The sequence below is a fragment of the Moheibacter sediminis genome (genome assembly GCF_900176425.1).
GTDB lineage: Bacteria > Bacteroidota > Bacteroidia > Flavobacteriales > Weeksellaceae > Moheibacter > Moheibacter sediminis.
Genome location: NZ_FWXS01000012.1, coordinates 57,672 through 110,847, shown reverse-complemented (window position 1 = coordinate 110,847; position 53,176 = coordinate 57,672). Strand labels below are relative to the sequence as shown.

53 protein-coding genes (1 of these 53 running past the window's edge) are annotated in these 53,176 nt (G+C 38.1%); 29 read left to right on the top strand and 24 right to left on the bottom strand.

Going from position 1 to position 53,176, the window contains the following annotated elements:
- On the bottom strand, window positions 1-1,757 hold a 1,757-nt coding region (locus B8977_RS14720; protein ID WP_084019038.1), incomplete at its 3' end, for an Ig-like domain-containing protein.
- 160 nt (window positions 1,758-1,917) lie between these two features.
- Window positions 1,918-3,363: a tetratricopeptide repeat protein gene (locus B8977_RS14715; protein WP_084019037.1), complete on the bottom strand. Its 1,446-nt coding sequence runs from the start codon at window positions 3,361-3,363 to the stop codon at window positions 1,918-1,920.
- 492 nt (window positions 3,364-3,855) lie between these two features.
- Here B8977_RS14715 and kduI point away from each other — a divergent pair, with 492 nt between their 5' ends.
- From kduI to B8977_RS14675, 8 genes are read left to right on the top strand one after another with little or no spacing between them, the layout of a single operon-like run.
- Window positions 3,856-4,692 carry a 5-dehydro-4-deoxy-D-glucuronate isomerase gene (gene kduI / locus B8977_RS14710; RefSeq protein WP_084019036.1) on the top strand — a complete coding sequence of 279 codons (837 nt, stop codon included), beginning with the start codon at window positions 3,856-3,858 and terminating at the stop codon, window positions 4,690-4,692.
- Between the two features lie 8 nt (window positions 4,693-4,700).
- Entirely contained in the window at window positions 4,701-5,483 is a 783-nt protein-coding gene (locus tag B8977_RS14705; RefSeq protein WP_084019035.1) for a gluconate 5-dehydrogenase, read from the top strand.
- A gap of 9 nt (window positions 5,484-5,492) precedes the next feature.
- Window positions 5,493-6,890: a glucuronate isomerase gene (uxaC, locus tag B8977_RS14700; protein ID WP_084019034.1), complete on the top strand. Its 1,398-nt coding sequence runs from the start codon at window positions 5,493-5,495 to the stop codon at window positions 6,888-6,890.
- A 6-nt stretch (window positions 6,891-6,896) separates the two neighbouring features.
- A complete protein-coding gene (locus B8977_RS14695) occupies window positions 6,897-7,904 on the top strand; it encodes a sugar kinase (RefSeq protein ID WP_084019033.1) in 1,008 nt (335 codons plus the stop codon).
- Between the two features lie 4 nt (window positions 7,905-7,908).
- Window positions 7,909-8,580 carry a bifunctional 4-hydroxy-2-oxoglutarate aldolase/2-dehydro-3-deoxy-phosphogluconate aldolase gene (locus tag B8977_RS14690; RefSeq protein WP_084019045.1) on the top strand — a complete coding sequence of 224 codons (672 nt, stop codon included), beginning with the start codon at window positions 7,909-7,911 and terminating at the stop codon, window positions 8,578-8,580.
- A gap of 50 nt (window positions 8,581-8,630) precedes the next feature.
- Window positions 8,631-10,160 (top strand): MFS transporter, encoded by a 1,530-nt coding sequence (locus B8977_RS14685; protein ID WP_084019032.1) that lies wholly within the window; start codon window positions 8,631-8,633, stop codon window positions 10,158-10,160.
- 12 nt (window positions 10,161-10,172) lie between these two features.
- Window positions 10,173-11,621 carry a tagaturonate reductase gene (locus B8977_RS14680; protein WP_317043221.1) on the top strand — a complete coding sequence of 483 codons (1,449 nt, stop codon included), beginning with the start codon at window positions 10,173-10,175 and terminating at the stop codon, window positions 11,619-11,621.
- A gap of 20 nt (window positions 11,622-11,641) precedes the next feature.
- Entirely contained in the window at window positions 11,642-13,255 is a 1,614-nt protein-coding gene (locus B8977_RS14675) for a UxaA family hydrolase (protein ID WP_084019030.1), read from the top strand.
- A gap of 5 nt (window positions 13,256-13,260) precedes the next feature.
- On the opposite strand, the gene B8977_RS14670 is transcribed toward B8977_RS14675, so the two are convergent.
- Entirely contained in the window at window positions 13,261-14,283 is a 1,023-nt protein-coding gene (locus B8977_RS14670) for a LacI family DNA-binding transcriptional regulator (protein ID WP_084019029.1), read from the bottom strand.
- Window positions 14,284-14,913: 630 nt separating this feature from the next.
- Between B8977_RS14670 and B8977_RS14665 the strand changes: the two genes are divergently transcribed.
- The 15 genes from B8977_RS14665 to B8977_RS14595 all read left to right on the top strand — a co-directional run bounded on the left by B8977_RS14665 (window position 14,914) and on the right by B8977_RS14595 (window position 33,145).
- Window positions 14,914-16,344 (top strand): glycoside hydrolase family 28 protein, encoded by a 1,431-nt coding sequence (locus B8977_RS14665; protein ID WP_084019028.1) that lies wholly within the window; start codon window positions 14,914-14,916, stop codon window positions 16,342-16,344.
- A 125-nt stretch (window positions 16,345-16,469) separates the two neighbouring features.
- Entirely contained in the window at window positions 16,470-19,478 is a 3,009-nt protein-coding gene (locus B8977_RS14660; protein WP_221405792.1) for a SusC/RagA family TonB-linked outer membrane protein, read from the top strand.
- A 54-nt stretch (window positions 19,479-19,532) separates the two neighbouring features.
- Window positions 19,533-21,179, top strand: a complete 1,647-nt coding sequence (locus B8977_RS14655; protein WP_221405791.1) for a RagB/SusD family nutrient uptake outer membrane protein — start codon at window positions 19,533-19,535, stop codon at window positions 21,177-21,179.
- 97 nt (window positions 21,180-21,276) lie between these two features.
- On the top strand, window positions 21,277-22,275 hold the full coding sequence (locus tag B8977_RS14650; RefSeq protein WP_084019026.1) for a DUF4861 family protein: 999 nt from the start codon (window positions 21,277-21,279) through the stop codon (window positions 22,273-22,275).
- Window positions 22,276-22,278: 3 nt separating this feature from the next.
- Window positions 22,279-23,529: a glycoside hydrolase family 88/105 protein gene (locus B8977_RS14645; protein WP_084019025.1), complete on the top strand. Its 1,251-nt coding sequence runs from the start codon at window positions 22,279-22,281 to the stop codon at window positions 23,527-23,529.
- Between the two features lie 3 nt (window positions 23,530-23,532).
- Window positions 23,533-25,155, top strand: coding sequence for a glycoside hydrolase family 43 protein (locus B8977_RS14640; protein ID WP_084019024.1), 1,623 nt, complete (start codon window positions 23,533-23,535; stop codon window positions 25,153-25,155).
- A gap of 3 nt (window positions 25,156-25,158) precedes the next feature.
- On the top strand, window positions 25,159-25,806 hold the full coding sequence (locus B8977_RS14635; protein WP_084019023.1) for a rhamnogalacturonan acetylesterase: 648 nt from the start codon (window positions 25,159-25,161) through the stop codon (window positions 25,804-25,806).
- Between the two features lie 250 nt (window positions 25,807-26,056).
- Window positions 26,057-27,307, top strand: a complete 1,251-nt coding sequence (locus B8977_RS14630; protein ID WP_084019022.1) for a site-specific integrase — start codon at window positions 26,057-26,059, stop codon at window positions 27,305-27,307.
- A 544-nt stretch (window positions 27,308-27,851) separates the two neighbouring features.
- Window positions 27,852-28,925, top strand: coding sequence for a DUF932 domain-containing protein (locus B8977_RS14625; protein ID WP_084019021.1), 1,074 nt, complete (start codon window positions 27,852-27,854; stop codon window positions 28,923-28,925).
- A 51-nt stretch (window positions 28,926-28,976) separates the two neighbouring features.
- A complete protein-coding gene (locus tag B8977_RS14620) occupies window positions 28,977-29,384 on the top strand; it encodes a hypothetical protein (protein ID WP_002978541.1) in 408 nt (135 codons plus the stop codon).
- Window positions 29,385-29,386: 2 nt separating this feature from the next.
- Window positions 29,387-29,884: a DUF1281 family ferredoxin-like fold protein gene (locus B8977_RS14615; protein ID WP_084019020.1), complete on the top strand. Its 498-nt coding sequence runs from the start codon at window positions 29,387-29,389 to the stop codon at window positions 29,882-29,884.
- On the top strand, window positions 29,874-30,068 hold the full coding sequence (locus B8977_RS14610; RefSeq protein ID WP_047095570.1) for a hypothetical protein: 195 nt from the start codon (window positions 29,874-29,876) through the stop codon (window positions 30,066-30,068). Before B8977_RS14615 ends, B8977_RS14610 begins: the two co-directional genes overlap by 11 nt.
- 339 nt (window positions 30,069-30,407) lie before the next feature.
- Complete coding sequence (locus B8977_RS14605; RefSeq protein WP_084019019.1) at window positions 30,408-31,559, top strand: HEPN-associated N-terminal domain-containing protein; 1,152 nt, start codon at window positions 30,408-30,410, stop codon at window positions 31,557-31,559.
- On the top strand, window positions 31,559-32,134 hold the full coding sequence (locus B8977_RS14600) for a hypothetical protein (RefSeq protein WP_084019018.1): 576 nt from the start codon (window positions 31,559-31,561) through the stop codon (window positions 32,132-32,134). The genes B8977_RS14605 and B8977_RS14600 overlap by 1 nt, the downstream gene beginning before the upstream one ends.
- Window positions 32,135-32,164: 30 nt before the next feature.
- Window positions 32,165-33,145 (top strand): bacteriophage abortive infection AbiH family protein, encoded by a 981-nt coding sequence (locus B8977_RS14595; RefSeq protein ID WP_084019017.1) that lies wholly within the window; start codon window positions 32,165-32,167, stop codon window positions 33,143-33,145.
- Here the strand turns inward: B8977_RS14595 and B8977_RS14590 are convergent.
- From B8977_RS14590 to B8977_RS14510, 17 genes are all read right to left on the bottom strand, one after another.
- Complete coding sequence (locus tag B8977_RS14590; protein WP_072885908.1) at window positions 33,142-33,591, bottom strand: response regulator; 450 nt, start codon at window positions 33,589-33,591, stop codon at window positions 33,142-33,144. The genes B8977_RS14595 and B8977_RS14590 overlap by 4 nt on opposite strands.
- Window positions 33,592-33,861: 270 nt before the next feature.
- On the bottom strand, window positions 33,862-34,161 hold the full coding sequence (locus B8977_RS14585) for a helix-turn-helix domain-containing protein (RefSeq protein ID WP_084019016.1): 300 nt from the start codon (window positions 34,159-34,161) through the stop codon (window positions 33,862-33,864).
- Window positions 34,142-34,453, bottom strand: a complete 312-nt coding sequence (locus B8977_RS14580; protein WP_084019015.1) for a helix-turn-helix domain-containing protein — start codon at window positions 34,451-34,453, stop codon at window positions 34,142-34,144. The genes B8977_RS14585 and B8977_RS14580 overlap by 20 nt, the downstream gene beginning before the upstream one ends.
- Before the next feature lie 155 nt (window positions 34,454-34,608).
- Window positions 34,609-35,409 (bottom strand): TIGR02391 family protein, encoded by an 801-nt coding sequence (locus B8977_RS14575; protein WP_072885911.1) that lies wholly within the window; start codon window positions 35,407-35,409, stop codon window positions 34,609-34,611.
- A 25-nt stretch (window positions 35,410-35,434) separates the two neighbouring features.
- The gene (locus tag B8977_RS14570; RefSeq protein WP_084019014.1) at window positions 35,435-35,710 is read right to left on the bottom strand and encodes a molybdenum ABC transporter permease; all 276 of its coding nucleotides are present in this window, start codon (window positions 35,708-35,710) and stop codon (window positions 35,435-35,437) included.
- A 259-nt stretch (window positions 35,711-35,969) separates the two neighbouring features.
- Window positions 35,970-36,419: a DUF3872 domain-containing protein gene (locus tag B8977_RS14565; RefSeq protein ID WP_013632610.1), complete on the bottom strand. Its 450-nt coding sequence runs from the start codon at window positions 36,417-36,419 to the stop codon at window positions 35,970-35,972.
- Window positions 36,420-36,431: 12 nt separating this feature from the next.
- Window positions 36,432-36,992, bottom strand: a complete 561-nt coding sequence (locus B8977_RS14560) for a conjugal transfer protein TraO (RefSeq protein ID WP_013632611.1) — start codon at window positions 36,990-36,992, stop codon at window positions 36,432-36,434.
- 20 nt (window positions 36,993-37,012) lie between these two features.
- A complete protein-coding gene (traN, locus tag B8977_RS14555) occupies window positions 37,013-37,906 on the bottom strand; it encodes a conjugative transposon protein TraN (protein WP_066436433.1) in 894 nt (297 codons plus the stop codon).
- A gap of 24 nt (window positions 37,907-37,930) precedes the next feature.
- Window positions 37,931-39,271 (bottom strand): conjugative transposon protein TraM, encoded by a 1,341-nt coding sequence (gene traM, locus B8977_RS14550; RefSeq protein ID WP_084019013.1) that lies wholly within the window; start codon window positions 39,269-39,271, stop codon window positions 37,931-37,933.
- Window positions 39,258-39,542, bottom strand: coding sequence for a hypothetical protein (locus B8977_RS14545; RefSeq protein WP_024566592.1), 285 nt, complete (start codon window positions 39,540-39,542; stop codon window positions 39,258-39,260). The genes traM and B8977_RS14545 overlap by 14 nt, the downstream gene beginning before the upstream one ends.
- A gap of 18 nt (window positions 39,543-39,560) precedes the next feature.
- Entirely contained in the window at window positions 39,561-39,989 is a 429-nt protein-coding gene (locus B8977_RS14540; RefSeq protein WP_084019012.1) for a hypothetical protein, read from the bottom strand.
- 11 nt (window positions 39,990-40,000) lie between these two features.
- A complete protein-coding gene (gene traK / locus B8977_RS14535; RefSeq protein ID WP_037440337.1) occupies window positions 40,001-40,624 on the bottom strand; it encodes a conjugative transposon protein TraK in 624 nt (207 codons plus the stop codon).
- Between the two features lie 19 nt (window positions 40,625-40,643).
- Window positions 40,644-41,639, bottom strand: coding sequence for a conjugative transposon protein TraJ (traJ, locus tag B8977_RS14530; RefSeq protein WP_024566595.1), 996 nt, complete (start codon window positions 41,637-41,639; stop codon window positions 40,644-40,646).
- Window positions 41,640-41,642: 3 nt separating this feature from the next.
- The gene (locus B8977_RS14525) at window positions 41,643-42,275 is read right to left on the bottom strand and encodes a DUF4141 domain-containing protein (protein ID WP_048499037.1); all 633 of its coding nucleotides are present in this window, start codon (window positions 42,273-42,275) and stop codon (window positions 41,643-41,645) included.
- Window positions 42,276-42,303: 28 nt separating this feature from the next.
- Entirely contained in the window at window positions 42,304-44,808 is a 2,505-nt protein-coding gene (locus tag B8977_RS14520; protein WP_084019011.1) for a TraG family conjugative transposon ATPase, read from the bottom strand.
- Window positions 44,805-45,134, bottom strand: a complete 330-nt coding sequence (locus B8977_RS14515) for a DUF4133 domain-containing protein (RefSeq protein ID WP_084019010.1) — start codon at window positions 45,132-45,134, stop codon at window positions 44,805-44,807. The genes B8977_RS14520 and B8977_RS14515 overlap by 4 nt, the downstream gene beginning before the upstream one ends.
- Window positions 45,135-45,145: 11 nt before the next feature.
- Complete coding sequence (locus B8977_RS14510; protein ID WP_002979435.1) at window positions 45,146-45,451, bottom strand: DUF4134 domain-containing protein; 306 nt, start codon at window positions 45,449-45,451, stop codon at window positions 45,146-45,148.
- Window positions 45,452-45,794: 343 nt separating this feature from the next.
- Here B8977_RS14510 and B8977_RS14505 point away from each other — a divergent pair, with 343 nt between their 5' ends.
- The 6 genes from B8977_RS14505 to B8977_RS14480 are packed head-to-tail and all read left to right on the top strand — an operon-like array spanning window position 45,795 to window position 51,032.
- Window positions 45,795-46,121: a helix-turn-helix domain-containing protein gene (locus B8977_RS14505; RefSeq protein ID WP_002978487.1), complete on the top strand. Its 327-nt coding sequence runs from the start codon at window positions 45,795-45,797 to the stop codon at window positions 46,119-46,121.
- Window positions 46,122-46,123: 2 nt separating this feature from the next.
- Window positions 46,124-47,179, top strand: coding sequence for a DNA (cytosine-5-)-methyltransferase (gene dcm, locus B8977_RS14500; protein ID WP_084019009.1), 1,056 nt, complete (start codon window positions 46,124-46,126; stop codon window positions 47,177-47,179).
- A gap of 1 nt (window position 47,180) precedes the next feature.
- Window positions 47,181-48,629 (top strand): restriction endonuclease, encoded by a 1,449-nt coding sequence (locus B8977_RS14495; RefSeq protein ID WP_084019008.1) that lies wholly within the window; start codon window positions 47,181-47,183, stop codon window positions 48,627-48,629.
- A gap of 8 nt (window positions 48,630-48,637) precedes the next feature.
- Window positions 48,638-49,399: a DNA methyltransferase gene (locus B8977_RS14490; RefSeq protein WP_002978482.1), complete on the top strand. Its 762-nt coding sequence runs from the start codon at window positions 48,638-48,640 to the stop codon at window positions 49,397-49,399.
- A 30-nt stretch (window positions 49,400-49,429) separates the two neighbouring features.
- Entirely contained in the window at window positions 49,430-50,020 is a 591-nt protein-coding gene (locus B8977_RS14485; RefSeq protein WP_002978481.1) for a hypothetical protein, read from the top strand.
- Window positions 50,013-51,032: a Kiwa anti-phage protein KwaB-like domain-containing protein gene (locus B8977_RS14480; protein WP_002978479.1), complete on the top strand. Its 1,020-nt coding sequence runs from the start codon at window positions 50,013-50,015 to the stop codon at window positions 51,030-51,032. Before B8977_RS14485 ends, B8977_RS14480 begins: the two co-directional genes overlap by 8 nt.
- Window positions 51,033-51,110: 78 nt before the next feature.
- On the opposite strand, the gene B8977_RS14475 is transcribed toward B8977_RS14480, so the two are convergent.
- The 4 genes in view from B8977_RS14475 to B8977_RS15140 are tightly spaced (at most 34 nt apart) and all read right to left on the bottom strand, a layout consistent with a single transcriptional unit that may run on beyond the window.
- Window positions 51,111-51,746, bottom strand: a complete 636-nt coding sequence (locus tag B8977_RS14475) for a hypothetical protein (RefSeq protein ID WP_034735089.1) — start codon at window positions 51,744-51,746, stop codon at window positions 51,111-51,113.
- A gap of 11 nt (window positions 51,747-51,757) precedes the next feature.
- Window positions 51,758-52,207 carry a DUF3408 domain-containing protein gene (locus B8977_RS14470; protein WP_013632628.1) on the bottom strand — a complete coding sequence of 150 codons (450 nt, stop codon included), beginning with the start codon at window positions 52,205-52,207 and terminating at the stop codon, window positions 51,758-51,760.
- Between the two features lie 4 nt (window positions 52,208-52,211).
- The gene (locus B8977_RS14465) at window positions 52,212-52,979 is read right to left on the bottom strand and encodes a ParA family protein (protein WP_013632629.1); all 768 of its coding nucleotides are present in this window, start codon (window positions 52,977-52,979) and stop codon (window positions 52,212-52,214) included.
- 34 nt (window positions 52,980-53,013) lie between these two features.
- Window positions 53,014-53,176, bottom strand: the 3' portion of a protein-coding gene (locus B8977_RS15140; RefSeq protein WP_123842502.1) for a hypothetical protein. 26 nt of this gene lie beyond the right edge of the window; only the last 163 of its 189 coding nucleotides appear in the window; its start codon lies off the right edge, out of view; its stop codon occupies window positions 53,014-53,016.

Here is a 53,176-nt window from a genome sequence, read left to right as displayed (position 1 = left end):
ACCCAATAAGTTGTATTTTCTGTTAAAACTTCGGTTACAAAAAGATTTCCGTGGTATAAATATTCGGTATCGTCTTCATTTGCATACCAGAAAATTACATTGCTTGGTGAACTTGCGTATAGGCTTGCTGAGTTTTCTGAACAGATTGCATAAGTCGTTTCAGCCTCTAATACAGGCAATGGATTTACATTTACGATGATTTCAATTCTGTCTGTTTTACATATATAGTTTGCAGCTTCAACCCAGAAAGAAGTAGTTTCAGTTAATTCAGGCAATTCAAATTCGGTTCCTGTGAAAACTGGTTCTGTAGCGTCTGCAGCATCATACCAATGAATTAATTCTGCTTCGGTATTTGCAGTTAATGTCAATTCTTCTCCGGCGCAGATGGTGTGAGTCGTATCAATTGTCAATTCCGGAACCAAACAGTCCGGTCCTAATTTTACAATCCAAAAATCTGCACTACCATGATTTCCTGAAACATCTCCATCATTTGAAGATGAAGAACCTATAGTAATAAATCCTCCGTCATTAGTTGTCTTGAGATCGAATAAGATATCGTTTGCACTTCCTCCCATGCTTTTCATCCAAATAATGCTTCCGTCGCTTGAATTCAATTTCATTAAAATTTTATTTTGCATTCCATTATTAGGAAAATCTGTAAAATCACCGTCAGATGAAGAAGTTCCTCCTCCTATTACAAAATGGTTGTCTGCAGTTTCATAGGCTATTCTTGCTCCATCCCCACCTGCACCACCAATTGTATTCTTCCATTCTAATTCTCCGGTATTATTTAACTTTAAAATCCAAGCATCTCCATTTCCGTTTCCATATCCACCCTCAACATCACCATCATTAGAGTAAACTCCCCCTACAAAAATGTATCCTCCATCGGAAGTTTGAGTGATTTTCCCTGCATAATCCTCAGATGATCCTCCATATACTTTTGACCATTCAATTTCTCCAACCGAACTAATTTTCAATGCCCAGAAATCACTCCCCCCATTAGTTTCAGGAAAATCTCCATCAAAACCATAGCCGGCATCTCCTCCGATTATGTAACCACCATCAGTGGTTTGTTGAATATTTGAAAATTGTACAAATCCCTCGTATCCGCCGTAAGGTCTTTGCCATTCTATATCTCCTTGAGCATCAATTTTCACAACCCAACCTTCCTGAAAAAAGTTACCTTCTGTTCCATATCCACCTACAACATCTCCACTTTTTGACATGGTATTACCTATAGCTATGTAACCGCCATCTGTAGTTAACTGAAGATCAGTTAGAATATCAGGGTAATTTCCTCCGTAGTTATTTTCCCATTCGATTTCTCCTGTACTCGAAATTTTCACTATCCAAAAATCTTCTCCAAATCCTAACTCACCGTTATAATCTGAAATATCACCATCGCCGGACTGGATACTACCTCCAATGATGTAACCGCCATCCGGCGTTTGTTTCAATGATGCTCCGACGTCTGACTGACTACCCCCATAAGTCTTTTGCCATTCAATTGTTCCGGCAGCATCTGTTTTTACCACCCATAAATCTGCCCATCCCTTATTTTCGGTAATATCTCCATCATCGGAGTTTGTATATCCGATAGAAATATATCCACCATCAGCAGTTTGAATAATTTCATATCCTATTTCCATATCTGAACCACCATAGGTTTTTGCCCATTGGATTTCGGGTGTGACTTGCGATAAAGCAAAAGAACTGAAAGCAAGACAAGTTAAAAAAGTAAAAAAATTTCTCATTGTGTTAATCAAGATTTGTTAATTAATTCCTTGTTAAATATATAATCAACACAAACGTATTTTAATTTGTGAAATACGCAAAGAAAATACACCCACAACACATCCCTAACCGATATAATTAACTATTAGTAAACGTTTTGTAAAATAGAATTTAACCTAACTAAAGCTGATTGAAGAAAAAATAGATATCGGTTTCGGAAGGAATATTCAACCGCTGGCGGATTCTTCTCTTTTTATTCTGAACTGTTTTGGGCTGGATATTTTGGATTTGGGAAATTTCTTTGGTAGAAAGATTTAAGCGAATAAGTGCCATGAATTCAATTTCCGTTTGTGCTATACTTGGATTCAATTTCAAAATTTTATTTGTGAAATCAGGAAAGGATTTATGAAAACTGACCAAAAATGATTGATCATTATTTTTTGCCATTTCAATCAATTGCGCAAAATTTTCATCCGTAGGTAATTGTTCTTTTTTGATTGTTTTGAGATATTGCTGACTCGTTTTTTCCTGTTCTTTCAAAATTTTATTAATTCTTTTGGAACGCAGCAAAAGGAAAATCAAAAACAAAAGTAAAACCGCCGAACCTGCAATGACATAATTGGTATAATTTTTTTCCTTTAAAAGGTCTTTGTCAATGATTTTATGCAGAGATTTATTTTTATTTCTCTCTAATTCAATCTGTAAATCTTTCCAAATATGCGTGTAATAAAGAAGAGAATCTTTATCTCCTTTACTTTCATAAGCTGATACCAAATTGGAATAAAGTGTTTCTTTTTCATCCAGACTTACCGCCAAAAGAGGTTCTAGGTTTTCTGCTTTTTTCAGGTAACTAATTGCTTGAAAAATTTCATTTCTTTCATTGAAGGCTTGTCCCAAAATCAAATAATTTCGAAATTGAATCAGATGATTGTCTTTTTTTTGACCCAATTCCAAAGATTTCCGAATGAAATAAATGGTAGAATCAAAATTCTTATTTTGCAGATAAGCGGCGCCCAGATTGCAATAATTTATGTATAAAAAATTGATTCTGGTTTTTTCCTTTTGCAAAAGATGGATGTATTTATCGGCTTGTAAAAGTGTCTTTTTTAGTTTTACAAATTCTTTTTGAGACTCATATACATTTGCAATTTTGATGTGATTTAAGGCTTTTGCATAATTTAAAATTTCTGACGATTTATCAGAATCCTCCAAAAAATTCATGCTTTTTTCAAATTCAGAAATCGCTTTTTGAGGCAAATCGGTGTAGGCATAAATTTCTATAAGGTGCTGATGTGCAATTGCCTGCCAATATTCACTACCATACTCGATGGCTTTTGAATCCATTTTCTGAACAGATTCGATGGCATTGTCAAATTCTGATTTCCGAACGTAATACCAAGAAATTCTGGATAGAAGGTTTAACTCTGCATCTTGGTTTTTGTCTTTGACTGCTTCTTTCATCAAACCATCGATGTCAGTAAAAGCTTGTTCTGGATTGACCATCATCAAATCATTGTTCTCGATGATTTTTTCTTCGAGACTTAAAATCTTTTTTGAGTCATCAATCTGAGCAAATAAGAAAGTGCTCGAAAATAAAATAAAAAGCAAAAGTTTAAGTTTAATCATAAAAAAGCCCTCAAAAGCAAAATATGGATGTTGTAAAGTTAAAACATTTCAAATACTTTTTTTTGACAAATTATTTTTATTGACAATAATTAATCGATTGCATTATATTTCAGTTTTCTCTCAATTTTAATGAATAAAATTCAATTATATTATTTCATTAAAAAAATAGATAATTGGTGTATTAATTACATCATAAAAATATGTTTTCCCGACTTATATTTTTTAATTTAAGAATAAAAAATCACTATTTATTAAAAACAATTAAAAATTATCAACATTAAAATTATTATAAATGTCTGATTATCAAATATTTAATTTACAATTTTTAAATCTCCAAATCTAAAATTTACTTCTACTAATATTCCGGTGTTTTTTATACATTATTTAAAATCTTTTTATAATTTTACCGAAATGAATTACGCTGATGCAAATTAGATTCAATAATGTAATCGATTGCATTAAATTTAATTTTAAATAATAAAAAGCAAAAAAATGATTAATTCAGAATTTCGTTATGCACATCATCCAAAAGATGTCAAAAATTATACTACTGAAGAAATGAGGGAACATTTCCTTATCAATGATTTGTTCCAAAATGATGAAATAAAATTGGTTTATTCAATGTACGACCGTTTGATTGTCGGCAGCGTATTCCCTGTTTCAAAAGCGCTGAAATTAGAACCTACGGATGATTTGAAAGCTGAATATTTCTTGGAAAGAAGAGAATTAGGAATCATCAACGTTGGCGAAAAAGGTAAGGTTATCGTTGACGGAACGGTTTTCGAATTGGGAAATAAAGAAGCATTGTACGTCGGGAAAGGAAACAAAGAGGTAATTTTTGAGAAGGACGGAACTGGACAACCTTATTTCTACATCAATTCTGCGCCCGCTCATAAAACTTATCCAACCAAAAAGGTTACAAAACACGAAGCCGAAATCGTAGAATTAGGAGAAACAAAATATTCTAACAAAAGAATCATCAACAAACTTATTGTAAACAGCGTCCTTGAAACTTGTCAATTGCAAATGGGAATGACCGAATTACAAGAAGGAAGCGTTTGGAACACTATGCCGGCTCACACACATGAAAGAAGAATGGAAGCTTATTTCTATTTCGATTTGGAAAAAGGACAATCCATCAGTCATTTCATGGGACAACCCGATGAAACACGCCACATTTTTATGAAAAACCGCGAAGCTGTTTTGTCTCCGGAATGGTCAATCCACTCCGGCGCAGGAACTTCCAACTATACTTTTATTTGGGGAATGGCGGGTGAAAACCTGGATTATAGCGATATGGACGGAATTAAAACTGATGAATTAAAATAATTAAACAGATGAATTTATTTGACTTATCAGGAAAAGTTGCCTTAATCACCGGCGCCACACACGGGCTGGGATTGGCGATGGCTGAAGGAATCGGATCAGCCGGTGCCGAATTGGCCATCACAAGCACAACACCTTCAAAATTAGATGAAGCTTTGGAATATTACCGCTCAAAAGGCTTCAAAGCGGAAGGTTACTTATTTGATGTAACCAATCAAACAGAAGCCGCAAAACAAGTTGCTTTGATTGAAGAAAAGCACGGGAAAATTGATATTTTGGTAAACAATGCCGGCATCATAAAACGCGTTTTGGCGATTGATATGCCGGTCGAAGATTTCCGTCAAGTAATTGATGTTGATTTAGTTGGACCTTTCATCATGTCGCAATTAGTTGCTAAAGGAATGATTACACGAAAATCAGGAAAAATCATCAACATTTGTTCGATGATGAGCGAATTGGGTCGTGACAACGTTTCGGCTTATGCGGCGGCAAAAGGTGGATTGAAAATGCTTACCCGAAATTTGGCGACCGAATGGGCAAAACACAATATTCAGGTCAATGGAATTGGTCCCGGATATTTTGCGACTTCTCAGACAAAACCGATTCGCGTAGACGGAAATCCGTTCAATGAATTCATCATAAACCGCACACCAACAGGACGTTGGGGGAATCCTGAAGATCTTGCCGGAACTGCAATTTTCCTTTCTTCCGAAGCCAGCAATTTTGTAAACGGACAAATTATTTATGTGGACGGAGGAATTTTGGCAACCATAGGAAAACCTTCAAACGAATAAACAAACATCATGAAAACATTTATTACAGATAATTTTTTATTACAAAATAAATTCGCGGAAGAATTATACTTCAATTATGCGGAAAAACAACCGATCATCGATTACCACAACCATTTGCCTCCACAAGAAATTGCTGAAAACCATGTTTTTGAAAACATTTCAAAAGTGTGGATTACCGGTGACCATTACAAATGGAGAGCGATGCGTACTATGGGTGTCAATGAAAAATACATTACCGGAGATGGCTCTGACAAAGAAAAATTCGAAGCTTGGGCAAAAACAGTCCCTCATACTTTGAGAAATCCTTTGTACCATTGGACACATTTGGAATTGAAAAGATATTTCGGAATTGATGAATTATTAAATGAAAAAAATGCAGCTGAAGTTTATGAAAATACTTCCGCTCAACTTCAAAATCCTGAAAAACATACACGTGGGCTTTTGGAATTAATGAACGCAGAAACCGTTTGTACAACTGAAGACCCTACAGATACACTTGAATACCATCAATTACTTAAAAATTCTGATTTCAAAATCAAAGTAAGTACTGCTTTCCGACCTGACAAAGCGATTTTGATTGACAATACAGATTACAATTCTTACATCCAAAAATTAGGCGAAGCTGCCGGCATTGAAATAAAATCTTATCAGGATTTACAAGAAGCTTTGACCAAAAGAATAGATTTTTTTCACGAAAATGGATGCAGATTATGCGACCATGGATTGAACAATATTTCTTTTGAAGAATTTACCGATTCGGAAATCAATTCAATCTTCGAAAAGAAAATCAACAGTGGAGAATTAAATTCATCCGAAATTGAAAAATTCAAAACTGCAATTTTATTGTTTTTGGGGGAAACTTACCATCAATATGATTGGGTACAGCAATTTCACTTGGGGGCTTTGAGAAATAACAATGAAAGAATGTACCGCATTTTGGGACCGGACACAGGTTGGGATTCCATTGGTGATTTTAAACAAGCAGCAAATTTGTCAAGATTTTTAAATACACTTGACGGGAAAGATAAACTGACAAAAACCATTTTGTACAATTTGAACCCTTCAGACAACGAAATTTTCGCTACCATGATTGGAAATTTCAATGATGGAAGCATCAAAGGAAAAGTTCAATTTGGTTCAGGATGGTGGTTTTTAGACCAAAAAGACGGAATGGAAAAACAGATGAATGCCTTGTCTAATATGGGATTGATAAGCTGTTTTGTAGGTATGCTCACCGATTCAAGAAGCTTCCTTTCATTCCCGCGGCACGAATATTTCAGACGTGTTTTGTGTAATTTATTGGGTCAGGAAATGGCTTCCGGGGAATTACCTCAAGACATGGAATTAGTTGGAAAAATGGTTTCTGACATATGTTACCACAATGCTAAAAATTATTTCGATTTTTAATAAAAAATGAATCCGAAAATTGTCACATTTGGAGAAGTCATGATGCGCCTCTCCCCTGCCGGAAACCGAATGCTCAGACAGAGCAATTCGATGGAATTTTTCTTTGGCGGAACTGAAATGAATGTCGCGGCATCTTTGTCGGTTTTGGGTTTGAACACAAAACACATTACGGCGGTTGCTGATGATTTTGTGGGTGAAGCGGCAATTGCTTCGATGCAAAGTTTTGGAATTAACACTTCCAATGTCATCAAAAATGAACATCCTTTAGGAACTTACCTTTTAGAAGTTGGTTCAGGAAACCGTTCCAGCAGAATTGCTTACAACAGATTAAATGGTTCTTTTGCCAATATTAATCCTTCTGAATTGAATTGGAATGAAATCTTGGAAGATGCCGAATATTTCCACTGGACAGGCATCACGCCAGGAATTTCAGAAAATGCATATTTAAGCTTAAAAGAAGCTTTACAAGTAGCAAATTCAAAAGGAATTCAGATTACAACTGATCCTGCTTACCGAAGCAATCTTTGGAAATATGGCAAAAAAGGTCAGGAAATTTTGGTAGAATTGGTTGGTCTTTCAACAATTTTTATCGGTGGAGTAAATGAAATCAATGAAATTTTAGGAACTAATTTTAATTCAGACAAAGAAGGATTTATTGAAGCTTCACAAAAATTAAAATCAGAGTTTCCTTCGATTAAAAATATATTTGACAAAATCAGAATGGGCAAAAGTGCAAGCAATCAAATCACTCAGGGAAGAGCTTGGTTAGATGGCGAATATTTCGAAACCAATGAACTCGAAGTCAACAATGTAGTTGACAGAATCGGTACGGGAGATGCTTTTGCTGCAGGTTTGATTTATGGTTTAATTCATTTCGACACCGAAAAAGCACTCAATTTTGCAAACGCCGCTTGTGCCATCAAACATACGATTTTAGGCGATGCTAATTTGGCTTCAGCAGAAGAAATCTCAGAAGTGATGAATGGAAATTCAGGTGGTCGAATCAAAAGATAAAATTATGGCAAAATTTACAAGAATAGAAGTCGCAATCAAAGCAAAAGAAACCGGAATCATTCCTGTTTTTTACCACTCAGATGTTGAAATCTGTAAAAATGTTTTGAGAGCTTGTTATGACGGAGGTGTAAGAATTTTTGAATTTACCAATCGCAGCGATTTTGCACATGAAGTTTTTGCGGAATTGGTAAAATTTGCATCAAAAAAATTGCCTGAATTGATTTTAGGAATTGGTTCAGTTGTAGATCCGGGAACGGCTTCACTTTACATCCAATTAGGCGCAAATTTCATCGTCGCGCCATCCATCAATCCTGAAGTTGCAAAAATATGTAACCGCAGAAAAATCGGTTGGATGCCGGGTTGCGGAACGGTTACAGAAATTTCTTATGCAGAAGAATTAGGTGCTGAAATCGTGAAGATTTTCCCTGCATTGCAGGTTGGCGGACCGGATTTCATCAAAGCTGTAAAAGCTCCGATGCCCTGGACCAACATCATGCCGACAGGCGGTGTGGAACCGACCAACGAAAGTTTAACACAATGGATCAATGCCGGCGCTTATTGCGTAGGATTGGGTTCACAGTTATTTGTCAAAAATAAGGACGGACAATTTAACTATGAAAAAACTACTGAAACGGTAAAATTCTCAATCAATAAAGTAAAAGAATTGAGAAATTAAATTAATTAACAGAGCTTTTCAATGCCGAAAAGCAGGACAAAAACACACAAATGAACGAGAATACTAAATCATTTAAACAAACCAATTACAGGTGGACGGTCTGTTCGCTGTTGTTCGTTGCTACGACCATCAACTATCTCGACAGACAGGTTTTATCACTTACTTGGAAAGATTATTTAGCACCCGAATTTCATTGGAATAATAACGATTACGGAAACATCACTGCTTTGTTTTCAATATTCTATGCGATAAGTATGTTATTCGCAGGAAGATTCATTGACAAAATGGGAACAAAAAAAGGTTTCCTTTGGGCGATTGCTATCTGGTCTGTCGGAGCTTGTTTGCATGCATTTTGTGGAATTGCCACTTCAGGAATCACTTCAGGAAACTGGTTTGTAGGATTTGAAGGTGCTAAAAATGCGATTGCAACAGTAAACGATGTTTCTTTGGTCATCAGCACCAGTGTGACTTTATTCATATTTGCCCGATTGATTTTGGCGGTGGGTGAAGCCGGAAATTTCCCGGGAGCTATCAAAGCTACTGCCGAATATTTCCCTAAAAAAGACCGTGCATTGGCAACGAGTATTTTCAATGCCGGTGCTACTGTGGGTGCATTGGCAGCACCTTTGACTATTCCATTCATTGCAGAAGCAATGGGTTGGGAAATGGCATTTATCATCATTGGTGGATTAGGATTTATCTGGATGGGATTCTGGATTTTCCTTTATCAAAATCCTGAAGATCACCCGAAAGTAAATAAACCTGAATTAGAATACATTCAACAAGATAAAGAAGATATTTCTCATGATGCAAGTACTGAACCTGCCAGAAAATTAACATTTGCTGAGTGTTTTAAATACAGACAAACCTGGGCATTTGCATTCGGAAAATTCATGACTGATGGCGTTTGGTGGTTTTATTTGTTTTGGACACCGGCTTACCTCAGTTCAGTTTACCAAATGAATGCAACACAAAGTGCAGTTCCTTTATTCATTTTATATGTAATCACCTTATTTTCAATCATCGGCGGATGGCTTCCAAAATTTTTCGTGGATAGCAAAGGAATGAATCCTTACGCAGGAAGAATGCGTGCTATGTTGATTTTTGCATTTTTCCCATTGTTGGCTTTATTGGCGCAGCCGTTGGGTTCTTATACATTTTGGATTCCGGTATTGATTATCGGTGTGGCTGGTGCGGCTCATCAGGCTTGGTCTGCAAACATTTTTTCAACAGTAAGTGATATGTTCCCAAAAAGTGCAGTTGCTACGATTGTAGGAATTGGTGGAATGGCAGGGGGAGTTGGTTCATTTCTGATCAATAAAGGATCAGGATTGTTATTCGACTTCACACACAGAGAATGGACGACCGTTGACGGCATTCCTTTGATGGAAAGATTTCCTGAATTAAATGAGCAAAGAATACCGGAAGGTTTTTTCCAAAATTTAGAAAAATCCGGAGCGGTTGTCGTGGACGGTATTGACAAAGGATACATGATTATTTTCTCCATTTGTGCTGTAGCCTATTTGGTTGCATGGATGGTTATGAAATCGCTTGTCCCTAAATATAAGGTTATCAAGTAAATGGAATTAAAATTGAAAAATAAAATAAGTCGTGAAGATTTAAATCTTGACAAAAAACTTCCCATCAAAATCGTACAATTCGGCGGCGGAAATTTCCTTCGTGCATTTTCTGATTATGTTGTGGATAAACTGAATATAGAAGCGGATTTCAACGCTGGAATTGCACATGTAAAAGTAACGCCTTCGAAAGGTAATTTCGATGTTTTTGAAGCGCAGGAAAACCTTTATACTTTGTTCATCCGAGGTGTAAAGAAAAGCAAAACAATTGATGAAAAAAGAATAATTTCTGCCATTCAAAAATCCATTAATCCTTATGAAAATTATACAGATTATTTGAATTTAGCCAAAGAAGAACAATTGCAATTTATATTTTCAAATACGACCGAATCGGGAATTGTCTTTGACGAATTGGAAAATAAAATTTCATCCGTTCCACACAAAAATTTCCCTGCGAAACTGACCTCTTTGCTTTATGAAAGATTTAAATTCTTCCATGGCGCAGAGGACAAAGGTTTGACGATTATTCCTTCGGAATTAATAAATGACAACGCCACAACTTTAAAAAGTTATATTTTAAAATATGCTGAACTTTGGAATCTTGACAAACATTTTACAGATTGGGTAGAGCATTGTAATTCGTTCCACAACACATTGGTGGACAGGATTGTTCCGGGTTATCCGAAAGATGGAACCGAATTTTATTTGGAACAATTGGATTATGAAGATGGATTAATTGTCGTTTCTGAAGCATTTTTATTGTGGGTTATCGAAGGAAATCAAGAATTATTGAAAAAAATTCCTTTTGACAAAGCGAATGAAAACATTTTAATCGTTAACGATTTAAATCCTTACCGAACTTCAAAAGTCCGCATCTTAAACGGCGCACACACTGCGATGGTTGCTTTTTCTATTTTGTGTGGAAAGGAAACGGTCAAAGAAGCAATCGATGATGAATTTACCGCAAAACTAATTAATGAAGCAGTTTTCAAAGAAATCATTCCGGTTTTGGATATGCCCGAAGATGAATTAAAAGTTTATGCTGAAGATGTTTTTGACCGCTTCAGAAATCCTTTTTTGAAACATTTTCTTTCGAGTATTGCGTTGAATTCAATTTCAAAATTTAAAGTCAGAGTTCTGCCAACTTTGGTTGAATACACGAAAAAGAAAAATCAATTACCTAAAAATATCGTTTTTGCGTTGGCTTCGCTGATTCGTTTTTACAAATGCGAATGGCAAAATAAAACTTTACCGGTTCTGGATGATGAATCAATTATTGAAGAATTCAAATCCATTTGGAATTCATATGATTACAATCAAATCGCTCAGCTTTCATTGGAAAATAAATCTTTTTGGGACGTAGATTTGACGGAAATTCCTGAATTGAGAAATGAAGTTGCAAAAGCGCTGGAGCTGATTGATTCTTTAGGAATTAAAGAAGCTTACACTCAATTTATAAATTAATTAAATTTCGATTAATTGTCATGCAAAAGAAAGCGATAAAAGTGAATTCTACTGACAATGTTGTAGTTGCATTGATGGATTTGAATGCAGGAGAAATTGTAAATGTAGAGGGAATCGAATATGAAATCCTCAAACATACCAAAGCGAAACATAAATTTTCAGCTGAAGATTTAATCGTTGGCGACAAAATTATCATGTATGGAATTTTGGTTGGAAAAGCGAATTTACCAATCAAAAAAGGTGAAGTCATCACAACTGAAAATGTAAAACACCAAAGCGCAAAAGTTGAGAAAAAAACGGAAACGACTTCATGGACTCCCCCCAATGTGGATAAATGGAAAAACAGAACTTTCATGGGTTACCACCGCGAAGACGGGCAAGTCGGCACTTCCAATACTTGGTTGTTTTTCCCATTGGTTTTTTGTGAAAATCGAAATGTTGAAATATTAAAAGAAGTTTTCGAAAAAGAACTTTTATTTGAAAAAGCGAGTAAACATCAGCTTTTACTTCGCTCTTTAGTTAACAATTCTGAAACTGAAATTGTTGAAGAAGACGAAATGGACAACCGTGTTTTCAAAAATATCGAAGTGAAATTCATCACGCATCAAGGTGGTTGCGGCGGAATCCGCCAGGATGCAGAAGCTTTGGGAAGATTGTTAGCTGGTTACGTAAAAAATCCAAATGTTGCTGGTGCAACGGTTTTGAGTTTAGGCTGCCAAAATCTTCAAATTCAAATATTTAAAGATGCGTTAGACGCAATTAGTCCAGACAATAAAAAACCGATTATCATTTATGAGCAACAAAAATCTGGAACGGTTGATGAAATGTTGAATGGACTGATCAAAGATTCTTACGAAGCTATCAAACAAGCCAACGAAGTCGAACGTAATCCTGCTCCTATTTCAAAACTTGTTTTAGGATTGGAATGTGGAGGATCGGATGGATTTTCAGGAATTTCAGCCAATCCGACTTTAGGTCGTTTATCAGATTTGATGACCGCAATCGGCGGCGCAACGATTTTGTCTGAATTCCCCGAATTATGCGGTGTCGAACAAGAATTGGTAAACCGCTGTGTGAACGAAGAAGATGCTGTGAGATTTTTACAATTAATGAAAGATTTTGAAGCTTCAGTTGTCGCCGCAGGTTCAGGATTTGACATGAATCCTTCACCCGGAAACATCAGGGACGGATTGATTACAGATGCGATGAAATCTGCTGGTGCAGCAAAAAAAGGAGGTTCTTCTCCTGTCGAAGATGTATTAGATTTTACTGAATACATCAAACGCCCGGGACTGAATTTGCTTTGCACTCCCGGAAATGATGTAGAATGTACAACAGCTTTGGTTGGTTCAGGGGCAAACGCGGTTTTGTTCACTACGGGATTGGGAACGCCAACCGGAAATCCGGTGGTTCCGGTGGTAAAAATTTCTTCTAACACTTCATTGGCAGAAAGAATGCCGGACATCATTGATTTCAATACGGGAGAAATCATCACCGGAGAAAAATCCATCGATGAAATGGCTGATGAACTTCTGGAATTTATCATAGAAGTTGCAAGCGGAGAAGTTAAAACCAAAGCCGAAATTCTTCAACAGAATGATTTTATCCCCTGGAAAAGAGGGGTTTCCCTTTAGAAAACTTATCTTCTTTTAGATGATTTTCTGATGTGAAGCTGCGGCGTCAAAACCACTTTTTTCTCGATAGAAATACCCGAAAAGTTTTCGTTTACGTATTCCAAAAATACCTGAGCGGAAATTTTCCCCATTAAATCAGGTGTCTGGTCAACAGAAGTTATAGGCAATTCCATGTATTGTGTAAACGGTTCGTTACTAAATCCCGTGATGGCAACATCTTCAGGGATTTTAATCTTCATTTTTTTCAATTCCTGACAAGCCCCCAAAGCGGCATAATCACTTGCAGAAAAGATTCCATCAGGTTTTTGAGTGAGTTTCCACAATTTTTTAGTTGCATCAATTCCTCCATCTACAGAACTTGTAGTCGATATAACATGTTCATTTTTCACAGGAAAATTATGGTCTTTCAATGCGTCAACGTAGCCTTGGTAGCGGTTTTGATAAATCTCCAAACGCAAATCGCCCGAAAAATGACAAATCCTTTTGCATCCTTGTTTGATTAAATGTTCGGTTGCTATATAACCGCCACGGTAGTCATCAATCGTAATAGAACTGATTCCGGTCAAATCTTTTTTACGGTCAAAAAAGATAATCGGAGTATTGCTCATCAAAGCACTTTCAATGTGTGCAGTATCTTCTGTCGTTTTGGAAATGGACATAAAAATTCCATCTACTTGAGCGTTAAGTAAAGTCGTCAGATGTTTCATTTCTATACTTACATCTTCATGGCTTTGGCATATAATTACATGGTAACCTTCAGGAGAAAGCCCTTCTTCAATGCCACGAATGACAGACGAAAAGAAATTGCTGTTGATATAAGGAACAATGATTCCGACGTTTTTCGTCTTGCCGCTTTTCAAAGCGCGCGCAAGCGTATTTTGTTTGTAGTTTAATTCTTTGGCAGTTTTATGAATTAATTCTTTGGTTTTGTAGTTGATTTTCGGATGGTTGTTCAAAGCCCTCGAAACAGTCGCTGCACTGATATTGAGTTTTTTAGAAATATCGTAGATAGTAACTTTCTTTTTCATGCTTTAGCAAAATTGTTTAATTGTATTAGGTTAGGCAGTGCAATTTAATCAGGTAAATTTACACAATTGTTGTAATTCTTACGCTTACTGTCAAAAATAATTATAAATAATTTCTTAAAAATCATCAATTCATAACAACAAAAAAAATAAAAAACCTTTACTATAAAGCATTTAAAAAATATTATAACTTTCAATATAATTTGTAATCGATTACAATTAAATCAATTTTCAGCTGTTTATTTTTTAACTAATTTTCATTTAATTTTGAATTTTAAAATTATAATTAACTCAATATCATCATTTTAAATTCGAATTGAATTTATTTCAATGTAAAATCTAAAAAACCTAAAATTTAAAGTCTTTAAAACACTTAATCAGTACTTAAAAAAGCAGATAATTTTCATTTTTGAATTTTCATTTTAAGAAATATGATTAGATACTTAACATTTATTTAAAAATATAAAATATTTATAATCAGTGAATTAAATAATTATATTTAAATTACTGGAAAAAAAATCCAAAAAAAATGAGATAAAACTTAACAATTAAAAAAATATTTATAATTTAGTGTATTATTGACACTCATATATTTTTTATTGCAATCGATTACATTAAAAATTATAAAAGCACATGAAAAAGCTGATAAATATTGCATTCGTTACATTTCTAGCCATGAATTCTTTCATTGCTTGTACTTCTAAAATCAATGCAGTTAGTTCAGAACCATCATCTGAAATTGATAAAAAATTCGAAGAGTTGAAAAATTCGATTGTCGTTCCGACTTTTCCTGACAAAAAATTCAATGTTTTGGATTTTGGTGCGATAGCGGATGAAACCACGGATAATACCAAAGCCTTTGCTGATGCTATTGATAAGTGTAACTCAGAAGGCGGCGGAATCGTCATCGTGCCCAAAGGAAAATATTTTACTGGTCCCATCCATTTAAAAAGCAATGTCAATTTTCATTTAGAAAAAGGAAGCGAATTACTTTTCAGCACAGATAACAAAGCCTATTTACCGGTGGTTCACACTTCATTTGAAGGAAATGAATTGATGAATTATTCACCCTTGGTGTATGCTTACAAACAAAAAAATGTAGCCTTGACGGGGGAAGGAATTTTGAACGGTCAGGCCAACAATGAAAACTGGTGGCCATGGGCTGGCGCAAAACAATATGGTTATATAGAAGGAATGCCCAAGCACATGGATGCGCACAATAAAGATCGTTTGATGGGCATGTCCGATAGACGCGTTCCGGTAGAGGAAAGAATTTTCGGAGAAGGTCATCAGTTCAGACCTTTGTTTTTCCAAACGGTGATGTGTGAAAATATTTTGCTGGAAGGCGTGACTTTCATCAATGCGCCTTTTTGGGTAATTCATCCGTTCAAATCTAAAAACGTAACTGTAGACGGCGTGACCGTAAAAAGCCATGGACCTAATAACGATGGCTGTGATCCAGAATATAGTTCAAATGTCCGCATTGCAAATTGTCATTTTGATACGGGTGATGATTGTATCGCCATCAAATCCGGAAGAAATGAAGACGGAAGAAGGGTCAACATCCCAAGCGAAAATATAATGGTAGAAAATTGCACTATGATCGACGGTCATGGCGGCGTAGTGATCGGAAGCGAAATTTCTGCCGGCGTTAGAAATGTTTATGTGCGTAATTGTGTTATGAACAGTCCTGAACTTGACAGAGCCATCAGAATCAAAACCAATACGACCAGAGGCGGGTTTGTAGAAAATGTATATGTAAAAGACATCATGGTTGGACAAGTAAAAGAAGCCGTTCTGAAAATAACTACAACGTATGGTGTTTATGGGGAACCCATCGCTAACCACATTCCTGAAATAAAAAATATTGTTTTGGAAAATGTAAAGGTTAAAAATGGCGGAAAATATGCCATTTTAATTGATGGAAGACCGGAAAATCCCATTTCAGGAATTGAATTTAAAAATGTAACGATTGACAAAGTTGGAGATGCATTTAAAATAGAACACTGCGAAGAAATCCAGTTTACAAACACAAAAATTAACGGAAAATTATATCACAATTAAGCACAGGAATATATGAATAACTTTTACACTTGTTTACCCCCTTCAGCATTTGTTCTGAAAAATTTAGAAAAAGAAAAAACACAAATGAGCACAATAGAAATTATTAAAAAACTAAATTCAATATTATGAGGAATTTAAATTGGAAATTTAGGTATTTACTTTCGAAGCCGCATACATTGTTCATTACCTTGTTTTTGATTCCGGTAATGGCTTTTGCGCAAGAATTAACTACCGTATCGGGCACGATCACATCGTCCGAAGATAAAATGGGAATTATGGACGTACAGGTTTCTGTTGAAGGAACTGACTATGTAGCCTTTACAGATGAAAATGGAAACTATGAATTTGAAGTTCCAGACAATGCTACTTTGTCTTTCACTATTGAAGGGTTTCAACAACAAGACATTCCGGTAAACGGATTATCAACCATCAATGTTGCAATGGCGCCTGCAAGAGATCAGATTTTGGAAGAAGTAATCGTAATCGGTTATGGAACTACAAAAAAATCTGACTTAACGGGTTCGGTTGCTTCCGTAGGTCAGGATGATTTGACAGCTATTCCGGTAACAAATGCGCTTGAAGCTTTACAAGGTAAAGTTGCAGGTATGGATATGACCAAGTCAAGCGGACAACCTGGCGCTGGTTTAAATTTCAACATTCGTGGCAACAGATCATTGAATGCTTCCAACGGTCCTTTGATTGTAGTTGACGGAATGATTTATGGAAATGATGTGGACATCAATCCAAATGACATTCAATCTCTAGAAGTTTTGAAAGATGCCTCTGCAACAGCTATCTATGGTACTTTGGGTGCAAATGGTGTAATTTTAATTACAACTAAACGCGGTAAAAAAGGAAAAAGTAAAATTTCATACAACACTTATTATAGTGTAAATGATGTGGGGCGTTATGCTGACATCATGACAGGACCTGAATTTGTACAATTGAGAAGGGAAGCCAGAAGAACAGTTGGAGAATGGAACGGACCAGAAGATGATGTAAACATTTTCACTCCGGTTCAGCTTGAAAATTTCAACAATGGAATCTGGTCTAATTGGGCAGAGGAAGTGATGGAATTGGGTTCTCAGCAAAATCACCAATTGAGTATTGCAGGTGGTTCTGACAAAACCAATTATTATTTCTCAATGGAATATTTCAAAGAAGATGGAATTCTTGCAAATGATGATTTAAACAGATACAGCGGACGTTTGGCATTAGACCATCAGATTACTGATAAATTGAAATTATCTACGGTTTTAAATTATATAATCAAAGACCAGGATCTTAGAAGAGACCCGCTTAACCAAGCAAACAAAATCAGTCCGCTAGGACCTGCTTATGATGAGTTCGGAGAAGTTGTTTTACTTCCAATCGGAGACCAAAACATAAGCCCGTTGGCTGATAATAACAGAAAAAATTATGTAAATAATGACCGCACTGACAGATTTTTCGGAACAGTAAGCGCATTGTGGACGCCGTTCAAAAATTTTAACTTCACTTCCAGATTAGGTATTGACAGAACAAACAGCCGTATCGGTATGTTTTCAGGACAAAACACCATAGAAGTTGGAGTTGATGGGTTATCTATAGCAAGAGTTGACAACGAATTATTTAACCGTACAACTTTTGAAAACTTCATCAATTACGATTTCAAATTAGGTTCAAGCCATGAATTCCAGACAATGGTAGGTACAAGTATATGGAAAACACGTCAGGAAGATTATTTTGCACAAGGGAGAAACCTTGCATCTATCACTATGCTGTATAACAATTTAGGTGCAGCTCAAGAGCAGATTGCAATCGGAAGTAACTTGATGGAACAGCAGATGGCTTCATTCTTTGGTCGTGTAAATTACATCTTCAAAGAAAAATATTTATTGACAGGGGTTGTAAGAGCCGATGGTTCTTCTGTACTTTCTGAAGGAAACAAATGGGGATTCTTCCCATCGATTGCAGGCTCGTGGATTGTTAGCCGTGAAGAATTCTTGAAAGAAAACTCTACTGTTAATAATTTAAAATTAAGAGCAAGTTACGGTATCTCTGGTAACAGTGCGGTATCTCCTTACCAGACCAAAGGTGTTTTAGGTAGAAGTACTTATGCATTCAACCAGGGTTCTGCAGAAAATGCTGCATTTGGATTCTATCCTGCATTGGTTTCTACTCCAGGTCTTACTTGGGAAACAACTGCAACATTAAACTTCGGCTTAGATTTCGGTTTCTTCAACAACCGTATTTCAGGTTCCGTTGACGTTTACCAACAAGATACAAAAGACCTTCTTATGCAGAGAGCAATTCCTGGAACTTCAGGGTTTACACTTGCATGGGATAACATTGGTAAAACAAGAAACCAAGGTATCGAGGTATTGTTGAGCACAGATTTCGTAAGACAAAATGAGAAAAAAGGATTTGGATGGAGTACAGATTTCACATTCACAGCCAATAAAGAAGAAATCGTTGACCTGCCATCAGGAGACAGAGATTTAGCAAACCTTTGGTTTGTAGGTTCACCTATCAGCGTATTCTATGATTATGAAAAACTTGGAATTTGGCAGCTAGGACAAGAAGCTGAAGCAGCTCAATACGGTCAGGAGCCTGGAGACATCCGTGTAAAAGATCAAAACGGAGATGGCGTTATTACTGTAGAGGACAGAATTATTTTAGGAAATAATGTTCCTGATTACACTTTAGGTATCAACAACCGTTTTAAATACAAAGGATTTGAATTAAGTGCATTCATCTTCATCAGACAGGGTCAGATGATTTCAAGTGAAGCTGCAGGAGCTTATAAAATCAATGGTTTAGAAAACGGAGCCGATGTAGATTACTGGACACCAGAGAATGCTACAAATAATTATCCACGTCCTGATGCTGGAACGAACCCGACAAGTGCTCAGTATTTCTCAACTTTGAGATATGTTGACGGTTCTTTCATCAAAATCAGAGATATTACTTTGGCTTATGACTTCCCAAGTAAATTTGTTGACCGCATGGGTATCTCAAAATTGAGATTATACGCTACAGCTAAAAACTATTTCGTATTTAGCGAGATCGAACCTTACGATCCGGAAAGAGGAGGACTTTTGAGTTTCCCTATGACACGTCAGTTATTGATGGGATTAAACATAGAATTATAACAATCAATTAAAAAATTTGATATGAAATCAATTAATATAAAATTTATGAATCTTATGAAAAAATGGTTCATAATACCTATTACAATGATATCAGTCCTCACAATTTCATGTGAAGATTATTTAGAGGAAAAGAACATTTCAGGCCTTACTGCTGACGAATATTACGCAACTGAAGAAGGTATGGAAGCCTTAGTTAATTCTTGTTATACCACCATGCGTTTTTGGTACGGTAAAGAAAACGGAATGGCTTTAACTGAAATCGGAACCGATTTGTTTACAAGAGGTAGTGGTATGGAAGTTCCTGCTGTAGCAATGTACAATTCAGATTTAAACGGAGCAAACACCGCAGTAGAATTTTACTGGAATAGATTTTATGCCGCTTTAAATACATGTAATGCAGCCATCGGAAGATTACCTGATTCTCCTTTAGCTGAAGATGTAAAATCAATCAGAGAAGGTGAAGCCAGATTTTTAAGAGCTTTCTACTTATGGCACATCGTTGAAACCTGGGGTGGCGTTCACCTGTTTACAGAGGAAGTAACTGACATCCAAACTACTGCTTACAGAAGCTCTGTAGAAGATTTTTATGCGCAGATCATCGAAGATTTACAGATTGCTTTAAGTCAGCTTCCTGCAACTTCTTCTCAAGGTGGCCGCGTTACAAAACCTGCTGCTGAAGCATTTTTAGCGAGAATTTATTTATTCACCGGGCAAAATGATCTGGCCGCTGTACATGCCAAAAATGTGATCAATAATTACGGATTTTCACTTCTTCCAAACTATAATGCGTTATGGGGAACTAATAATACTGTAAATTCAGAGGCAGTTTGGAGTGTAAATTATACCAACAATTTGGTTCTAAATCATGAAATGGACGATTACGAAGGAAATGATTTGACCATCAGAGAAGGTGGTAACAACTCACACCTTTTGTATATCATGACGTATGACCAGTTACCAGGAATGAAGCGGGACATAGCAAACGGAAGACCTTTTTCCAGATTTATGCCAACGGCCCACTTGATGGATTTATTTGATGAAACAAAGGATGCTAGATTTGAAGGTACGTTCCAGACAGTTTGGTATTGTAACAATTTAGCAAATGCTCCTGCCGGAATGGCTTTAGGCGATACTGCTATTTATGCAACGAAATACATCGTTCCGGATTCTGAATCAAGTCAGCACCTTTATACAACTATCGATAGAGAATGGACTTACGATGCGAATGACAAGCCGATTGTGCGTGACCGTTTTATGTCTATCAAAAAATTCTTGGAACCTAACCGTCAGTCAATTGCACAAATGTCAGGAATCAGAGATGCTTATGTAATCCGTTTGGCCGAAATGTACTTAATCGTAGCAGAAGCTGAAATGAATACAAATCCGGGTGAAGCCCTTCAATACTTAAATGTCGTAAGACAAAGAGCTGCATTGCCGGGACAACAAGCTGCGATGATGGCAACTGCAAGTGATTTGAACATCGATTTCATTTTGGATGAAAGAGCAAGAGAATTTGCAGGAGAACAAATGCGTTTCTTTGACTTGAAACGTACCAACAAATTGATTCAGAGAGTTCAGCAATGGAATCCGGATGCAGCACCAAACATTCAGGATTTCCATAAGGTGAGACCGATTCCACAATCGCAGTTGGATGCGATTACCAATCCGGGCGACTTCCCTCAAAACCCTGGTTATCAATAAACACTAATGAAAACCTCATTTATTTTCATATAATTATTATTGTAAAGGAGTTCCTTAGATTTCTGAGGAACTCCTTTATTTTTTTTCCCAAAACAAAATGAATTTCTCTAATTTTATCTTCATTGGTTTACTTATTTTTTCTGTTTCATGCGCTACAAATACTGAACAAAAAAACAAAAAAACAAAACCGTTTGCTTATACAGAATTATCAGTTAAAGAAGGCGGTCAGTGGATCGATGGAAAAAGAGGACACCAGGAATACAGCGGCGGAACTTTCAAAAATGTAACTGAACTTAAGCTTCCACCACAACACACCGACCACACATATTACATTCGCTATGAAGGATTAGGATTAGAAAATAACCAAATTGCTTACCGCATATACTTGGACTGGAGAAATGCGATTGACATTTTCGGTAAAAAAGTAGATACGCTCGTTTTGCCATTTGTCGGACAAGACGGATTTTATTCTTATCACACTGACGCTCCTTGGGGGCTCGATATTTTCAAAGCAGGAAAAACTTTAGGTTTGGGAAGTTTCGGAAGATATGACAAAACAAATGACCAGGTTTTACATTTCAAAGAAGTAGATGAAACCTTTGCCAAAGTTTACAATGAAAAAAAGAAATCTTTCGTAACCATCGATTATAAAGGTTGGAAAACATTAGATGACCAAATCGACCTCAACGCACAAATCTCGATTTTCCCACGCGACCGATTTTTAAAAATTGATTTAATTCCTTCGGAGGAAATTGAAAATATCTGCACGGGAATCGTTAATTTTAAAAATATTCCGCTCATTACCGGAACAAGCCAAAATGGTAAATGGAGCTACATCGCTACTTTTGGAAAACAAACGGTAGCCGGAGAAAACGACAACCTTGGTATGGTCGTTTTTTATCCCACCGAAAAAGTGAAAAAAACCAAAGAAACAGAGAAAAATCACCTCATTATATTTAAACCAACCTCCAAAAAACTTACCTACTATCTTTCATCTGCTTGGTCGCAGGAACCTGACGGCATCAAAACGCAAGATGAATTTATACAATACATCAATGATAAAGTCGAAATATTAAGTAAAAAAGGAAAACTTTAAAAAATGAAAAACATTAAATTAAACAAAACTGTTGCCGCATTTGGCATCTGCGCGATGGTAGTTTCGTGCTCGCCTTCGCCACAGCATCGAAATTCCGCTTCAACAGAAAATCGCAATTCATCCGATAAATTAATTCCTGAAAATTTAAAATGGTCAGAACGTATGGCTTTGTCAGAAATCCACCGTTTCCCCGACCCTACCCTGCTCGACTTTAGAAAAGAACCCAAATGGAATTATACCAATGGTCTAGTCTTACAAACCATGTATCAGGTTTACAAACAAACCAAAAACGAAAAAATTTACGATTATATCTACGATTTTGGGAACCGTATGATTTCTCAGGAAGGAAAAATAAATACGTATGATTACAATAATTTCAATCTGGATATGATCAAATCCGGAGATGCGCTTTTTGATTTGTATGAAAAAACAGGCGAAAAACGTTTCAAAATCGCAATGGATACTTTGGATTTACAATTGGAGAATCAACCGATTACTTCAGAAGGCGGTTACTGGCACAAAAAAGTTTATCCGTACCAAATGTGGCTGGACGGCGTTTACATGGCGGAACCTTTCCATGCGAAATATGCAGATAAATTCCTCAAAGGAGAAAAAGCAAATGAAGCATTTGACAAAATTGTACTTCAATTTGATTTAATTGAAAAATATACACGCGACCCAAAAACCGGATTGTATTTCCACGGTTGGGACGAAAGCCGCGAACAAAAATGGGCTGATAAAGAAACCGGATTATCTAAACATTTCTGGTCTCGCGGAATGGGCTGGTATGGAATGGCAATCGTTGACGTTTTGGACTACCTTCCAAAAAATCACGAAGGCAGAGAACGTTTGATTAAATATTTGAATCAATACGCAGAGGCAATCGTAAAAGTGCAGCATTCATCAGGAACTTGGTACCAGGTTTTAAATCAAGGTTACCGCGAAGGAAATTATTTGGAAGCAACCGGAACTTCTATGTTTACCTACACTTTACTAAAAGGTGTAAACAAAGGTTATCTGCCAAAAAAATTCATGAAAAATGCTGAAAAAGCATACCAGGGAATTTTGAATGAATTCATCAAAGTTGATGAAAATGGTGTGGTTAATTTAGAGAGATGTTGTGCAGTAGCAGGATTAGGAGGAAATCCTTACCGTGATGGAACTTACGAATATTACATCGGCGAACCCGTTCGTGCAAATGACCCAAAAGGAACCGGGCCATTCATTTTAGCTTCAATTGAATTAAACAAATAAGACATGAAAAAAAACATCATAAAAATCTCAATATTATTTTTTGGACTTAATTTTCTCAATGCGCAGGTTTCGCAGACCTGGGTTTCAGACCTTGGAAACGGAACTTACCAAAATCCGGTTTTGTATGCGGATTATTCTGACCCGGACGCAATTCGTGTCGGCGAAGATTATTACATGACCGCTTCAAGTTTCAATGAAACACCGGGATTACCTATTTTACATTCCAAAGACATGGTCAATTGGGAATTGATAAATTATGCTTTGACTGATGTTTATCCGCTTGAAACCTACAACGTACCTCAACGTGGAAACGGTGTTTGGGCACCGGCAATTCGTTTTCACAAAGGCGAATTTTACATTTATTGGGGCGATCCTGATGTCGGGATTTTCATGGTCAAAACCAAAGACCCGAAAGGAAAATGGGATGTACCCGTTTTGGTAGAGGCCGGAAAAGGTCTGATTGACTCCTGCCCTTTCTGGGACGAAGACGGACAAGCTTACATCGCTCACGGTTGGGCAGGAAGCCGTGCCGGAGTGAAAAGCATTTTAACCATTAAAAAAATGAATCCCGAAGGGACTAAAGTCATCGACAAAGGCTTACATGTTTTCGACGGACACGAAGCGCATCCAACCATTGAAGGTCCGAAAATGTACAAACGCAACAGTTATTATTACATCTTCGCGCCTGCGGGTGGCGTTGCTACTGGATGGCAATTGATTCTTCGTTCTAAAAATATTTATGGTCCTTATGAGGAGAAAATTGTGCTTGAACAAGGTTCTACCAAAATCAACGGACCACACCAAGGTGCTTGGGTAGATACGCCCAACGGTGAAGATTGGTTTTACCATTTTCAGGATGATGACACTTATGGCCGCGTAGTTCACATGCAGCCGATGAAATGGGAAAAAGACTGGCCTGTAATGGGAATTGACCATGATAAAAATGGAATCGGCGAACCGGTTCTTACCCATAAAAAACCAAACGTTGGAAAAAATCATCCAAAAATAACACCCCCTGAAACAGATGAATTTGACGGTGAAAACATTGGAATTCAATGGCAGTGGAGCGCAAATCCAAACATTGTTTGGTATGCGAAATTACCCGGAAATGATTATTTAAGATTGTTTTCAATCAAAGTTCCGGAAGGTTCAAAAAGTTTGTGGGATGTTCCGAATTTGATGACACAGAAATTTCCTGCTCCGAATTTTACAGCGGCTACCAAAGTTAAATTAACCCCGGAAGATATAAAAGAAGGAAAAACTGCGGGACTTTTGGTGATGGGAACGGATTATCAATCCATCGTAATTACCAATAAACCGGACGGTTATTACGTTCAGTTGAGAAGAGCTGAAAAAGCAGACAGAGGCGGCGAAGAAAAAGTGATTTTTGAATCTAAATTAAAAGGAAACGAAGTTTATTTCAAAGTGAAAGTGAGCGAACCAAATGGTTTATGCCAGTTTAGTTTCAGTGAAGATGGTAAAAAATTCAAAGATGCCGGCGAAAAATTCCAAGGAAAACCAGGAAAATGGATTGGTGCAAAAGTAGGCTTATACAGCGTGAGTACACAGGAAGCAAACCGTGGCGGATACGCTGATTTTGATTATTTCAGAGTAACGAAAAATTAATTTATGTATCTGAATTTCAAATTACTATCATTCATTTTAATCTGTATTTCATCAATTGAAATTTCTGCTCAGCAAAAAACAAAAACGATTATTTATTTGATTGGAGATTCTACCGTTGCAGATTACACCGGCAATTACGATGAAGGAAAAGATTACATGAAAGTACGCTATCCGATTGCGGGTTGGGGACAGGAATTCCAACCTTACTTCGTAAAAGACAGCCTCACTTCCGTTCCTAAATTTCATCAATCAAATGAAATAAAAATTGATGACCGAGCACGTGGCGGACGAAGCACACGTACCTTTTTTCAAGAAGGAAGATGGCGTTCCGTTTATGATAGTTTGCAAACAGATGACTGGGTTTTGATGCAATTCGGGCACAATGATGCAGCAGAAAATAAAACGGAAAGGTATGTTCCGATTGAAGGTTACAAAGAATTTCTGCGTCTTTTTGTGACGCAAACCCGTCAAAAAGGTGCCCATCCCGTGATTTTAACTCCGGTTGCCAGAAATTATCCTTGGGAAAACGATAAACTTCAAAATGTGCATGGCGAATATCCAAAAGCTGCTTTGGAAGTTGCTACGGAATTGAATGTTCCTTTCATTGATTTAAATGAGATTTCCATGAATTTTTTCTCGAAAAAAGATTAGTAAAAAGCAAAAATAAGCAAAACGGTTAAAACCTTTGCTATACAAGGCTTTATAAAAAGAGTAGTCTTAGTTCGGAAGTCGGTGTCTGATAGGTTTGGGGCTTAAATTGACAAGGTTAGGTTACTAATTCGTTACCGATTGACAAAGGTAATGATATGGCTTAACTGATTATATTTCAGTCTTTTGCGCCCTTTTCTACATTCCCTTGTAACTCAATGTAATTTAATTTTAAACATTAAACATTTGAGTTATGGAGCAGACAAAAAAATCGACGTTCAAACTGCTTTTCTATTTGAAAAAGAACGAACTGAAAAAGAACGGTAATGCCCCGATTATGGCACGTATTACCATTGACGGAACCCCTAAGACTTTCGGAACAAAGTTAGAAATTGACCCCAATAATTGGGATTTGAAACACGGAAGAGTTCAGGGAAAAAGTGCGCAGGCACTAAGCATTAATAAAAAACTGGATAACATACGTGGGCGTATCGACAAGATTTATGAAGATATGCTGAAGCACGAGGGCTTTGCGACCGCCCAAAAAGTAAAGCTATCTTTTTTAGGTGTTGGTGTAATGGATGATGCAATACTTAAAGTCTTCAACGACCAAAATGAGGATTTTAAAAAACTGGTCGAAAAGGAAGAACGCTCACAAAGCACCTACAACAAGTATATCACAGTTTACAATCATCTTACCACGTTTATCAAAGAACGCTATCATCGTGATGATATGGCTTTCCGGGAATTGACTGCCGATTTTATCCGGGAGTTTGATTTTTACCTCCGGTACGATTTACAGTCTTCGCATAATACGGTTTGGGTGTACACGATGCCTTTATTAGCCGTTGTGGAACTGGCTATTAAAAAGGGCTTGATACGTGATAATCCGTTTCAGGATTATGAAATCAATATGGAAGAAACTGACCGGGGTTATATCCTTAAAGAAGATGTAGAAAAGCTGATGATGTGCGTACCACCGCACCCACGGTATGAACTGGTAAAAGACCTGTTTATTTTTAGTTGTTTTACCGGACTTGCTTATGCGGATATTAAAAAACTGACAAGGAACAATATTCAATCATTCTTTGACGGTCATCAATGGATTATCAGCAGGAGAAAGAAATCAGATATTGCTTCAAATGTTCGGTTAATGGAAATCCCTAAGCGTATCATTGAGAAGTATCAGGGTACGACAAGGAATGAATTTATCTTTCCGGTTCCGACTAATGCAACCTGCAATACGCACATAGGTAAACTGGTTGAAAAAGCAGAGATTATTACAGAACAAAAAGTAACCTTTCACACGGCAAGGCATACTTTCGGAACAATGTTTTTGACCGAGGGCGTACCGCTTGAAAGCCTTAGCAAAATGATGGGGCATAAAAACATTTCCACCACACAGATTTATGCTAAAATTACAAGCCAAAAAATCAGTAAGGATATGGATTTAGTTACCCCTAAATTCAAAGCAATGGAAGAAGCGTTTATGATGGCAATATAATCGGCTTTTATCTAATCACAATGAGCAGAACTTAACGGTTCTGCTTTTTTTATGCCTATGCTTTTTGTGTAGGTAAAGCACATTTACTTTCCTCTATGCAATCCAACGCTGTAAAAGAGCTTATTACCTACTTCAGAAATAGAAAATTGAAAAACGAAACCTTTATCTAACGCTCCCTGCTATTCCATTTTTCAAATTTCTATTGCAGGCTATCATAGCCTGGTCATTAATGCCATAAAAATTTAGAACAGAAAATTTCCACAATCAACCGGTAAAAAGGCAGCTAAGTTATAGCGGGCAGCCACCGCACACACACACCAATAAAAAAAACGAATGAACGGTTTCCCCCTAAAGGAACCCCCATTAAATCATTTTTTTTCTTGGTCATCGCTGTTGCCCGCTTGGATTATCTGCTTTCTTTTTTCCGGTTTTTCTTTTGGAAAAATTTATGCGAAGCGGAGCAGAGCAAACCACAACGGGAAGCGGGAAACGAGAAAAGCGAGTGAGTAAATAACATTTTTTCAAACATCAAAATTTTAGCATTATGGCACACAACATCAATTTCAACGAGCAAACAGGACGTCATTCATTCTTCAGCGTTCAACAAAAAGCGTGGCACGGTTTGGGGCAAATCGTAGAGCAGTACCCAACAAGCGAGGAAGCAATAGTACACGCAGGCTTAGATTACGAGGTTATCAAATCCCCACTGTTTACACAGGGCAGAACAATGAGCATAGGCGACAGCGGAGAACTGATTGAAGCCAATGACATCTTAGTACCTAACAGTTTCGCCACACTTCGCACCGACACCAATACACCGTTAGGCGTAGTAGGCAAAGACTACCATATCGTACAAAACCGTGAGGCATTTAATTTCTTTGATGCTATTGTAGGTGGAGGCGAGGGAATATTGTACGAAACCGCAGGGGCATTGGGCAACGGGGAACGCATTTTTATCACTGCCAAGCTACCCGACTATATCCGTGTAGGTAACGGCGACGACGCAACAGAAAAGTACATTTTCTTAACCACAAGCCACGACGGTAGCGGAAGTATTACCGCAGCATTTACCCCTATCCGTATCGTATGCCAAAACACCCTTAACGCTTCATTGCGGAGTATGACCAACGTAGTGCGTATCAAACACACGTCAGGAGCAAAACAACGCCTTGAAAACGCTCACAAGGTTATGGGGCTTGCCAACACCCTAAGCACACAGTTAGAGAACATTTTTAATGACTGGGCTAAAGTAAGGGTAACAGACCGAGAAGTAAGAAAGCTAATCCAGTTGGCACTTTGCCCGAACAAAGAAACGTTTAACCTGCTCAAAAAAGGTGCGGAAGATGAAGTTTCTACCGTGTTCAAAAACACCGTAGATGATGCCTTTGAATACGCTATGATAAGCGACACCCAACAAATGGCAACTACCAAAGGCACATTATTCGGGGCTTACAATGCCGTTACAGGTTACTTTCAGAATGTACGCAATTACAGGGATGGCGAAGCCAAACTACAATCCATTGTAATGGGCGGTACAGCACAGCTAAAGACACAAAAAGCCTTTGAACTGTGTACAGACTTTGCCTATTCAGGAGCAGAGATTTTCAACTTCAATTAATCATCAAAGGCGACTGCCTGCAAAGGTGGTCGCCTACTAAAAATAAAAGATATGAAAGCATTAGATAAAATGGACAACCTCGATAAAGCGGGCTTGTTGTGCAAACTTTTTCCCGCAGAACTGGAGAACCTGCAAAACGCAATAAAAACGCAATGCGACTACTTCCTGCAAAATGAAACAGCATTCCGTGAGGGTTGGTATCAAAAGGGATTTTTCACCGCTGAATTTTGGTACAGGCTTGTGCAGAATGCACAAAAAGGAACAGCCCAAAATGAACCTCTTTGGAAACGCCCGAACTGGTTTACAGACCATTTTTTTGACGGACACAATTCAATTTTCGCTATTCACTGCCTGATTGAATATACAGATGATGCACAATGCGACCCGCAATTAAAACAGGCGATACACCTGCTTTTCGGGAGCGACAAATTTTTACAGATAACCTTAAACGATAAATAATTATGGCTAATTGGTGCAACAACTGGGTTATTTTTGAGGGAACACCCGAAGCAATCGAACAGATAACACAGCTATTCAAATCAATGGCTGAACAGGAACATAAAGACGACTGCGGGCAATTACCCGATTTCGTACAGGACACGCACGGATATTATTTCTACAATATCAGTCAGGATAATGAAAGTGCGGGCGTGTTTCAGTATGAAACAAAATGGTCGCCAAACACGGAAGCGGTAAAGCAGATAGCCGAACATTTCAAAGTGAATTTCACACAGGACTATGAGGAATTAGGATGCTTAGTATATGGTCAGGCAATATTTGAAAACGGCATACTAAACGACACCTGCTTAGATAGCCAGGACTTTTGCAGCTATGAATTAGACGAGGAAACAGATACCTACCATTTTGAGGGCAAGGAGTATGACAGCGAGTGGGAAATTCTCGACACATTGTTAGAGCGTAAAATGGCTAATGCTAAAATTCAGCACAATGAAAATTAGAGATAAAAACGGGAACTGGATTGAGGTTACTGACCTTAAAAAAGCTATTCAACAAACTGGGTGGTATAAAGAATATACGCATAATCCACCTGTGAAAAGCGACAAGGAAAGGCAGGCATATTGGACAGATATGCACAAGAAATTAATAGCTTTAAGAGAACAGTTAAACAAGCCGAAAAATTAAAACACCGTACGACCCAAAAAGTCGGGCGGCAAAAAGACAGATCCTCCCGATGGTCGGGCAGTCTTTTTGATTTAAATGGGAGCAATCCCCTTTAGTAAAATGCACCACTACACAATTCCTTTTTCTTCTCCATTTTACCAAACAGGTTGCAGCGTTATTGTTTGGGATATTCATTATCCCAATGATTGGTTAATAATAATAATAATAATAACTTCCTTTCTTAATCAGCGAACAAAGAAAAGACACTGACTAATTGATTTTGAATTTTCATAAATCTGGGTTAATGCACTTTTTTAAATTTGCTAAATTTGTTTTATAGCAAAAACTGCAAATTAATATATGGGAGGAGTTAAACAGAGATGGCTTGAATTAGAAAGTAGAAATTTAAGCAATATTCCAGATAAGAATATTTGTATCAAACATTTTGATGATAAAAGCATTAATCGCTTTATTAGGCAAAACTATCACGATGGTTATTGTGATTATTGCGCTAAGGAACTAAAAGTAGTTTCTCTTGAAGATTTAATGGAATTTATTATGGATGGTATTTCAAATTTCTATGAAGATGCCGCCAACTTTATGAGTTACAATTCAAGAGAGGGAGGTTATCTTGGAGAAATCTATACCCCTGACGAACTTATACAAGAACACATAGAGTTAAATGCTGAACCTTTTGAGGTTATTGAAGATATTGTTAATTCAATTGAAGATATTGCTTGGGCTCAACCTGACCTGTATTACGACAATATTAAAGATGATTTAGAATTTCAGTGGAATTACTTTAAAGAAATCATCAAACATAAATCCCGCTACCTTTTTTCATCAGCAGACAGCAGCCTTCCTAAAGCCTTGCAAATACTACAAGAGGTTGGTAAACTTATATCAAAATTAAATATAATCAGGATTATCCCGGCAGGAACAAAACTTTATCGTTGTAGACAACACGACTTCAAAACAAAAATTATAGATTTTAACGAAATCACTGCTCCCCCTAACAAAAAAGCAATTTATCCAAATCGGTTTAGCCCTTCAGGAATATCAATGTTCTATTCTGCTTTCGATGATGATACAGCAATTTTAGAAACAATAAGCAGGACGGATAAATACAAAAGGTATGTAACGATTGCGGAATTTGAAACCTTAGAAAATCAGGTTGTTGTTGATTTTAGTAAACTCCCTAAAATTCCAAGTATTTTCGGAATTAAGGACAAGAAACGATATTACCTTACTTTATTTCTATACTCATTTGTAACGGATATAACTCAACAAATTATTAAGGATGGTAAAGAACATACCGAATATGTGCCAACTCAAGTTGTGACTGAATTTTTAAGATATCCATTCAATAAAAACAGAAAGAATAAAATATCGGGAATTATTTATCCCTCATCGCAAAACAGAAATCATCAATCGGCGGTGTTTTTTTGGGATGACGAACTAAGTAAAGAAAAAGTAAAATTAAACACCTTAAAAAGAAAGAAAATCATTTAATGAAAATTGACAGTGAACATATTGTAAAGCAATCTGAGGAGTTTGCACTGAATATAGCTAAGAAAATTTCAAAAATAACAATTAGACCGTTCTGTGAAATTTCCTTTCATTCATCGGAATATAGAGATAGGGAAACGCTTTCAAATTTTCTGCATAAAATCCCTAAAAGTGACAACCCACTCATTTACATCATTCAGATAAAATCCCCGAAAATTTTAAGCACACTGATTGAATATTTTGAAGATTATCAATCAGCTAATAAATTAAAAGTGAAGAACAAAGACCGAGTTAATCTTTCCCGGTACAACAAAACTTCGACAGATATATTATATGTTGGAAGCTCAACGACTGATTTCAAGACAAGAATTAAGAACCATCTTGGCACAGAAGGAACTCGGGTTTATAGTTTGCATTTATGCAAGTGGGACAATTGTTTAGAATATGATTTGAATATTTTTGCATACGAAGTCATTTCAGAAAGCAATGAAATTATTGAGCGTTTCATTGTCGAAATTCTTGAACAGCAGTTTTGGGATAAGCTCAACCCAATATTTGGAAAACGAAGTGGTTTATAATCCCAAAAAATAAATTAAACAACTGAAGTAATGAAAACATTATACATTATTGGTAATGGATTTGACATCCATCATAAATTAGACACAAGGTATCAAAGTTTTGCAAACTACTTGGCTGAAAATAATAGTGAGGTTTATGAACTCTTATTAAATTATTATGGACTTCCTGATATTACAAATCCTGAATTGACAGATGAAGAGTATGCGTTATGGTCAAGATTTGAGCAAGCCTTAGCTGACTTGGATTATTTATCGGTATTGGACGATAATTCCGACTTAATTGCTCGCCCTGGTGCTGAAGATTTTCGAGATAGAGATTGGCATAGTTATCAGATAGAGATGGAAGAAATCATTAAGGATTTAACGACCACTCTAATTAGCGACTTTAATAAGTTTATTCTTGAAGTCAAATACGAAAGCATTTCTGATGATGTGCTAATTGACTTAGAAGATGATAGCCATTTTTTAAATTTTAATTATACTAAGACACTACAGGAAAGCTATGGCATTCCCGAAGAACGAATAACCTATATTCATAACAGAGCAGATATAGATAATTGTACTCTTATTTTAGGACACGGAACTGACCCTGCAAATTTTGATGAGAAAGAAGAAGAACCACCACAAGGATTAAGCGAGGAAGAATTATACGAATGGCGTGAGCATAAGGCTGATGAATATGACTTTTCTTATGAAAGTGCCAAACAAGAAATACTATCTTATTATACAAAGGCTTTTAAAAATACAGCTTCAATCATAGAAAACAATATCGGTTTTTTTAACAATCTTACAGAAGTTGAAAAAGTCATTGTATTTGGGCATTCAATCTCAGAAGTAGATTTAAAATATTTTGAGGTATTAAAAGCCAAACTAAATAAAAATGTAATTTGGAGTGTTTCGTATTACAGTGAGCTTGAAAAGCAAGCACATAAAGAAACACTTTCGCAACTTGGAATAAATAACAACAATATTGTCCAAATAAAAATTACAGATTTAAAAAAGCAATCTTAGTTATTAGTAAAATATTCCTGTGCAATTTTAGCTACTCCCATACTAAAATATCTTCCGTCATTGACAACAACTTCAACGGCTTTTCTAAAATCGTCTGCATCGCTACCAATAAACAGATAACCAGAAAAACCAATTTCTAAAAGAGGTTTTACGGCTTTTTCTGCATCAATATCACTATGAGCAATCAGTTTAATAGTTGGATATTGTATCCTTAATTTTTGAAGTTGTGCCAGCACATTCTTGCCGTAAAAATCAAGGTCAATCATACAAACTTTCGGAAGCTCTTTTAATACTGACAATTGAGATAGTCCTACATCAATATTTTCTGAACGAAACAATACTTTAGTACCTGAAGCAACAAGTTCATTGCAAATAACATCTAAAATCAGGCTTTTATTATTGATAAAGGCGAGGGTAATTCTTTTTTGTGCTGTACCAGTTTCCATATTACTACTTTTTGAGTTTACGTAGTTCTGCACAAAAAAGAAGCGCAGGCTCCCACACTTACCGCACACTGAGGTACTGGTATACCCGACAACGAATAAGCGAGCGCCCACGCCTTTGACGTGAGCGTTCTTACTTATCTGTCCCGTTGTCTAAAAATTACCAGTTTTCAATGTGGGACCTAAAGCAAAAACACTTTAAGTATTTTCTATATTTTCAGCAGCAAAGATACTAAACTCGTTTCTTTTTGACAGCATATATAACGAAAAAGGCTACAATAAATCTGTTCTATTTGAAATGTAATTTTGCTCCAGTATGGTCAGAATATCGCTTTCCTTGTAAATAATCTTACCACCAATCTGTATATACGGCAGGATATTATCATCCCGGTATTGCTGCAAAGTCCTTTTGCTGATATGTAACAGTTTGCACACATCTTCGCCCGACAGATATATTTCTCCATTCATTACAGGACGGTAATTTTCCAATATGCTTTTAATACGGCTGTGCAGCTGTGTAATTATTTCCCTGTGGGCGATGATTTCCTCATTGTCATTTGTCAATAAATCCATTTTCAGCGGTATTGTACGGATGTCCGACTTCGAGCAAAGCCTGCACATCCGAGCGTTTATAATAATTCTTACGGTTCAATCGGGAATAAGGTAATAACCCTTTATCCTTATATGTCTGCAAAGTCCGTTTGGTAATGTTCATCATCAGGCACACTTCCTGGTTATCGAGCCATTGCTCTTGTGCGAAAATCGGCGTGTACTTTTTCGTGGCATTTTCGGTCAGTTCCAAAAGTGCTTTCAACTCGTTTTTCATTCCCTCCAGTACGGACTTTTGTATTGCGATAACTTCCATTGTGTGCTCAATTTTGCGTGGAAGTCGAATTTATAAAGGCTTATTGCTGCGTTGGGGAATGTTGCAGGGTTTGGCTTTGATAGGCAGTGTTTGGCGGTTTACTATTCTGTATAAATAAAAAATCGGATAACCTTTTCGACTATCCGATTTGCTTATTACTTAAGTCCTGTCCTATAAGTGTTGTCAAGTTTGTTATGGATTATTGTTGCTACAACCAATACTTCCGTCATTTGTGAGAGTTGGGTATCCTCTAATATTTTCGGATTGTGCGCTTTTGGGTTTCTGTACATAGAAAAAAATCCTTTACAGAAGTTTCCGAAGCCTTTATGTTCACTTTCCTCGCTTGGATTATTCAGAGTATTAAAAGCAAGCATAGGTCTTTTGTCTTTTCCCAAAGCAAAACAGTCATCAACTAAATCTGCTCCGTCTGAAGTATAGCCACTTTTTTGCCTAAGCCTTTCCGCCACACTTTTTGTAATCTCGAGTATAGCGTGAAAATAGTTTTCCTTTAACCATTCAGCCTCACAGTAAGGCAAAATTTCTGAATGAACCCCAATACCGTGTACTTTTTCTTTTATTTTTAGTGACCTACTTTTAGCTTCTGAAATGGTTTTAGCTCTGTCAACTTGCCGTGGTTGTCCAGCTTTATCAATTTCTATTCCTTCATAAACCAGTTTCTCATTGATAGTGGTTCTATCCTTTTCAAATTCATCTTCTGAATTGTATCGCTTTGGATTTAACAGTCTGACAACGAACGCTAAAACATTATTTCCACACCTATCTTGAACTTGTCTTTCTTTTAAAGCATAAAATAGTCTATCTGTTTTGTTAGTACCGAATTGAGATTGAGAAATGCCAGCACCAGATAAATGTTCTGTAATTTTTGTATGTGTTAGTATATTTGAAATAATATCTGATATATTTCGTAGGGTTATGTCATCGAAAGATTTTGTCATTTTATAATTTCTCTTTTAAAACTACCTATACAGGTTTTTGTATTTTCACATTTTGTTGTTCCTTATCTTCTTTCTTCTCTCGGGAATAAACCCAAAGAGACAATAGCCCAAATATAATCAAGGCGTAAGCTGCCCATTTGCCAATCTTTTCAATTAATTTAATGAAAACCGAACTTTCATAAGATGAGAAACCCTCTGCTCCCATAGGGCTGCGCCTGTAAAACTTCCTGCGGTTAATCCAGTAACGAAGTCCCAAGCCTGCAACCAAAAATATGATACCTATAACCAATGATGCGACCATAACAAAAACACTTTATTTCCACTGTTTGAATTTACGAAAAATATTTGTTTCAGCCTGTAAACGATGTGAATTAAATGCGAAAGAGGCTTACCCCAAAAGGCAAGCCTCTTTCATTGTTTATGGAAATAAAACCTTACTCAACACTGAAATAGATTACAAGGATAAGAAATTATTTCTTTTGAAATACACTGCCCGGCTGAAAATTAAAAACGGCTTACCAATCAGATAAGCCGTTTTTTTTTGAATTGAAATACTGCTCTTAATCGCTGCTGTTAAACTGAAAAGTTATCTGCTTTTCATTCCCGAAGCTGTCCGAAATCCAAACGTCAAAAGACTGTGAAACGGCAGACGTTGAAGTGTAGTACAGCCTGAACTGCTCCGTTGGTAATTGGTACAGGTCATTGGGCTGATACGGCGGTTCGTTGTAGTATTGCAATGTTCCCTGCCCGTCAAATTGAAAGTAACGGAGGAAATACTGCGTATTGCTGTAATTGCCTGTACGCTGTATGGTAATGCGTATTTCTACGGTCTGCCCGTTTGCAACATCTTTAGGCACTGGCATTACATTGACCTCGAAAGGAAAATTGTTCTGTATTTCGAGGTCATCATCTTTGCTGCAAGATACCAACGTAACCGAAGCTGTGAGGATTGTCAGGAATACATATAGTGGCAGTAGCCCCGTTCTGAATTTATTGAATATTGCTATCATCGTTTTTACGTTTTAAAAGTTAAACCTTAATCCCACACCTGCTGACGGTCGGAACTGTTGTAAATCCGTACCCCAAAGGATTTTTGTACGCCCTTGCAGGACTAATACAAAACGGTCGGACAGGTACGTTTCAAAAGTGAGGCGACCGCCTGCACCGTAGATAAAATTATCTTCGCTCAATATCTTCGCACCGTCGTACAACATTGTTTCGCCCCGGTTGATGGTTTCGTAACCGACCACACCTGTTACGGCGAAATTCAGCGTGATGTTCTTACGGGCATCGCCCAACAAAAAGAAGCTGTAACCGCCCTCTGCGGAATAGGTTTCCTGCGGTATGCGGAGGTCTTTATACCCGTGGTACTGGTGGGTATATTCCAACGCCCAAAGCTGATAGTTACCATTCTTACCGTTTACCGTCATTGCTGCGCTGATGTAGTAATCATTGCCAATCTTATCATCGGACAATACACCTGCACTTATTTCCAATCCTTTCTGCTTCGGCAGCATTCTTTGCGCCTGTGCAGCCGTGATGCCTATCAGGACAAACAGCACGGTATAGATATACTTTTTCATATTCTTGCTTTAAAGGGTTATTAAAATTTCAGGTGCATATCGTCAATCAAACGGGCTTTGATTAAATCGGAATTTTCGACGTGCAATGTTTGATGCCTGCCACCGTTTTTCTCGAAAATCTCAATCAGCAGTACCTTATCATCGGCAATGGTAAACTGGTCTAACAGGAACACATTTTGTTCGGTCGATTTCCCGGAAATACCGTCCAATGGCTTGTAAGTTCTCAAAGGAGTTAAAGGGCGTTCCTGGACTACGGTGCGTTTAGCTACCTTTTTATCCACTACTTTGAAATTGATGAAATCAATCTCGAAAGGAACATTGGCACGGTTTCTCAATTCAGTATGGAAATAGTATTTGCCGTTATGTATGTAAATCCCTTTTAGGATAAACTGAATGCCGAAACTCTTAGCACCGATATGCTTTACAATGCGTTTGTCTTTCTTGTAAATGGTTTCCAAAAGCAAGCCTGCCAGTGACGGCGAATTGTTGCCCAGTTCTTCAAAAAGCACATCGTTACCTTTGGCTTTATCCACCGCTTTTTGCATCGTGAGCAGGTCATAGCTCATTGCCTCCGGGTAGGAACTGTAATACACGTTGAAACTATAAAAACGTCCGTCATTCGTAATAACGGAAAAATTCGTTTCCGGCTCAAAGTCCCTTACAGATGCTTTTACACGCAACACGTTTTCCGCATCTTCGGCTTTCCCTGCAATAAGGTATTCGCTGCCCAAATCCACGTAACGAATGGCAGTCGGGAAAATCAGGTGCGAGGTTTTATCGTAGGTAACTTCCATACGGTACGGCTCTATCTTGCCCAATGCAAGTGGTGTTCTGATGCTGTCCTGTGCATTAGATTGTGCAGCAAAGCCGAGTATAAGGGCAATAGCCCAAAAGGTTTTTAAATGATTTTTCATTGTTTTATTTATTTGAGTTCAACATTATTTTTTAGATACAAGAAAGACCTGATAGCCTGCTTTGAGTGCAACCTTTGGCGTTCTTACTTTCTTAGCGAAATAGCCCGAAATACCTTGCACTGCACTTTTACTTAGGTCAGAAGTAATTTGCTGTCCAGGAGTAGAACTCATACTGAAGCTCGAACCTGTGGCATTGCCCATATTGGCTACAATGTCCGTAACCGCATTTCTTTCAGGCGAATACGGAACATATAAACCTTGCTGTCCGTCCAAATCATAAATAGTAATATCTACCGGGATGATATTGCCCTCCAGTTCTACCGAAGTAACTTTTAATTGTAACCTGCCATTCTGAAATTTGGCATTAGCCGTTACAATTGTTCCTTTGGGGATGGTACGTTGCGGGGTTTTGGCAGGCTCTAACAGGCGTAAACGCACACCCGTTTCGCCAACTACCGTTTGGGCTTCGTGTACACAGGCTTTGATACTGTTTTTAGGCTGTACCACCTCTTCAGTAGAACCTGCGGTATAGAACCCCCTGTTTTTTGTTTGGCTCCAATCGGCTGCAAAGGCACTGTCCGACGGTTCACGGTACAAGGCTGATACAATGTTCTTTCTTGTTGGTGTGAACGATACAAATTGCTCTTTTTGGTTAGCACCCGCAGCAGCAGGAGTTGCACCGATGGCAGGAGCAGCGTTTCCGGTATTGGCATTTTGGGGAAGATACTTTGCTGCCATTTCATAGGATTTCTCCATTAATTTGAGTTGGTCGTCAACGGTGGCCACAGGTGGTACATCTTTTTCCGACAACTTTGCTTTTAGTTCGTCCACTTGCTTACGCAATTCCATTGTTTCCGAATTGTTGTCCTGATAGAATGAACCCAGTGTGCTTTGTGCATTACGGTAACTATTCAATGCAGAATTTCCGTTTCGTCCCGATTTTCTGCCACCACCCCCAAAGCCGTTGCTTTCTTCGTCTTCTTCAGGTAAACTTTCTTCATTGTCAGCAGATGCAGTATCTTCAGTATTCCAATAATCAGAAAGCGTGGTCAGTGCATTGCGCTTTTCCTGCTCTTTGCGTTCGAGCATTTCCTGCTCATACGCCTTGCTTTTATCATCGGGCATCCCTGCTCCGGTAGCCTGCGGTACGGCATCGTTCAGCCCGATATTTTCGACCGCCTTTTTATCTTTCGACGGTTTAAATATGAGGTACATACAGCCGAGAAATACCACGCCCATCAAAAGGAATATGATTGGCTTTTTGAGCTTATCCTTATTGCTCTTTTTATTATCCGGCAGATTTGATGCTCCGTTTTGGTCTTCTCCCTCAACGAGAAAGCTGACCCTTTTTTCATTTTCTTTCATAAATCTGATTTTTTAAAATTGTTGATACACTATCCTGCAACCTTGCAGGATTTTTACTTTTAAGGACAGGGTTTTCGATATGCTCTATGACCATACCGTTACCGGACTTTGAGGTATCGTACATTACTTTGCCAATGACCGCTACGGTAAGCAGCAGGTAACCCACAAAGAAGTACAGCGTATATTGGTGCTGTTTGCGCAAGGGCAACGCCCGCCAACGTTCGTCCAACTTGTCAAAGTACCTGTCCATATTTGCTCTTAATTTTTTCATAGCCTTACTATTTCTGTGTTATAGCTTGAAACGCTTAGGACTTTTACCCGCCTGTTGTTTCGGCGCATCGTTGACCAGTGCGACCGCCTCCGTTAATTTGGGTGCGGACATTACGGACAGGTTTGCCAGTTCCGATTTTTTGAGTAATTGCCCAAAGCCGTCTTTCTTGGCTACCTCCATACGGCTCAATGAGAATTTGCCATTCAGGTACTTTACCCACATACTGCATTCTACATGGGGCTTGTCATCGCCCGACCATTGCAGGTAGCCTGTCAGCAGTAAGTCCTGCTTAGGCAAAGTATCTGCACCTTTTTGGCAGCTTTCGAGGTATTCGCTGATGCTGTCTTTCAGCTTTCCGGCATACGCACCCTGCGTATGGAAATACCCGTTATATCCTTTGTCGGTAAGGATTTTTGCGAACGTGCTTAAATCTGATAATGCTTCCATAAGATTGTTTTTTAGCGTTCGATGACCTCTATATCCTTATTTTCCACGACTGCAAATTTTTCAATATTGAAGCCCTGCGGATTATTGTCGGAACGAACGGAGTTGACGAGATAGCAGGAAGTAATCAGGTTTCGCCTGGTTACATTGCTTGACCGGATAATGAACTGTTTGGCATAGGTGCGCACTGCATACGGGTAGTTGTCGAAATTGCACACGACACTATCCACCTCGATGCGTTGCTGCACGTTCCCCGAAATGATACGGCTGTAATAGCCCTTTTCCGACAAGTCTTTGTAGTAATCAAAAGCACTTTTATCGGCAAGGTTAAATGCCCTGCTCATATTGCTTTCAATAGCGTTCTTGTCGGGAGCAAGCGTAAAGAACAGTTCGTGAAATCTCCTAACGTGTTCCCTTGCTTCAACCGGGCGGTTGATGCTCGCATCCTGCGATAAGGCAAGCATCAGGGATTTGCCGTTATCCAGTACATAGATTTTTTGGCGTTGTTCTTCTGCAAAGCGGTAGGAACGCCATACGGCGTAACCTACCACGCTAATGCAGAGAACCGCAAACACAATGGCATATAATCTTATCTGCCTAAAGCTGTTTTCGATATTTCTTAGCGTTTTAAATTCCATTTTTTAGAATGATTAATGATTATTTATTCATCAGTTTACCGCCGATGTTTCCAACTGTTGAGCCTGCGCCTGCTCCGGCGATGTTTCCGGCTTTCATTGCTGTGGAGTTTACATTGCGGGTAAAGTTTCCTGCGCCTCCGGCTTGGATTACCCAACCTGTTACGGTCGGGATAGTGAAGTACCCGATGATGCCGATTATCATAAAGATGATGTACACGGTATTGCTCGTATCAGGTATATAGGTGGGGTCGGCAAGCATTGCTATATCCCTTTCCAAAATGAGGGATTGTATTCTTGCCAACATTGAGCTGAACAAATCCGAAACAGGAAGCCACAGGTAAACGCTGACGTACCTCGTGAGCCATTGCGTGAGCGTGGACTGAAAGCCGTCCCATACGGAAATAGCAAAGGCTATTGGTCCGAGTATGGAGAGGACTATCAGGAAAAACGTTCGTATGGTATCAATGACCAAAGCCGCTGCCTGAAAGAGTATTTCCAGTAGATTGCGAAACCAATCCTTTATGGCTTTCTCAATCTTGTAGGCTTGCCTGTCCATATACATACCCGCCATTGTTCCAATGTCGGAGGGCGACCATCCCAGTTCATCCAGTTTTTTATCAAACTCTTCGTCTGATACCATATAGGCAGTTTCGGGGTTCCTTACCATTGCCTCGTATTCCAACTGGTCTTTCTGCTGTTGCAGCTTGTTCAGGTCAAGCACCTGGTCTTCGAGTATTTGGTGGGTTCCTACTACCACGGGGCTTAATACCGCATTGATGGTTCCCAAAACAATGGTTGGAAAGAACATTATGCAAAGCCCCAAAGCGAACGGGCGCAGCAAAGGGAACATATCAATAGGTTCGGCACGGCTTAAAGCCTGCCAAACCTTTAATGCCACATAGAACAATGCTCCCAATCCCGCCAAACCCTTAGCGACTGCCGCCATATCGCCTGCAAGTGGCATCATATCATCATAAAGCGACCGCAGGAGTTCGTGAAGATTATCCCATTCCATAGTTTACCAGTATTTTTGGTTAGCAGTTCCGTAGAGTTCAAGCACTCTTTGGGCATCGTTTTTCTTTTTCGCTCTTAGGTAGCTTACAGAAATGTTCTTGTTGGTGTAGTAGCGTACAAGGCTGTGGTAATCCTTTACCTCTTTGTACACACGGTCAATCACATCCATACGCTCTTTGTCATTGAGCGAAAGGCTTGATGAGGTTATAATCTGCTTCAGTTCTTTCAGCAGTTCGGTACTTTCATTGAGCAGTGCCGAATAACCGTTGCCGATAGCGGTCAGTTCCTGCGGTGTGAAATTTGGGTCGTTCATCATCTTGCCGAAGTTGTTCACGTACATTTCGGAAACATCGCCTACCAACAATACCGTTTGTTGCACTTTACGGGCATCTTTCACAAGGTTGTTGATAGCTTTCAGCTTGTCGTAATATTCCTTGCCCTGGTCGTAAACTTTTTTCACTTCGTTGAAGTTCTTTATCACGTTGCTTACGGTGGAAGAAGTCTGCACGATTTCGTTTGCAGAGTTGATAATGCCCGAAGCCAAATTAGCCGGGTCGGTTACAACCCACTGGGCTTTTGCTGACGGTGCTACGGCGAGCATCAGTGCCGTACACACCAGATACAATACTTTTTTCATTGTTTCTGAATTTTTAAATTGTTAATGACTATTGATTTGAATTGTCCCGCCTTTGCATTGCGATATGCTTAATGGCGAGTTCTACATTACCATCCAGTTCGGAAGCAAGCTGCATTACTTCCATTTTTTCGGTTTCTTCTGTCGTGTAGGCGAGGTATTCCTCCAAACTAACTTCGGTGGCATAGACTGCCGAGTGCGTACCACCTAAGCCAATCCAAACCTCTTTGTAAAGTCGGCTTGCATCGTTGTTCATATTGATGGAAAGTACCTGCCCTTTCTCTTTGTCCGTAAGCCCCAACATCGCCTGTATATCATCAAACTTGTTCATATACTTGCGTTGGTCAAGCAGGATTTTACAGTCGGAGTTATTGATGATACTTTCCTTGACAATGGGCGACTGGATAATATCATCGACCTCTTGCGTTACGACAATCGCTTCTCCGAAAAATTTGCGGACGGTCTTAAACAAATACTTGATGTATTCTGCCATTCCTTCTTTGGCTATCGCTTTCCAAGCCTCTTCAATCAGGATGAGCTTACGAATACCTTTCAATCGGCGCATCTTGTTGATGAACACCTCCATAATGATGATGGTCACAATGGGAAAGAGGATTTTGTGGTCTTTAATCGCATCAATCTCAAACACGATAAAGCGTTTGGAAAGCAGGTCTAACTGCTTGTTGGAGTTCAGCAGGTAATCATATTCGCCACCCTTGTAATAGGGTTCGAGTACGTTCAGGAAGTTGGCAATGTCAAAGTCCTTTTCCCTGACCTGCTTTTCTTCCAGTACCTTGCGGTAGTCGCCTTTTACATACTCATAGAAACCGTTGAATGACGGGTAAACGTCTTCCGTTTTGATACGTTCGATATAACCGCTTACCGCATTGGAAAGGGCAACTTCTTCAGAACGAGTTGGCGGCTCATCGTCACGTTTCCATAAGGTCAGTATCAAAGTCTTGATACTTTCCCGCTTCTCAATGTCGAACACGCCATCATCGGTATAGAAAGGGTTAAAGGCAATGGGGTTATCTTCGGTATAAGTGAAGTAAACACCGTCTTCGCCTTTGGTCTTTCCTTTGATGAGTTCGCACAAGCCCTGATAAGAGTTACCCGTATCTACCAACAGTACGTGTGCGCCCTGTTCATAATACTGCCGTACCATATGGTTAGTGAAGAACGATTTACCACTTCCCGATGGACCAAGTATAAACTTGTTCCGGTTCGTAATGATACCACGCTTCATAGGCAGGTCGGAAATATCCAAATGGATAGGTTTTCCTGTAAGCCTGTCAGCCATCTTGATACCGAACGGCGAGGGCGAATTGTGGTAGTTGGTTTCTTCCGTGAAGAAGCACAATGCAGGCTCAATAAAAGTGTAAAAACTTTCCTCACTGGGGAAGTCGCCCGCATTGCCGGGCATACCTGCCCAATACAAAGTGGCTACGTCCGTAGTGTTGTGCCGAGGCTTACACTCCATCAATGCCAATGCACTACCGCAATCATTCTTTAGCTGTTTCAGTTCCGCAGGGTCTTCCGACCACGCTATAATGTTGAAGTGCGCACGGATTGAAGAAAGCCCGAAGCTGTGGGCTTCGTTCAGGTACTTTTCTATCCACTCTTTGTTGATTTGGTTGGCACGGCTGTAACGAGCCAGTGAGTGCATATTCCTTGCGGACTTCTCAAACTTTTGCAGGTTGTCTTCGCTGTTATCCAAAAAAATGTACTGGTTGTAAATGTGGTTGCAGCTTAACAGCAAGCCCACGGGTGCGGCGAATGAAAGGCGGCAGTCGCTACGGTCGGTAGATAGCTTTTCAAAACGGGTATCTGCCGATACCGTTCCGGGCAGGTCGTCCGTATCTGAAAGTGTATGCAGGCTTAACCTTTTGTTACCGATGCGTACTTCTTCGTTTCCGAGTGCGATGTCCTGCATTGGTGTTCCGGCTCCCCTCGATAACGTGAGGTACTGTTCCAGTAATCCCTGTGTATCTTCCGTTCCGATAATGTCCTCTTCGGTCAAACGCCGCAGGCTAACAAAACCGCTATCGTTCACGATACGCTCAAACTGGGCGACCGCCTCCATAAAGCGGTGTATCGTTTCCTTGTTCCTGATTTCCTTTGGTATCAACGTACCTTTGCAAAGCGAACTGAAGTTGCTTTGCATCCGCATTCTTTCCTTTGTGGTCTTCGTCAGGAACAGGTAGCAATAATGGTTCAGGAACGGTCGCTCGTTGAAATGGCGTTGATAGGACTTTGATAAAAAGCTCTGGTCTTCGATTGCCAAATCGGGCGTATAGCTTTCCTTAATGTACCAATCCTGTTTGTGAATGACCGTAAAATCAGGCAGGGTTTTGATAGCCTTGTGCCAGGCGGAGTGTATGGCTTCGTATTCCGCAGAAGCTACCGTGAACAGTTCCGGCAGGCGCACTTCAAAGCAGGCGGTAATGTCCGCATCTTTGGATAAGATGCAGTTGTTCTCTACTGCCAACAAAGGAAATTTATTTTCCAGTGTGGTGGTCTTTGCTACATTTCTCATACGGCATTCTGTTTAGGTGTGAATTTTAAATAGCGGTGTACAGGCTTGCGGCAGATGATGTAGCGGGGATGCCTTTTATTGGCTGCAATTTTCATCAGCCCGTGTTCGCCGTACTTCCTGTTGAGCGAAAAGGTCTGCCATATAATGAGCGAAGCACCGCCTGCTCCGAGGAACAGGCAGATGTAGGAGTTTACGCCTGCCATATACAGTATCATCACGAGGATAAGCGTACCGAGCAGCCCACCTGCGAAAATGAACAGGTATTGCGCTTTCAGCCCTTTAAATTCCACCGTCCTGCCGATGCCTTTGTTGATATTGTAATTCATAAGGCAAAGGATTAAAGGAAGAATGAACGCAGGATGGTAGCGGCAACAATCAAGAAGATACACGCACCGAACCACGAAGCTGCGGTCTTGCTCGTGTCGGGGTCGCCGGAACTGAATTTGTTGTAAACCTTAACGCCCCCGATTAACCCGACTACCGCACCGATGGCGTAGATTAACTGCGTTGCGGGGTCGAAATAACTTGTTACCATTTGGGTAGCCTCGTTGATACCTGCCGAGCCGTTTCCCTGTGCGAACGCACCAATTCCTGACAGCATTGCCACGGCTGCCAGCAAAACTTTTTTTCTCTGTTTTTCCATAATTGAAACACATTAATTTGTTACTGTTTATCCCGCACCTTGCGAGCTTTCGGGACAAATGTCTTGTGGAAAAAGAGGCGTTATGAGAAAGTGGCAGTCAAAGGAAGTGTTTGGCTGTGAGTGGCTTTGCAACAAGCATTTGAGCATAAAAAAAAGCCAAACTTTTTACGGTTTGAGGTTACGTTTCAATAATAACTATTATGGATTTTGCACTTTTATTCTATAGAAGCGGTTATCTGTCACTCAAAACGAGCCAAAATCCAAAGTTTATAGCTGAAAGCTTTCGCAAACGAAACCAAATTAGTAGATTTGCCAAAAGTGTCAAGAAATAAATTTCAAGATTATGAAAGAAACATTTGGCGAATATATTCACAAGCTAAGATTAGATAATGGTTTAACATTAACTAAACTTGCGGCTGCATTAGACATAGACCAATCTACCTTATCAAAAATTGAAAACGGTAAAAGAAATGTACCTGCTGAAATAATACCGAAACTTTCAGCATTTTTCAGTCTTGACTTAAAAAAATTAGAACACGAGTATCTAAGCGAAAGAATTGCAGAATTAATTTATCCGGAGGAGGAAACTCAAAAGCTATTTTTAGCTGCTGAGGAGAAAGCAAAATATATGAGAATTAAAAACCAACATCAAAGTACACTCAAGTTTTAATTATGGTAGGAGCATCATTATTTTCAAGTGCAGGCATAGCAGAAACTTACTTTGAAGAAGTAGGAATTAATATTATCGCTGCTAACGAATTGGTTCAGGAAAGAGCTGACCTATATCAGGCATTGTATCCAAATTCTAAAATGATTGCAGGTAGCATTTTAGACGAGAAGATTTTTAAAACACTCGTAGAAAGTACCCCTGAAAAATTAGACTTTCTAATTGCTTCACCACCTTGTCAAGGAATGAGTGTTGCAGGAAAAAATCGGAATATTGAGCAAATGCTTAAAGATGAAAGGAATTATCTTGTTTTTAAAATAATTGATTTCATTAAATTAAAATCTCCCGATTTTGTACTGATAGAAAATGTACCAACATTTTTTAAGATGGTTTTGCCATACCAAAATCAACATTTAAAAGTAATAGAGATTTTAAATCTATTATTCGGCAAAGAATACAAAATTGAAGCTAATGTGTATGATGCTTCTGAATATGGTGTTGCTCAAAGACGGACAAGAGCAATCATAAAATTGTACCGAAAAGACAAAAAATGGGGACAACCTATAAAGTCTGAAAAGCAAATAACAGTCGAAGAAAAGATTGGTTTTTTACCAAGTATTGAGGCAGGAGAACAGTCAAAAATAAAATGGCATTTTGCCCGAAAACATTCGGATAATCACGTACTGTGGATGAAGCATACCCCAACAGGAAAAACTGCTTTTGAAAATGAAGAATACTTTCCTATAAAATCTAATGGAGAAAAAATAAAAAGTTACAATACCACATACCGACGAATTAAATGGGATGAACCCGCTCCCACCATTACAATGCGAAATGATGCAATCAGTTCACAATTGAATGTGCATCCAGGAAGAAAATTAAAAAACGGAACTTATTCTGATGCAAGAGTTTTAACACCTTTGGAGTTAATGTTGTTGTCCTCTCTTCCACAAAATTGGAATATCCCGGATAATACACCTGAATTACTTATTAGAAAATGTATTGGAGAATGTATTCCGCCTTTGTTAATTAAAAATATTGTTGCTCAAATAAATCAATAATATGACTTTACGAATTGATAGTAAGAAATGGATTTTATACAGACATACAAGAGATTTTGAAAAACTTTGTGTTGTTGCTGAATTTTTGAAGTCATACACCAAGACAGGAATTTCAAAAGATGAGAAAGCGCAATTAAATTCAAAGTTAAGTGAGTTAGGTTTGTATAGCGAAAGAAATCCTGAATTACCGCTTGATGCGATAAACCATAAAATCAATCAGCTTTCATATTATATGTTTGGCTACCAAGCCAAGGTTGATGGGCAAGACCGTTTTTTATTTAGTCCGCTTGGAAACTTATTTTTGAAAAACGTTGGGGATAAAGAGAAAATAGCCAAAATATTTCTTACAATGCTTTGGGCTGTACAATATCCCCATCCACATAGCGGAACGGATAGCGAATTTCAGCTTTATCCATTTCGTTTGATTTATAAATTGCTTTCAGAACCAAAACTATCTAACAAACTTTATGCTTTTGAGGTTGCGTACGTTGTTGTGTTTCTCAAAGAAGCTACTCAAAAAACATATGATGTCTTAATAAATGAATTATTAGCATTAAGAAAGTTTTCAGATGAAGAAATTGCTCAAAAATTTCAAGAAGACAGACACGCTTATGTGAACTCTGCTTATGAATGGGATTATTACGTTTCAAGTCTGTTTGAAAGTGCAGGTGTATTGAACAAACGAGAGGGAATTGTTATAACCAAACTACAACACGGAACAACCAATACTTTTAGGAAAATAACAAGAAACGAGGTTGCAATTCCTGAAAATTTAAAACAGTTAGTTCAGCAATTAGAAAATGAATATTCTTTTTTAGCAAAGCCTCTGTTGCTTAACGACCCTGAACGTTTGAAAATTGATGTTATTAAGGAAATTTACAGTTTTTACCCTAAGACACTTTTAGTTGAAATTGGCGAAGTAGCTGATGATATAAAATTTGAATTGCTTAATCTTCCGAAAATTATAGAACAATACGCAAACAATAACGAAGGAGCGGAAGCATATCTTTTTGAAGATGCTTTGACAGATGGTTTCAATATGTTCTACAATATAGAAGCCGAAAAAGTAGGCGGAGCAGGAAACACTGATTTGGAATGCCTGTATATTCCTAAAAAGAAAAAATTCGCCGTTGATGCCAAGTCGACCAAAAACAAACTTTCGGGTGTAAATGCTGGAAGATTAGAAGGGCACCGAGAAAAAATTGGGGGAGCTTACACAATTGTAGTTACGCCAAGATATGTTCCAGCGGTACTTCAAGATATTCGCACAAGTCCGATTGTAATTATTCGGGCAAACACTTTTTCGGAATATTTATACAACTGTATTGATAATGACGTGAGAGAAATTGACTACGAAGATTTTGATAATATCATCGTCAATAATCTTGGAAAAGACATCAGTAAAAACATTTCGGACCTGACTATTTCAAGGTTTGCAGCAAAAAATTAAAACTTACGATGATTACAATTACGAGAGAAAATAATATGGAATTAATGGCAAGATATCCAGACAACTATTTTGACCTTGCCATAGTCGACCCACCTTATGGGATTTTAAACAAAACAAAAAGAGGTGGCGACTACAAATTTAATATGGATGAGTACAGTCAATGGGATGTAAAACCCAATGATGATTACTTTAATGAGTTACTTCGGGTTTCAAAAAATCAGATTATTTGGGGAGGAAACTATTTCGGACAACTTTGGCTAAAAAGCGAATACAACAAAGGGTTTATTATTTGGGATAAAAACCAACCCGAAACATTGAATAATTTTTCAATGGCAGAAATGGCTTGGTCATCATTAGACAAGCCTTCAAAAATTTTCAGATTTAGTGTAAGAAAAAATAGAAATAAAATCCACCCAACACAAAAACCAGTAGAGCTTTACGAATGGCTTTTGAAAATGTATGCTAATCAAGGAGATAAAATCTTAGATACTCATTTGGGAAGTGGAACAATTGCAATTGCGTGTTATAATGCAGGATTGAGTTTGACAGCTTGCGAAATTAGCGAAACCTACTATTTAAAAGCATTAGATAAGATAAAGGAAGTCATTCCCGAAAGTGCAATCCATACGAATGATTTAGATGCTTTTTCTCTGACATTTCCCGAGCAAACAAAATCGAAAAACGGATTATATAAACAATATCAAGAACAGGTAGAACAATTGAGATTATTTAAAGAAGAACGAGCAAAGTACTATGCAGGTGTGAGATAGTTCCCATATAGCCATCTCCAAAATAATGTAATGAAAAAAGTAAAACTAAATAATATCGCAATTTTTGTGTTGTTCATTACATCATATATTCCGTTGTTTGGATTATTGATTTTGCGACAAGTCAAGCAAAATATTGATTATTTGAATTTTGGAGGTTTTAGTCAAGAAAGTGTATTTCTGGCTTTAGCAAAATTTGGGTTAAGCGTTTTTCTTTTTCTTACTGCAATATTCGGTTATATAGGGCTAAAATTTTTATTGATAAATTTAGATATAAAAAAATCAAATGGAGAGCTTGTAAAAGTCGTTGAAGTAGAAAACAAGAATAGTGAAAGCATCAGTTACATCTCAACTTACATTGTTCCCTTCATCTTCCAAGACACAAATAACTTATTTGACATTACGTCGATTTTCATTGTCTTGATAATCATATTTTTCATTTATACAAAATCAAATATGATTGTAATAAATCCAATATTGAGTATTACTCATACCCTTTACCAAATTGATTACAACAAGAAGAGCCAAACAAAAAAAGCTCTTTTGATAACAAAAGATGAAGATTTGGAAAGCGGGCAAGAAATAAAAATAAACTTAATTACGAAAAATATTTATTATGGATAAATCCATTTTGGTCGATATAATTGGTCAGGCAAGTGCGGAAAACTTAAAGATGTATTTTGTCACTCGTATTCTCAAAGAAGGAATGAAAGCTAACGCACGTGTTTTGGAAAAGTTTGACTTTAAAGTTTATCAGATAGAGATTACGGATGAAGTAAGAAACTATCTTTATGAACTTTCATTGAAACAGTTCAAAAAAATTCAGGATAATGAAGATTTAAACTTTTTCGATTATGATGTCATAGCTGACGAAACAGAACATCTGTTTACTTATCAAATGCAGAATAAAGTTGGCTCTTTTTCAGACGTTGTTTATAACCAATTAAACCAAAGCCCACCGAAAATCACAGATTTAAACGATATACTCCAAGATGAAACTCTTTGGGCATATTGTGTCGAGTTTGAAATTGACAGTAATAAATCTTTTTATACATTTAGAAAAATATCCCCCGGAAAAGTAGGAGTGGAAAAGGAAAAAGACGGAGAAAAGAAAAGCTTAGGCAGTCAGATAAGGACTTTTTTTGACACCAATACCAATACACTTTCATTGCTAAAAAGCGATACTGTTTATTTAGACAAACAAATAGATTGTATCTTTTATGAAGAAACTTTTTACGTATTGAAGAAATTTTACTTTGAGCAACTTGTCGGATTACAAGAAGAATATAAGAAGAGAGCGGAAGACGTAGCAACATCAATATCTAAACATCAGTGTTTTGGAGATATTAAGCTTCTAACTGATAAAATAGAAACAAAAGCTTCTATTCATAAAAAGTTGATGAAGTTGGAAAAATTAGGAAATCTAAATTCTTTAACTTCTAAAAACATAAAAAAGTTGGAAACATTGGGTAAAAAGAAAAAAGCACCGATAAACTTAAAAGATGGTAAAATCCAATTTGAAACGGAAGAAGATATAGATAATGTGGTCAAACTATTATGTGACTATTTCAAAACTGGAGATTATTCAGGTAAGCCCTACGGAACATACGCAGGTAAGTTACAAGTGACGGAATAATGTTGTCATTTCTCACAAGAGGCATAATAAGATAATGTCACACTAATACGCAGTTATACTCCTAAAAAAAAGGGAAGTCTATACAAACTCCCCAATGTCAAAATCACCCAAATCACTTTTCCGCAAGGTGGAAGAACCGTCGTCGCTTTCAGATGAAAGTGTGCTATCCAAAAGCTCGGCAATTTTTCGGGAAGCACCCTCAATGGAATTTTCCAGTAAGCTGAATAATTCGGTTCCCTGTAATTTCTGAACTATGGCTACCGCTGTTTCCTTTTGAGCCTGTTCCAAATTCTCTTTTTGGAGCAATGCCCCTACGGAGCTTAGTTCGTCGTAGGTAACCCCTTGGGCAAAACCGTTATCGCCACCGGATATTCCGTACCTGTTCCATTCTTCTTCCTCTTCCTCCAAATCAGGCATATTGCTGAAAACTTCGTCCAGTTCTTCCTGCGGAATTTGAATGCTGACGTTTTCGTTTTCGTCGTATTCAATGTCTAAATTATCAGGGTTTATCTCCTGTTCCGTTATTTGGCTTTCATTGGCAGTGTTTGGCACTGAAAGGCTTCTTACTGGCTTGGGTTGCCCCATAATATCGGGCAGGTTCGGGTTAACTTTTTCCTGTTTGGACTTTTGCTCCGACCTTTTATGAATGACAATCTTATCCTGCAAAAGCAGGACAATGACTATCAGCAGGCAAATCACAATTACTATTTCCATAATCAGATGCTTTAAAAAATGGGTTTAAACTTTTCGTTGAAATCATCGGTAATGGCTTTTTCAAACATTTCAAAATGATGTTCCAGTATGTTATCGAGATAGGCATACAGGGGTATAGCATCTTTACCAATGACCTGTACAATACGGGATAAGCGTTCGTGGTATTCCTGCCGGATATAGATACTTTTATCGCCCCGCTTTGTCATCGAATGGGTTTTCAAAAAGTGTTCGCCGTAGCTTCCGTCAAGGCTCTTCTTGGTACGGTTTCTTTCCCTTTGTACAGGTTTGCTTTGTGGTAATTCATCCTGCCTTACCTCGTTTTGTATTTCTTCCTTTTCCTGCTCTTCGGCAGGTTCAGGCGGTAGCTGCAAACCGTCCTTTTTAACGCCGTCTACCATCAGGTTCATCATCAGCTCTTCGTTAATGTCCGGCGTAACTTTACGTTTATTATCTTTTTCCATAGCACTACGATTGAATGATGTTTAAAAATTCGCTGATGAACAGGTCTAACTGGCAGGCTTTCATCAAACGCTCATCGGGTGGCATTATCGTAGAACGGAAAACTGTTTTGCTGTCCACTTCACTTTCCTTGCGAAAACGGGTGCTGTTCTTGATTTGGCTTTGCATCAGGCTTAACCCCAGTTGCCCGATAAGCTGATTATACACGTCATATAAGGGCGTGCTTTCCCTGCCGTCCACCTGGTTCCAAAACAGGTTAATGCTTTGTATGGAAGTTTCGCCTTTTTTCATAATTACATCCTGTAAAAGCTGTGTGAAGATGAGCGTACTTTCCATTACCACACGGTCTGCCGTGATGGGCGTGAAAATGTGGTGCATACCTGCCAATGCTTTCAGAATTCCGGGCGTGTTCACGGTTCCGGGCAGGTCGAAGAACAGCACATCAAGCGGAACAGGGGAAGTGTTTACAAATTCGTGCGCCGCATCGAGTACGCTATCCGCTTTGTGCTGCATAATGGGATAGGCTTTTTTATTGATGGTGGTAAACTGCTTATATGCCAGTTTTTTCAACGCCTCATTTTCCATTACCATTGCCAAATCACGGGTTTTCATTTTCATCAGGCTGTGCTGCGGAAAATCCGCATCAAAAACGGCTACGTTGTAGCCCAACCGATAGTGCATCGTACTGGCGACAAGCGTGGTAAATGTGCTTTTGCCAACACCGCCTTTTTGAGAAGAAAAAGCGACAAACAGAGGTTTCTTTCTTGTGTCCATATTTTTAAAATTTAAAGTTTACATCTTACTGTTTTCAGTCTTGCAGGCTTTCAGCCGTGCAGTCCTGATTTCGTGCTGTCTTTCTTGCAGGATAGCTATCAGGCTTGCCTGCGGGAATTGCTGATTGCCTGCTTTCCTGCTGTACAGCAGCAATGCTTTCATTCAGGCATCCTATCAGGCGTGATTGCGTTCTTGCA

Excerpts from the sequence above, each read along its gene's own strand:
- traK (WP_037440337.1), bottom strand. The coding sequence starts at position 40,624 with ATGGAATTTAAAACGCTAAGAAATATCGAAAACAGCTTTAGGCAGATA.
- B8977_RS14510 (WP_002979435.1), bottom strand. The coding sequence starts at position 45,451 with ATGGAAAAACAGAGAAAAAAAGTTTTGCTGGCAGCCGTGGCAATGCTG.
- B8977_RS14630 (WP_084019022.1), top strand. The coding sequence starts at position 26,057 with ATGGAGCAGACAAAAAAATCGACGTTCAAACTGCTTTTCTATTTGAAA.
- B8977_RS14520 (WP_084019011.1), bottom strand. The coding sequence starts at position 44,808 with ATGAGAAATGTAGCAAAGACCACCACACTGGAAAATAAATTTCCTTTG.
- B8977_RS14485 (WP_002978481.1), top strand. The coding sequence starts at position 49,430 with ATGAAAAAAGTAAAACTAAATAATATCGCAATTTTTGTGTTGTTCATT.
- B8977_RS14515 (WP_084019010.1), bottom strand. The coding sequence starts at position 45,134 with ATGAATTACAATATCAACAAAGGCATCGGCAGGACGGTGGAATTTAAA.
- B8977_RS14465 (WP_013632629.1), bottom strand. The coding sequence starts at position 52,979 with ATGGACACAAGAAAGAAACCTCTGTTTGTCGCTTTTTCTTCTCAAAAA.
- kduI (WP_084019036.1), top strand. The coding sequence starts at position 3,856 with ATGATTAATTCAGAATTTCGTTATGCACATCATCCAAAAGATGTCAAA.
- B8977_RS14650 (WP_084019026.1), top strand. The coding sequence starts at position 21,277 with ATGAATTTCTCTAATTTTATCTTCATTGGTTTACTTATTTTTTCTGTT.
- B8977_RS14480 (WP_002978479.1), top strand. The coding sequence starts at position 50,013 with ATGGATAAATCCATTTTGGTCGATATAATTGGTCAGGCAAGTGCGGAA.
- B8977_RS14690 (WP_084019045.1), top strand. The coding sequence starts at position 7,909 with ATGGCAAAATTTACAAGAATAGAAGTCGCAATCAAAGCAAAAGAAACC.
- B8977_RS14585 (WP_084019016.1), bottom strand. The coding sequence starts at position 34,161 with ATGGATTTATTGACAAATGACAATGAGGAAATCATCGCCCACAGGGAA.
- traN (WP_066436433.1), bottom strand. The coding sequence starts at position 37,906 with ATGAAAAATCATTTAAAAACCTTTTGGGCTATTGCCCTTATACTCGGC.
- B8977_RS14505 (WP_002978487.1), top strand. The coding sequence starts at position 45,795 with ATGAAAGAAACATTTGGCGAATATATTCACAAGCTAAGATTAGATAAT.
- B8977_RS14475 (WP_034735089.1), bottom strand. The coding sequence starts at position 51,746 with ATGGAAATAGTAATTGTGATTTGCCTGCTGATAGTCATTGTCCTGCTT.
- B8977_RS14595 (WP_084019017.1), top strand. The coding sequence starts at position 32,165 with ATGAAAACATTATACATTATTGGTAATGGATTTGACATCCATCATAAA.
- B8977_RS14575 (WP_072885911.1), bottom strand. The coding sequence starts at position 35,409 with ATGACAAAATCTTTCGATGACATAACCCTACGAAATATATCAGATATT.
- B8977_RS14660 (WP_221405792.1), top strand. The coding sequence starts at position 16,470 with ATGAGGAATTTAAATTGGAAATTTAGGTATTTACTTTCGAAGCCGCAT.
- B8977_RS14570 (WP_084019014.1), bottom strand. The coding sequence starts at position 35,710 with ATGGTCGCATCATTGGTTATAGGTATCATATTTTTGGTTGCAGGCTTG.
- B8977_RS14605 (WP_084019019.1), top strand. The coding sequence starts at position 30,408 with ATGGGAGGAGTTAAACAGAGATGGCTTGAATTAGAAAGTAGAAATTTA.
- B8977_RS14655 (WP_221405791.1), top strand. The coding sequence starts at position 19,533 with ATGAAAAAATGGTTCATAATACCTATTACAATGATATCAGTCCTCACA.
- B8977_RS14695 (WP_084019033.1), top strand. The coding sequence starts at position 6,897 with ATGAATCCGAAAATTGTCACATTTGGAGAAGTCATGATGCGCCTCTCC.
- B8977_RS14540 (WP_084019012.1), bottom strand. The coding sequence starts at position 39,989 with ATGGAAGCATTATCAGATTTAAGCACGTTCGCAAAAATCCTTACCGAC.
- B8977_RS14560 (WP_013632611.1), bottom strand. The coding sequence starts at position 36,992 with ATGAAAAAGTATATCTATACCGTGCTGTTTGTCCTGATAGGCATCACG.
- B8977_RS14545 (WP_024566592.1), bottom strand. The coding sequence starts at position 39,542 with ATGAAAAAATTAAGAGCAAATATGGACAGGTACTTTGACAAGTTGGAC.
- B8977_RS14495 (WP_084019008.1), top strand. The coding sequence starts at position 47,181 with ATGACTTTACGAATTGATAGTAAGAAATGGATTTTATACAGACATACA.
- B8977_RS14645 (WP_084019025.1), top strand. The coding sequence starts at position 22,279 with ATGAAAAACATTAAATTAAACAAAACTGTTGCCGCATTTGGCATCTGC.
- B8977_RS14635 (WP_084019023.1), top strand. The coding sequence starts at position 25,159 with ATGTATCTGAATTTCAAATTACTATCATTCATTTTAATCTGTATTTCA.
- B8977_RS14685 (WP_084019032.1), top strand. The coding sequence starts at position 8,631 with ATGAACGAGAATACTAAATCATTTAAACAAACCAATTACAGGTGGACG.
- B8977_RS14620 (WP_002978541.1), top strand. The coding sequence starts at position 28,977 with ATGAAAGCATTAGATAAAATGGACAACCTCGATAAAGCGGGCTTGTTG.
- traM (WP_084019013.1), bottom strand. The coding sequence starts at position 39,271 with ATGAAAGAAAATGAAAAAAGGGTCAGCTTTCTCGTTGAGGGAGAAGAC.
- B8977_RS14665 (WP_084019028.1), top strand. The coding sequence starts at position 14,914 with ATGAAAAAGCTGATAAATATTGCATTCGTTACATTTCTAGCCATGAAT.
- dcm (WP_084019009.1), top strand. The coding sequence starts at position 46,124 with ATGGTAGGAGCATCATTATTTTCAAGTGCAGGCATAGCAGAAACTTAC.
- B8977_RS14600 (WP_084019018.1), top strand. The coding sequence starts at position 31,559 with ATGAAAATTGACAGTGAACATATTGTAAAGCAATCTGAGGAGTTTGCA.
- B8977_RS14590 (WP_072885908.1), bottom strand. The coding sequence starts at position 33,591 with ATGGAAACTGGTACAGCACAAAAAAGAATTACCCTCGCCTTTATCAAT.
- B8977_RS14610 (WP_047095570.1), top strand. The coding sequence starts at position 29,874 with ATGAAAATTAGAGATAAAAACGGGAACTGGATTGAGGTTACTGACCTT.
- B8977_RS14580 (WP_084019015.1), bottom strand. The coding sequence starts at position 34,453 with ATGGAAGTTATCGCAATACAAAAGTCCGTACTGGAGGGAATGAAAAAC.
- B8977_RS14705 (WP_084019035.1), top strand. The coding sequence starts at position 4,701 with ATGAATTTATTTGACTTATCAGGAAAAGTTGCCTTAATCACCGGCGCC.
- B8977_RS14715 (WP_084019037.1), bottom strand. The coding sequence starts at position 3,363 with ATGATTAAACTTAAACTTTTGCTTTTTATTTTATTTTCGAGCACTTTC.
- B8977_RS14615 (WP_084019020.1), top strand. The coding sequence starts at position 29,387 with ATGGCTAATTGGTGCAACAACTGGGTTATTTTTGAGGGAACACCCGAA.
- B8977_RS14565 (WP_013632610.1), bottom strand. The coding sequence starts at position 36,419 with ATGATAGCAATATTCAATAAATTCAGAACGGGGCTACTGCCACTATAT.
- B8977_RS14670 (WP_084019029.1), bottom strand. The coding sequence starts at position 14,283 with ATGAAAAAGAAAGTTACTATCTACGATATTTCTAAAAAACTCAATATC.
- B8977_RS14525 (WP_048499037.1), bottom strand. The coding sequence starts at position 42,275 with ATGAAAAAAGTATTGTATCTGGTGTGTACGGCACTGATGCTCGCCGTA.
- uxaC (WP_084019034.1), top strand. The coding sequence starts at position 5,493 with ATGAAAACATTTATTACAGATAATTTTTTATTACAAAATAAATTCGCG.
- traJ (WP_024566595.1), bottom strand. The coding sequence starts at position 41,639 with ATGGAATGGGATAATCTTCACGAACTCCTGCGGTCGCTTTATGATGAT.
- B8977_RS14470 (WP_013632628.1), bottom strand. The coding sequence starts at position 52,207 with ATGGAAAAAGATAATAAACGTAAAGTTACGCCGGACATTAACGAAGAG.
- B8977_RS14640 (WP_084019024.1), top strand. The coding sequence starts at position 23,533 with ATGAAAAAAAACATCATAAAAATCTCAATATTATTTTTTGGACTTAAT.
- B8977_RS14675 (WP_084019030.1), top strand. The coding sequence starts at position 11,642 with ATGCAAAAGAAAGCGATAAAAGTGAATTCTACTGACAATGTTGTAGTT.
- B8977_RS14625 (WP_084019021.1), top strand. The coding sequence starts at position 27,852 with ATGGCACACAACATCAATTTCAACGAGCAAACAGGACGTCATTCATTC.
- B8977_RS14490 (WP_002978482.1), top strand. The coding sequence starts at position 48,638 with ATGATTACAATTACGAGAGAAAATAATATGGAATTAATGGCAAGATAT.